At 65.2% G+C, this 56,214-nt stretch carries 53 protein-coding genes (2 of these 53 only partly in view); 22 read left to right on the forward strand and 31 right to left on the reverse strand.

What is annotated here, in order from left to right; translation table 11 throughout:
- Positions 1–564, forward strand: partial view of an ABC transporter permease gene (locus ADADO0_RS08740; RefSeq protein ID WP_511304735.1) — the 3' portion only. It extends 192 nt beyond the left edge of the window; 564 of the gene's 756 nt are visible here — the last part of the coding sequence; its start codon lies off the left edge, out of view; the stop codon is at positions 562–564.
- Positions 561–1,427 carry an ABC transporter permease gene (locus ADADO0_RS08745; RefSeq protein ID WP_511304736.1) on the forward strand — a complete coding sequence of 289 codons (867 nt, stop codon included), beginning with the start codon at positions 561–563 and terminating at the stop codon, positions 1,425–1,427. The genes ADADO0_RS08740 and ADADO0_RS08745 overlap by 4 nt, the downstream gene beginning before the upstream one ends.
- Positions 1,428–1,504: 77 nt before the next feature.
- Here ADADO0_RS08745 and ADADO0_RS08750 read toward each other — a convergent pair whose 3' ends face one another.
- The 3 genes from ADADO0_RS08750 to ADADO0_RS08760 all read right to left on the reverse strand — a co-directional run bounded on the left by ADADO0_RS08750 (position 1,505) and on the right by ADADO0_RS08760 (position 4,690).
- On the reverse strand, positions 1,505–2,269 hold the full coding sequence (locus ADADO0_RS08750) for an SDR family NAD(P)-dependent oxidoreductase (protein ID WP_511304737.1): 765 nt from the start codon (positions 2,267–2,269) through the stop codon (positions 1,505–1,507).
- 147 nt (positions 2,270–2,416) lie between these two features.
- Positions 2,417–3,724 carry a histidinol dehydrogenase gene (gene hisD / locus ADADO0_RS08755; RefSeq protein WP_511304738.1) on the reverse strand — a complete coding sequence of 436 codons (1,308 nt, stop codon included), beginning with the start codon at positions 3,722–3,724 and terminating at the stop codon, positions 2,417–2,419.
- Between the two features lie 15 nt (positions 3,725–3,739).
- Positions 3,740–4,690: a cyclase family protein gene (locus ADADO0_RS08760; RefSeq protein ID WP_511304739.1), complete on the reverse strand. Its 951-nt coding sequence runs from the start codon at positions 4,688–4,690 to the stop codon at positions 3,740–3,742.
- Between the two features lie 190 nt (positions 4,691–4,880).
- Between ADADO0_RS08760 and ADADO0_RS08765 the strand changes: the two genes are divergently transcribed.
- The gene (locus ADADO0_RS08765) at positions 4,881–5,657 is read left to right on the forward strand and encodes a TetR/AcrR family transcriptional regulator (RefSeq protein ID WP_511304740.1); all 777 of its coding nucleotides are present in this window, start codon (positions 4,881–4,883) and stop codon (positions 5,655–5,657) included.
- Positions 5,658–5,899: 242 nt separating this feature from the next.
- Here ADADO0_RS08765 and ADADO0_RS08770 read toward each other — a convergent pair whose 3' ends face one another.
- The 10 genes from ADADO0_RS08770 to ADADO0_RS08815 form a co-directional block, all read right to left on the reverse strand.
- Positions 5,900–6,307: a DUF1236 domain-containing protein gene (locus ADADO0_RS08770; protein ID WP_511304741.1), complete on the reverse strand. Its 408-nt coding sequence runs from the start codon at positions 6,305–6,307 to the stop codon at positions 5,900–5,902.
- Between the two features lie 146 nt (positions 6,308–6,453).
- On the reverse strand, positions 6,454–6,876 hold the full coding sequence (locus ADADO0_RS08775) for a hypothetical protein (RefSeq protein ID WP_511304742.1): 423 nt from the start codon (positions 6,874–6,876) through the stop codon (positions 6,454–6,456).
- A 194-nt stretch (positions 6,877–7,070) separates the two neighbouring features.
- Complete coding sequence (maiA, locus tag ADADO0_RS08780) at positions 7,071–7,718, reverse strand: maleylacetoacetate isomerase (protein WP_511304743.1); 648 nt, start codon at positions 7,716–7,718, stop codon at positions 7,071–7,073.
- Between the two features lie 192 nt (positions 7,719–7,910).
- Positions 7,911–8,960: an amidohydrolase family protein gene (locus ADADO0_RS08785; RefSeq protein WP_511304744.1), complete on the reverse strand. Its 1,050-nt coding sequence runs from the start codon at positions 8,958–8,960 to the stop codon at positions 7,911–7,913.
- A 54-nt stretch (positions 8,961–9,014) separates the two neighbouring features.
- Positions 9,015–9,731: an ABC transporter ATP-binding protein gene (locus ADADO0_RS08790; RefSeq protein ID WP_511304745.1), complete on the reverse strand. Its 717-nt coding sequence runs from the start codon at positions 9,729–9,731 to the stop codon at positions 9,015–9,017.
- Complete coding sequence (locus ADADO0_RS08795) at positions 9,721–10,464, reverse strand: ABC transporter ATP-binding protein (RefSeq protein ID WP_511304746.1); 744 nt, start codon at positions 10,462–10,464, stop codon at positions 9,721–9,723. The genes ADADO0_RS08790 and ADADO0_RS08795 overlap by 11 nt, the downstream gene beginning before the upstream one ends.
- On the reverse strand, positions 10,461–11,462 hold the full coding sequence (locus ADADO0_RS08800) for a branched-chain amino acid ABC transporter permease (RefSeq protein ID WP_511304747.1): 1,002 nt from the start codon (positions 11,460–11,462) through the stop codon (positions 10,461–10,463). Before ADADO0_RS08800 ends, ADADO0_RS08795 begins: the two co-directional genes overlap by 4 nt.
- Entirely contained in the window at positions 11,459–12,319 is an 861-nt protein-coding gene (locus ADADO0_RS08805; protein WP_511304748.1) for a branched-chain amino acid ABC transporter permease, read from the reverse strand. The genes ADADO0_RS08800 and ADADO0_RS08805 overlap by 4 nt, the downstream gene beginning before the upstream one ends.
- Before the next feature lie 266 nt (positions 12,320–12,585).
- Positions 12,586–13,845, reverse strand: a complete 1,260-nt coding sequence (locus ADADO0_RS08810) for an ABC transporter substrate-binding protein (protein WP_511304749.1) — start codon at positions 13,843–13,845, stop codon at positions 12,586–12,588.
- Positions 13,846–14,011: 166 nt separating this feature from the next.
- Positions 14,012–15,808 (reverse strand): CocE/NonD family hydrolase, encoded by a 1,797-nt coding sequence (locus ADADO0_RS08815; RefSeq protein ID WP_511304750.1) that lies wholly within the window; start codon positions 15,806–15,808, stop codon positions 14,012–14,014.
- Between the two features lie 138 nt (positions 15,809–15,946).
- Between ADADO0_RS08815 and ADADO0_RS08820 the strand changes: the two genes are divergently transcribed.
- Positions 15,947–16,834 (forward strand): NAD(P)-dependent oxidoreductase, encoded by an 888-nt coding sequence (locus tag ADADO0_RS08820; RefSeq protein WP_511304751.1) that lies wholly within the window; start codon positions 15,947–15,949, stop codon positions 16,832–16,834.
- 30 nt (positions 16,835–16,864) lie between these two features.
- Positions 16,865–17,308, forward strand: coding sequence for a GlcG/HbpS family heme-binding protein (locus tag ADADO0_RS08825; RefSeq protein WP_511304752.1), 444 nt, complete (start codon positions 16,865–16,867; stop codon positions 17,306–17,308).
- Between the two features lie 55 nt (positions 17,309–17,363).
- Here ADADO0_RS08825 and ADADO0_RS08830 read toward each other — a convergent pair whose 3' ends face one another.
- Together ADADO0_RS08830 and ADADO0_RS08835 are read right to left on the reverse strand one after the other, a co-directional pair.
- Positions 17,364–17,981 carry a hypothetical protein gene (locus ADADO0_RS08830; RefSeq protein ID WP_511304753.1) on the reverse strand — a complete coding sequence of 206 codons (618 nt, stop codon included), beginning with the start codon at positions 17,979–17,981 and terminating at the stop codon, positions 17,364–17,366.
- Positions 17,982–18,075: 94 nt separating this feature from the next.
- Positions 18,076–19,299, reverse strand: a complete 1,224-nt coding sequence (locus ADADO0_RS08835) for a penicillin-binding protein activator (RefSeq protein WP_511304754.1) — start codon at positions 19,297–19,299, stop codon at positions 18,076–18,078.
- Positions 19,300–19,413: 114 nt separating this feature from the next.
- Here ADADO0_RS08835 and rsmI point away from each other — a divergent pair, with 114 nt between their 5' ends.
- The 4 genes from rsmI (at position 19,414) to ADADO0_RS08855 (ending at position 22,094) form a co-directional block, all read left to right on the forward strand.
- Complete coding sequence (rsmI, locus tag ADADO0_RS08840; RefSeq protein ID WP_511304755.1) at positions 19,414–20,319, forward strand: 16S rRNA (cytidine(1402)-2'-O)-methyltransferase; 906 nt, start codon at positions 19,414–19,416, stop codon at positions 20,317–20,319.
- Positions 20,312–20,692, forward strand: a complete 381-nt coding sequence (locus tag ADADO0_RS08845) for a YraN family protein (protein WP_511304756.1) — start codon at positions 20,312–20,314, stop codon at positions 20,690–20,692. The genes rsmI and ADADO0_RS08845 overlap by 8 nt, the downstream gene beginning before the upstream one ends.
- Before the next feature lie 93 nt (positions 20,693–20,785).
- Complete coding sequence (gshB, locus tag ADADO0_RS08850) at positions 20,786–21,730, forward strand: glutathione synthase (RefSeq protein ID WP_511304757.1); 945 nt, start codon at positions 20,786–20,788, stop codon at positions 21,728–21,730.
- Positions 21,731–21,782: 52 nt separating this feature from the next.
- Positions 21,783–22,094, forward strand: a complete 312-nt coding sequence (locus tag ADADO0_RS08855) for a polyhydroxyalkanoic acid system family protein (RefSeq protein ID WP_511304758.1) — start codon at positions 21,783–21,785, stop codon at positions 22,092–22,094.
- Positions 22,095–22,097: 3 nt separating this feature from the next.
- Here ADADO0_RS08855 and ADADO0_RS08860 read toward each other — a convergent pair whose 3' ends face one another.
- A complete protein-coding gene (locus ADADO0_RS08860) occupies positions 22,098–22,880 on the reverse strand; it encodes a class I SAM-dependent methyltransferase (protein WP_511304759.1) in 783 nt (260 codons plus the stop codon).
- 273 nt (positions 22,881–23,153) lie between these two features.
- Entirely contained in the window at positions 23,154–24,431 is a 1,278-nt protein-coding gene (locus ADADO0_RS08865; RefSeq protein ID WP_511304760.1) for an MFS transporter, read from the reverse strand.
- 158 nt (positions 24,432–24,589) lie between these two features.
- Between ADADO0_RS08865 and ADADO0_RS08870 the strand changes: the two genes are divergently transcribed.
- Positions 24,590–26,122 carry a YifB family Mg chelatase-like AAA ATPase gene (locus tag ADADO0_RS08870; RefSeq protein ID WP_511304761.1) on the forward strand — a complete coding sequence of 511 codons (1,533 nt, stop codon included), beginning with the start codon at positions 24,590–24,592 and terminating at the stop codon, positions 26,120–26,122.
- Positions 26,123–26,228: 106 nt separating this feature from the next.
- Here the strand turns inward: ADADO0_RS08870 and ADADO0_RS08875 are convergent, their stop codons facing one another.
- Positions 26,229–26,855 (reverse strand): hypothetical protein, encoded by a 627-nt coding sequence (locus tag ADADO0_RS08875; RefSeq protein WP_511304762.1) that lies wholly within the window; start codon positions 26,853–26,855, stop codon positions 26,229–26,231.
- Positions 26,856–27,275: 420 nt separating this feature from the next.
- Here ADADO0_RS08875 and olsB point away from each other — a divergent pair, with 420 nt between their 5' ends.
- Together olsB and arfB are read left to right on the forward strand one after the other, a co-directional pair.
- Positions 27,276–28,268 carry a l-ornithine N(alpha)-acyltransferase gene (gene olsB, locus ADADO0_RS08880; protein ID WP_511304798.1) on the forward strand — a complete coding sequence of 331 codons (993 nt, stop codon included), beginning with the start codon at positions 27,276–27,278 and terminating at the stop codon, positions 28,266–28,268.
- A gap of 111 nt (positions 28,269–28,379) precedes the next feature.
- On the forward strand, positions 28,380–28,802 hold the full coding sequence (gene arfB, locus ADADO0_RS08885) for an alternative ribosome rescue aminoacyl-tRNA hydrolase ArfB (RefSeq protein ID WP_511304763.1): 423 nt from the start codon (positions 28,380–28,382) through the stop codon (positions 28,800–28,802).
- A 4-nt stretch (positions 28,803–28,806) separates the two neighbouring features.
- Here arfB and recN read toward each other — a convergent pair whose 3' ends face one another.
- The 8 genes from recN to murB all read right to left on the reverse strand — a co-directional run bounded on the left by recN (position 28,807) and on the right by murB (position 38,919).
- Positions 28,807–30,504 (reverse strand): DNA repair protein RecN, encoded by a 1,698-nt coding sequence (gene recN, locus ADADO0_RS08890; RefSeq protein ID WP_511304764.1) that lies wholly within the window; start codon positions 30,502–30,504, stop codon positions 28,807–28,809.
- A gap of 5 nt (positions 30,505–30,509) precedes the next feature.
- Positions 30,510–31,367: an outer membrane protein assembly factor BamD gene (locus ADADO0_RS08895; protein WP_511304765.1), complete on the reverse strand. Its 858-nt coding sequence runs from the start codon at positions 31,365–31,367 to the stop codon at positions 30,510–30,512.
- Positions 31,368–31,713: 346 nt separating this feature from the next.
- Entirely contained in the window at positions 31,714–32,646 is a 933-nt protein-coding gene (gene lpxC / locus ADADO0_RS08900) for a UDP-3-O-acyl-N-acetylglucosamine deacetylase (RefSeq protein WP_511304766.1), read from the reverse strand.
- Between the two features lie 290 nt (positions 32,647–32,936).
- Positions 32,937–34,622 carry a cell division protein FtsZ gene (gene ftsZ, locus ADADO0_RS08905; protein ID WP_511304767.1) on the reverse strand — a complete coding sequence of 562 codons (1,686 nt, stop codon included), beginning with the start codon at positions 34,620–34,622 and terminating at the stop codon, positions 32,937–32,939.
- 88 nt (positions 34,623–34,710) lie between these two features.
- Positions 34,711–36,000 (reverse strand): cell division protein FtsA, encoded by a 1,290-nt coding sequence (ftsA, locus tag ADADO0_RS08910; RefSeq protein WP_511304768.1) that lies wholly within the window; start codon positions 35,998–36,000, stop codon positions 34,711–34,713.
- A gap of 32 nt (positions 36,001–36,032) precedes the next feature.
- Positions 36,033–36,911 carry a cell division protein FtsQ/DivIB gene (locus ADADO0_RS08915; protein ID WP_511304769.1) on the reverse strand — a complete coding sequence of 293 codons (879 nt, stop codon included), beginning with the start codon at positions 36,909–36,911 and terminating at the stop codon, positions 36,033–36,035.
- A 59-nt stretch (positions 36,912–36,970) separates the two neighbouring features.
- A complete protein-coding gene (locus ADADO0_RS08920; RefSeq protein ID WP_511304770.1) occupies positions 36,971–37,891 on the reverse strand; it encodes a D-alanine--D-alanine ligase in 921 nt (306 codons plus the stop codon).
- A 65-nt stretch (positions 37,892–37,956) separates the two neighbouring features.
- Entirely contained in the window at positions 37,957–38,919 is a 963-nt protein-coding gene (gene murB, locus ADADO0_RS08925; protein ID WP_511304771.1) for a UDP-N-acetylmuramate dehydrogenase, read from the reverse strand.
- A gap of 158 nt (positions 38,920–39,077) precedes the next feature.
- Between murB and ftsW the strand changes: the two genes are divergently transcribed.
- From ftsW to ADADO0_RS08960, 7 genes are all read left to right on the forward strand, one after another.
- Positions 39,078–40,256, forward strand: a complete 1,179-nt coding sequence (gene ftsW, locus ADADO0_RS08930; protein WP_511304772.1) for a putative lipid II flippase FtsW — start codon at positions 39,078–39,080, stop codon at positions 40,254–40,256.
- Entirely contained in the window at positions 40,253–41,374 is a 1,122-nt protein-coding gene (murG, locus tag ADADO0_RS08935; RefSeq protein ID WP_511304773.1) for an undecaprenyldiphospho-muramoylpentapeptide beta-N-acetylglucosaminyltransferase, read from the forward strand. Before ftsW ends, murG begins: the two co-directional genes overlap by 4 nt.
- 3 nt (positions 41,375–41,377) lie before the next feature.
- Positions 41,378–42,793, forward strand: a complete 1,416-nt coding sequence (gene murC, locus ADADO0_RS08940) for a UDP-N-acetylmuramate--L-alanine ligase (protein ID WP_511304774.1) — start codon at positions 41,378–41,380, stop codon at positions 42,791–42,793.
- A gap of 78 nt (positions 42,794–42,871) precedes the next feature.
- Positions 42,872–43,759, forward strand: coding sequence for a cation diffusion facilitator family transporter (locus ADADO0_RS08945; RefSeq protein WP_511304776.1), 888 nt, complete (start codon positions 42,872–42,874; stop codon positions 43,757–43,759).
- A gap of 162 nt (positions 43,760–43,921) precedes the next feature.
- The gene (locus ADADO0_RS08950; protein ID WP_511304777.1) at positions 43,922–44,674 is read left to right on the forward strand and encodes an SDR family NAD(P)-dependent oxidoreductase; all 753 of its coding nucleotides are present in this window, start codon (positions 43,922–43,924) and stop codon (positions 44,672–44,674) included.
- 6 nt (positions 44,675–44,680) lie between these two features.
- The gene (locus tag ADADO0_RS08955) at positions 44,681–45,634 is read left to right on the forward strand and encodes a DMT family transporter (protein ID WP_511304778.1); all 954 of its coding nucleotides are present in this window, start codon (positions 44,681–44,683) and stop codon (positions 45,632–45,634) included.
- Between the two features lie 89 nt (positions 45,635–45,723).
- Positions 45,724–46,590 (forward strand): type 1 glutamine amidotransferase, encoded by an 867-nt coding sequence (locus tag ADADO0_RS08960; RefSeq protein ID WP_511304779.1) that lies wholly within the window; start codon positions 45,724–45,726, stop codon positions 46,588–46,590.
- Between the two features lie 31 nt (positions 46,591–46,621).
- Here the strand turns inward: ADADO0_RS08960 and ADADO0_RS08965 are convergent, their stop codons facing one another.
- From ADADO0_RS08965 to ADADO0_RS08985, 5 genes are all read right to left on the reverse strand, one after another.
- Positions 46,622–47,527, reverse strand: a complete 906-nt coding sequence (locus ADADO0_RS08965; RefSeq protein ID WP_511304780.1) for a hydroxymethylglutaryl-CoA lyase — start codon at positions 47,525–47,527, stop codon at positions 46,622–46,624.
- Entirely contained in the window at positions 47,524–49,539 is a 2,016-nt protein-coding gene (locus ADADO0_RS08970) for an acetyl/propionyl/methylcrotonyl-CoA carboxylase subunit alpha (RefSeq protein WP_511304781.1), read from the reverse strand. Before ADADO0_RS08970 ends, ADADO0_RS08965 begins: the two co-directional genes overlap by 4 nt.
- Complete coding sequence (locus ADADO0_RS08975) at positions 49,536–50,312, reverse strand: enoyl-CoA hydratase/isomerase family protein (protein ID WP_511304782.1); 777 nt, start codon at positions 50,310–50,312, stop codon at positions 49,536–49,538. Before ADADO0_RS08975 ends, ADADO0_RS08970 begins: the two co-directional genes overlap by 4 nt.
- A 214-nt stretch (positions 50,313–50,526) precedes the next feature.
- Entirely contained in the window at positions 50,527–52,134 is a 1,608-nt protein-coding gene (locus ADADO0_RS08980) for a carboxyl transferase domain-containing protein (protein WP_511304783.1), read from the reverse strand.
- 158 nt (positions 52,135–52,292) lie between these two features.
- On the reverse strand, positions 52,293–52,931 hold the full coding sequence (locus ADADO0_RS08985) for a TetR/AcrR family transcriptional regulator (RefSeq protein ID WP_511304784.1): 639 nt from the start codon (positions 52,929–52,931) through the stop codon (positions 52,293–52,295).
- A gap of 273 nt (positions 52,932–53,204) precedes the next feature.
- On the opposite strand from ADADO0_RS08985, the gene ADADO0_RS08990 reads away from it, so the two are divergent.
- The 3 genes from ADADO0_RS08990 to ADADO0_RS09000 all read left to right on the forward strand — a co-directional run.
- Positions 53,205–54,011, forward strand: coding sequence for an ABC transporter ATP-binding protein (locus ADADO0_RS08990; protein ID WP_511304785.1), 807 nt, complete (start codon positions 53,205–53,207; stop codon positions 54,009–54,011).
- A 10-nt stretch (positions 54,012–54,021) separates the two neighbouring features.
- A complete protein-coding gene (locus ADADO0_RS08995; protein ID WP_511304786.1) occupies positions 54,022–55,968 on the forward strand; it encodes a long-chain fatty acid--CoA ligase in 1,947 nt (648 codons plus the stop codon).
- 169 nt (positions 55,969–56,137) lie between these two features.
- Positions 56,138–56,214, forward strand: partial view of a branched-chain amino acid ABC transporter permease gene (locus ADADO0_RS09000; protein ID WP_511304787.1) — the beginning only. 817 nt of this gene lie beyond the right edge of the window; the window shows 77 of its 894 coding nt (coding positions 1–77); it begins with the start codon at positions 56,138–56,140; its stop codon lies beyond the right edge, outside the window.

A 56,214-nucleotide genomic window follows, 5' to 3' on the forward strand; every position in this document is an offset into this window, starting at 1 on the left:
GCGACACTGGGCTTCGCACTCGCCGTGACCATCGGCTCGGCCGCCGGCCTGCTCATGGCAAGCTTCCGGCCGGTGCGGCTGCTGGTGAACCCCATCGTCCAGATCTTCTATCCCATGCCGAAATCGGCGTTGATCCCTGTCATGATGATCTGGTTCGGCCTTGGCGATATGTCCAAGATCGTTCTGATCTTCATCGGCTGCCTGCTTCCGGTGATCATCTCGTCCTACAATGGCGCACGCGGCGTGAACCCGTTCCTCCTCTGGTCGGCCCGCAGCCTTGGCGCCTCCGCCGCCTCGACGCTGGTGCAGATCACCCTGCCCGCCGCCATGCCGGAAATCCTGAACGGCATCCGCACCGCGCTGGCTTTTGCCTTCATCCTCATGGTGTCGTCGGAGTTCGTCATCGCCAAGGACGGCTTCGGCTATCTCATCAGCCAACTCGGCGACGGCGGCGCCTATGCCTCCATGTTCGCGGTCATTCTGGTGGTCGCCGCCGTGGGCTTTACCGCCGACCGCCTCTATGGGGCGTTCGTGCGCTATCAACTGCGCTGGAGGGAGCCATGAACCGGACCGTCTCGCCCCCTATGCCCGCGCCGGCAACCACGGGCCATACCGCACCCAATCCCGGCTCGCCGCTGGCCACCGCATGGCGCGCCGTCTATCGCCGGCTGACCGGCGACACGATGATCCAGTTTCTGGTCATCGCCGTGCTGCTGATCGCCTGGGAGACGGTGACGCGGATGGGCCTGGTCCATCCCTTCCTGCTGCCGCGCTTCTCCGCCATCGTCGAGCGCATCTTCAATAACGTCGTGGCCGGCAAGGTCTTTGCCGACCTCGGCCTGACGCTCTACCGCGCCGGTGCCGGCTTCATCATCGGCGTCGCCGTCGCCATTCCGCTCGGGGTGCTGATGGCGCGGAACGCGACGGTGCGGTGGTTCTTCGATCCGCTGATCTCCATTGGCTTTCCCATGCCGAAGATCTCGTTTTTGCCGATCTTCATCCTGTGGTTCGGCATCTTCGACACGTCCAAGATCGTGATGATCTCGTTTTCCTGCTTCTTCCCCGTGGTGTCCGCCACCTATGCCGGCACGCTTGGGGTGGACAAATGGGTGATCTGGTCGGCCCGCTCCTTCGGCGCAACCGAGAACCAGGTGCTGCGGGAAGTCGTCCTCCCAATGGCTTTGCCGCAGATCATGACCGGCATCCAGATCGCCGTCCCGGTCGGACTGATCACCACGGTGGTGACGGAAATGCTGATGGGCGGGCCGGGCATCGGCGGCAGCATGATGGCGGCCGGGCGGTTCGCGGATTCCGTCGGCGTATTCGCAGGGATCGTGGAAATCGCGCTGCTCGGGGCCGTGGTGGTCAAGGGTGTGGAACGCCTGCGCGCCTATCTGCTCTCTTGGCACACCGAGGCGCGCCACTGAAACGCCCGCACTGAATGACGGCAAACAAAAACCCCCAGGGCAGCACCCCGGGGGTTTTCTTTTGGTAATGCGCGCGTCTATTCGGCCGTCCAGCCGCCATCCACCACGAGGGATGATCCGGTCATCAGCGCGGACGCATCGCCCGCCAGGAAGACGATGGCGCCCATCAAATCCTCCACTTCGCCGATGCGGCCGAGCTTGATCATGGAGAGCACGCTGTTGCGGAATTTCTCGTCCTCGAAGAATGGCCGGGTCATGGGTGTCTGCACGAACGTTGGCGCCAGGGTGTTCACCCGTACTTTATGGGGCGCTAGCTCGATGGCCATGGCCTTGGAGAAGCCCTCCATCGCCCATTTCGAGGCGCAATAGATCGAGCGCCGGGCGCTGCCCACATGCCCCATCTGCGAGGAAATGTGGATGATGGACCCACCCTTGCCGGCCTTCACCATGCCACGCGCCACAGTCTGTGCGACGAAATAGGCGGCACGCACATTGATGCCCATGACGGCGTCGAAATCCTCGATCTTCACATCAAGGAACGCGCTCGGGCGGTTGGTGCCGGCATTGTTCACCAGGATGTCGAACGGCTCGGTGGCATCGAGCACCTCGCTCATGCGCGGCAGGTCGGTGACATCGAGCGAAAGCGCCCCGGCCTTCCCGCCTTCGGCGCGCAGCGCGGCGGAAGCGGCTTCCACTTCATCCAGCGTGCGGGCAGCCAGCGTCACATGGGCGCCCGCCTGGGCGAGCGCGGCAGCCGCCGCAAGGCCGATGCCCCGACCCGCGCCCGTGACGAGGGCGCGCTTGCCGGAAAGGTTGAAGCTTGGCGTCTTCGGCAGATCCATGCCGCTCTCCTTTTCTTTGATCTTTGGCGTCGTGCCGCGCGTGATCTGAGAGGGTGCGGGCATAACGGCGACGGTGGATTTGAAAAAGAAAAAGGGGCTCGCGCAAGCACGAGCCCCAGTCAGGTCACCCCGGAGGAAGCGGGATGCTCATTCTGCCGCCGTGGCGTAGGGGATGTTCCGCCCCCCGTAGCGCCGCACGCGGATGTTGGCCTGTTCAGCGTGGCCGGCGAAGCCTTCGAGCATGCACAGGCGCGAGCAATATTCGCCGATCATGGCCGAGGCCGCGTCGGTAAGCACGCGCTGGTAGGTGCAGGTTTTCAGGAACTTGCCCACCCACAAACCGCCGGTGTAGCGCGCCGACTTCAGCGTCGGCAGCGTGTGGTTGGTGCCGATCACCTTGTCGCCGAACGACACATTGGTGCGCGGGCCGAGGAACAGCGCACCGTAATTGGTCATGTTGTTGAGGAAATAGTCGGGATCGCGCGTCATCACCTGGACATGCTCGGAGGCGATGCGGTCTGCTTCCAGAACCATCTCCTCATAGCTGTCGCAGACGATCACCTCGCCATAATCCTCCCACGCCTTGCGGGCGATCTCGGCGGTGGGGAGAATGGTGAGCAGCCGCTCGATCTCGGCCATGGTCTCGCGCGCCAGCTTCTGCGAATTGGTGAGAAGGATGGCGGGGGAGTTGGGGCCATGCTCGGCTTGGCCGAGCAGATCGGTGGCGCAGAGTTCGCCATCGACACTCTCGTCGGCGATCACCAGAGTTTCGGTGGGGCCGGCGAACAGATCGATGCCGACACGCCCGTAAAGCTGGCGCTTGGCTTCCGCCACGAAGGCGTTGCCGGGGCCGACGAGCATATCCACCGCTTCGATGGACTGCGTGCCGATCGCCATGGCGCCGACTGCCTGGATGCCGCCCAGGCAATAGATCACGTCGGCGCCGGCAAGGTGCTGCGCGGCGACAATGGCGGGCGCCGGCTGGCCGTGGAACGGCGGGGCGCAGGTGATGATGCGCTTTACCCCCGCCACCTTGGCGGTGATGACCGACATATGAGCCGAGGCGAGCAACGGATACTTGCCGCCCGGCACGTAGCAGCCGACGGAATTGACTGGGATATTCTTGTGCCCAAGAACAATGCCCGGCAGCGTCTCCACCTCGATGTCCTTCATCGAGTCGCGCTGGTGCTGCGCGAAGTTGCGCACCTGGCTCTGCGCGAACCGAATATCCTCCAGGTCGCGCTTGGTGAGCTGGGCAAGGCAGGCTTCGATTTCCTGCTCGGTGAGGCGGTAATCCTCCCGGTCCCAGCCGTCGAACTTGATCGAAAGTTCGCGCACGGCGGCATCGCCCCGCGCCTCGATGTCGGCAAGTATGCCTTCCACCGTGGCGCGGACCTTCGCCTGGTCCTCGGCGCGCGCTGCGGCGTCTCGGCCGCGCTTCAGAAACTCAGCCATTGGCATGTCCTCCGGCTACTTGATGGCCTGCGGATTGATGGGCGAACCGGCAGCGCCGGGCAGGTGCAGCGGCGGAGCGGTGAAGAAGAATTCGTAGACCTTGTCCGCGTCGCAGTCCTCGGCCAGTTCCTTCAGGTAGAAGATCTCGCCCATGGAGATGCCGATGGCGGGGATGACGACCCAGTGCCAGGGCTGGTTGGCCTCATCGGTCTCGTTCGGGCGGACTTCGCAGCCCCAGGTGTCGGAGCAGATGGCGGCGATGTCGGTCTCGCGAATCCAGTAAGCGGTCTCGAACGCGAAGCCCGGCGCATTGCCCCCAGCGTATCCGCTCCAATCGCCCTTGGCGAGGCAGCGTTCCTGGTGGCCGGTCCGGACGATGACGAAGTCGCCCTTGCGGATCTCCACCTGCTGCGCGGCTGCTGTGTCCTTCAGGTCGGCAATGGTGATGCCGTAGCCGTCGTCGAGTGAGGCGACGCCCTTGAAGCGGGCGACATCCAGCAGGACGCCGCGTCCCACCATCTTGTCGCGCACATGCTCGATGCCGAGCTTCTTGGCACCCTTCACGTCCACGAGCTTGGCGTCGTAGCCGTTGTACATCTTGTCATCGAGGAAGATGTGGCACAGCGCATCCCACTGGGTGGACGACTGGCACGGCATGTTGATGGCATCGTCCGCATAGCGCAGGAAAGGCGCGGGCGTATCCTGGACGCCGGCGACCGCATCGGTGCCGGTGGCGAGCATGGTGTGGATCGGGTTCCAGCGGCCGCCGAACAGGCCGGACTGGATCGGCTCCTTCAGCGAGAGGCCGAGCGCGAACGCCTTGCCCTTCTTGATGAGCTTCCCAGCGTTGACCACATCCTCGGGAGAAACGTTGTTGAGCGTGCCGATTTGATCGTCGGCGCCCCAGCGGCCCCAGTTGGAGAGTTTCTCCGCAGCTTCATAGATTGCGGCGCGGTTCACTTTCATTGGGCGTCTCCCGATTTTGTTATCGATCGATAAATACAACATGGGGAAATGGGCGCAAGGGGGCTTACGTGCGGTGCAAAATGCCTGCTGCCCTGCAACATCGAAAGCTGCGCCAACGCAAACATTGGTGTCGCCGGGGGCTGTATGGTCGCTTATGAGTTGCAGGATGGGTCAAGACGCGAGGGCACGAATGAGCGGCACGGCGGATAGCCGGAAAGCTTCGACACCGGCGTCGGGGAAGGCAGCAGCCAAGGTCTCGGTTCCGGCCAAGGTCGCCGCTCCGACCAAGGTGTCGCCTGCGAAATCCGCACCCAGCAAGGCGCCGCCGAAGCGCCGGCTCGCGGCGGTGGACCGGCGGCGGGAGATCCTGGCGAAATCCATCGAATACTTCGCGCGGGTGGGCTTCGACGGCGGAACCCGCGATCTGGCGCGCCATCTCGGCACCACCCAGCCTTTGCTCTACCGCTATTTCCCCAACAAGGAAGCTCTGATCCAAGAGATCTACAAGGCGGTCTATCTCGACCAGTGGCGCCCCGGCTGGGACACCCTACTCAGCGACACCACGCGCCCGCTGCGAGCCCGGCTCCAGATCTTCTATGAGGAATATACCGACACCATTCTCAACCCTCAGTGGATGCGCATCTACTTCTTCGCCGGCTTGAAGGGCGTGAGCATCAACGAGCGTTATCTCGCGCTGGTGGAGGAGCGCATCCTGGCGCGAATCATCCGGGAATTTAAGCGGGAGGTCGGCATCGAGCCGGCGGACGCAATCGATCCGCGCGACCTGGAAATCACCTGGGAACTCCAGGGCGGCATCTTTTATTACGGCGTGCGCCGCTATGTTTACCGCACACCGGTCCATCTCTCGAAAGCCGACATGATTACCCAGGCGCTGGACGTCTTCTTCGCCGGCTACAAGGCCGTGCTGGAGAAGCGGGCGGGGGAAAGGACCACGCCCTCCAGCTGACGAAACCGGGAAGACGGTGCTGGTTTTGAATCTGTTTCTCGCTCGAAACGATTCTTCTTTGTTCCGAACGTTATAACTGCGCCCTGGGGCGAGGTGGCCCTACGTGCCCAGGGGCGGGGGGCACAGGGCGAGGCAAGTCTTTAGGACCGAAAAACGCCCGCTCCAGTCTCCCGGAGCGAGCGTGTCTTTCAATCTCAGACATTTCAGCCGCGCCCGAGGGGCGGGGCGGCTATTTCAGAGGGTCACTGAATGACCTGCACGATTCGGCCGGTCTGCGGGTCGACCAGAACAGTACGGTCGTTCACGACCGTGTAGCGGTAGTTGGTCTGGCCATATTCGGCGGGCACTTCATAATAGGTCACGCCCTGCCGGGGGAGCTGCGCGCCGACCACGACGGGCTCGGAATAAGAGTAGGACGGACGGCGCTGCTCGACCACATAGGTCTGGAATCGGGGGCTCTGGTCGCCGACGATGGCGCCCACGACAGCACCACCCACGCCGCCAACCACGGCACCTACAGGACCGCCAACCAGCGCGCCACCGATCACCCCGGTGGTGGCGCCTGCGGCAGCACCGCTCTGTGCATTCTGGGCGAGCGCCATACCGGGAACTGCGATAATCGCGGCAGCGAGGACAAGCTTCTTAAACATGGACATGGTTCTCCTGGCCCGTGAGCTTGAGAGAGAAGTCTCGAAGCCGCACAATAGCGGAAGAACAACTTGAGCGTTGATATGTTCCCGAATTGAATGCTTGTAGAAGTGTCGGAGCGCTCGGCGTACCACAGGCGATGTACGGATCAAGTGTCCCGCGAGGCGCCCGGCGGCCTCTGTTCATGCTGGTAGGACGTACGGAAACCGTCGGGCGGGGCATTGGTGTGGAGCATAAAACCCCAGGCAGCGATCGCACCTAGCCAGAGAACCGCGAGATAGACCGCCCAGCGGAAAGCCGAAGCACGGCCTTTTGCCTTGAGGTAGGCGTCGAAGCCGCCGGCGACCAAAAAGCTGAACGACCACAGAATGCCCGCGCCGACCAGCACCGGCCAAAGCCACGGTCCCTTGGCCTCCCAGATCGGCGGATAAAACAGCCTGAGGATCGGGGACGCCGCGAGATAGGGGATGAAGGAGAGGTAGCCCAGCGACAGGACGCTGAGCCCGGCGGCGGCGAGGAACGCCAGAACCGAGCCTCGCAGGGACCAAATATGGCTGAGAATTGCCTTCACGCCATTGCCTTCATATCGCAGAGAAGCCCCGACCCCACCGTCGCGGACTGTTGCCTTATGCCTTCTCCCGCCTCCCGGGATGGGGCCACGCGATTATGCAGCGATCCCTTTCAGGGAGGCAGAGGCAGCGCCCGAGGGATCTGTGAGCGGCATGCGGCATTCGGAAACGCACGGCGTGTCCAAGGCGTCCGGAGCTATTTCGGCGCGCCTGCCTGCTTCAGGGCGTGGGCGGTGGAAAATTCCGGCCGGGCAAAGCAATGATCCGCCAGCGCCTTGAAATGAGGGGTGGCGGAGAGATCGAGCCCGAACATCTGTGCGCTCATGGCGTGGCCGGCGATGCAGATATCGGCAATGCCGGGGGTGGCCCCAAGGGCGAACGGGGCCGGAGGACGGCGCGAGAGCAGGCGCTCATAGGTGCCCAGGCCTTTGCCGATCCAATGACCGACCCAGGCCTTGATCGCCTCTTCATCTGCCCCGAACGTTTCGGCCAAATGCTTGCGGATGCGCGGCACCATTAGGGGATGCGTGTCCGCGACCGTCACCTGCGCCAGCGCACGGGCATAGGCGCGATCGCGAGGATCACGCGGCATCAGCGCCGGCTCGGGGTAGGTCTCGTCGATATATTCCAGGATGGCGAGGGACTGGAACAGGATATGCCCGTCCTCCTCGACCAGCGCCGGCACCGCATGGGCGGCGTTGATGGTGTCGAAGTCGGCGGTGAACTGGTTGCCGTGGAGAATATCGACCGACATCTCCTCATAGGGCAAACCCTTGAGGTTCAGCGCGACCCGCACCCGGAACGAGGCGATGGAGCGCCAGAAACCGTACATGCGAAGCGTCATGGCGCTCTCCCGATCGTGGATGCTCGATCTGCGTGGTGGCTCCCTCTCCCCGCTTGCGGGGGAGGGCTAGGGAGCGGGCGGGAGACTTCACACAAGCTCTCCACCCACATTTCTCGCCATTTCCCCCTCCCTGACCCTCCCCCGCAAGCGGGAGAGGGAACGCAGTGATTTCAGGGGGATTGGGGCAGTGCCTCAGAGGCCGAGCAGCGTCTTGGCGTTGCCGCCGCAGATTTTCGCCTTGGTGGCGTCGTCCAGCGCGGTTTCCATGACGTGACCGACCGGGTCGCTGTCCGCCATGTCGTAGGGATAGTCGGTTCCCATCACCACATGGTCGGGTCCCATCAGGCGCACGAGAGCTTCGAGCTGCTCGGTCGAGAACACCACCGTGTCGAGATACATGCGCTTCAGGTAGGTGGTCGGCGCGTGCGGGATCTTCTTCACGTCGGACCGTGCGTTCCAAGCGTGGTCCATGCGCGCGGAATAGGCGCCCACGAAGCCGCCGCCGTGCACGCCGATGATCTTCAGGTTGGGATGGCGCTCCATCACGCCGTCGAAGATTAGATAGTGAATGGCGAGGGTGGTCTCGAACGGATTGCCGATGATGTTGTTGAAATAGAAGCGCGACAGGCGCTGCGCCTCGGTGAAGCCGTTGGGGTGAAGCAACACCACCGCGCCCAGTTCTTCCGCCTTGGCCCAGAACGGGGCGAACTCAGGGTCGGAAATCTCCTTGCCGTGCACGTTGGTGAGGATCTGCACACCCTTGTGGCCGGTCTTCATCACGTATTCCAGCTCCTCGGCGGCCATGTGGCCATCCTGGAGCGGCACGGTACCGAGGCTGACGAAGCGATCGGGACGACCCGCTACATATTCCGCGAGCCCGTCATTCACCACCCGCGCCGCCTTGCCGGCGATATCGGCGCGCACCGTTGTGTAGCACTGGGGAGGCGGGCACATGATGAGCTGCTTGTCGATGCCGGCGGCATCGAGATCCGCAAGGCGCTCGTCATACTGGATCATGCGCGAGGTGCGGTCCTGATCCTGCTTCTGGTTCAGCGCCTTGGTTTCCGGGCTGCCGAAACGCGCCAGCGGGATGGTCGAAATGTCGAGATGGCCTTCCACGATCTTGTTCGCGGCGGGCACCGCCACATGCGAGTGGATGTCGAAGGTCAGGCTCGTGGGCCGCGTCGTGGTGCCGTGGCGGCGCGCACCCGAGGGACCGTAGGTGTTCCAAATATCGCTCATGGGAGACTTCCTGAAGAGTGGCACCGGGGAAATCGTCCCCCCGGAGCGTTGAAATCAAAAGACGCCGAGGTGTTGGGAAATGAGCTGCTGATCGGCGGCGGCTTCGGACGCCGGGCCAGAAAACACCACCTGCCCGGTATTGATGATGACGATGTCGTCCGCAAGGTTCAGGGTCATCTTGATATTCTGTTCCACCAGAATGATCGAGAGCCCTTCCGCCTTCAGCATGGCGATGATGCGGCCGACATCGGCGACGATCTGCGGGGCGAGGCCCTCGGAGGGCTCGTCCATCAGCAGCACGCGCGGATTGCCCATCAGCCCACGGCCGATGGCGAGCATCTGCTGCTCGCCGCCGGAGAGGGAGCCCGCGAACTGGCTCTGCCGCTCCTTGAGGCGCGGGAAGATCTCAAACACGCGGGAGAGCGACCAGGCGTCGGATTTTCCGTTGTGGCGCTGGGCGGCCACCTGGAGGTTTTCCTTCACCGTGAGCGAGCGGAAGACGCGCCGCCCCTGTGGCACCAGGCACACGCCCTTGCGGGCGATATTCTCCGGACCAAGGCCGCTGATCTTCTCGCCGCCGAGGGAGATCGAGCCGCCCTTCGGTGAGAGAAAGCCCATGATGGTGCTCATGCAGGTGGTCTTGCCCGCGCCGTTGCGGCCGAGCAGTCCCAGCAGGCGCCCCTCCCTCAGGGAGAAATCGATGCCGTGCAGAACATGGCTGTCCCCGTAATAAGCGTGCACGCCCGCAAGCTGGAGGATCTCATTCGCCAAGGTAGATCTCCCGTGTGCGCGGATCGTTGACCACATCGGCGCGGGTGCCCTCGACGATCACCTGCCCGAAGTGCAGCACGGTGATCTTCTCGGCGAAAGCAAGCGCCACATCCATGTCGTGCTCGATCATGACGATGGTCACATCCCTGGGGATGGTGGTGAGCAGCGCGCTCACCGCGCTGCGCTCTTCCGGGGAGAGGCCGGCGAGCGGTTCGTCCAGCAGCAGCAACTTCGGCTTCTGCGCCAGCGCCATGGCAAGTTCCAGCCGACGGCGCTCGCCGTAGGATGTTTCCGACACCAGCCGGTGCCCGCTGGTGCCGAGGCCCACCTGCTCCAGAGCCGCCTGTGCCAGATCGAACAGCTCACTACGCCCGTTGAGCGTGCGCCAGAAATCCCACCGCTCGACCCTCAGCCCAAGCAGCGACAGGACTACGTTGTGCAGCAGCGTGTCCTGAGGAAACAGGGTGAGGATCTGGTAGGTGCGCGCGAGCCCCTTGGCGACGCGATCCTTGGTCTTCAGTTTCAGCAATTCCTCGCCGAACAGCCGGATCGAGCCGCCGTCCGGTTTCAGATCGCCGGTGATCTGGTTGAACAGCGTGGTCTTGCCCGCGCCGTTCGGACCGATGATGAGGCGCCGTTCGCCCGGTGCGACACGCATGGTGACGTCCCGGGTGACGACGAGCCCGCCGAACCGCTTCGACAGGCCGGTGATTTCAAGGGCGTCCGCGCTCATGACGCATGCTCCTTCGTCGGGGTCGCGGAAGCGGCAGGCGTTGGCGTCGTGCCGGCCGGCGGCTTCGCTCTTTGCGTCCGCTCCCAGAGCTTCCGGAAGCCCGGCACGAGACCGGTGGGCATGAACACCACAGCGAGGACGAAGATCAGCCCCAGCAGAGCATTCCAGCGCTCGACGTAGGTCGAGGCTACGTTCTTCACCAGCGTAACGATGATCGCACCAACCATCGGCCCGGTGAGGGTGGAGGCCCCGCCGAGAATGGTCATCAGCAGCACCTCGGCGGACTGCTGTAGGGACACCGCATAGGGGCTGACGAACTTCTGGTAGTAGACAAACAGCAGGCCCGCCACACCAGCCCAGAAGCCGGACATGATGAATGCGGCCCAGCGGATCATCCACACATTATGGCCGAGCATGCGCATGCGCTTCGGCTGGTCCTTAGTCCCGCGCAGACCGGCTCCGAACGGTGAGTTCACAACGCGCCAGATGAAATACACCGACACGGCGAACACGATCAGCGAGAAATAATAGAAACTCGTTGCACTGTTGATGGAGATCCCGAGCGGCTCCGGCCGAACGGGGAAGCGCATGCCGTTGTCACCCTGCGTCAGGCCGACCCAGCGATAGGCGACACCCCAGACGATCTGCCCGAGAGCGAGCGTGATCATCAGGAAGGACAGACCGCTCGCCCGCAGTGCCAGCACGCCGAACACGGCGGCCGAGAGGGTCGCGACCACCAGTGCGCCAATAGCTGAGGACAGTTGGTCCCAACCGGCGATGGTGTGAAGCCAGGTGACGGCATAGGCGGCAATGCCGAAATAGGCCGCGTGGCCGAGCGAGGTCATGCCGCCATAGCCGACGATGAGGTTCAGACTCACCGCAAACAGGGCATAGCAGAGGATCTGACTCGACAGATTGATGAAGAAGTCGGTGAACGCAAACGGTAGGGCCGCCAGCAGAGCCAGCGCGATGATTGTGGCGATGCCGAAGCGGCTCATTGGCGTGACCCCGCAAATAGACCCTCGGGCATCACGACCAGCACGATCACCATGGGCAGGAAGAGGATGACGTAGGCGAAGTCGGGGAACAGCGCGGTGCCGAAATTATAGATGAAGCCCACCGCGAAGCTGCCGACGAAGGCACCCATCAGGCTTCCAACGCCGCCGAGGATCACCACCACCAGAGCCAGCGGCAGCATGTCGGCATCGAGCCCCGGATAGGCCTGCATGATCGGCCCGCCGATGGTGCCGCCGAGGCCCGCGAGGGCCGCACCCAGCATGAACACCAGCATGAACAGGAAGGACACCCGGATGCCGACGCCGCGCGCCATCTCCATGTCGTCGACGCCGGCGCGGATCATCGCGCCGAGGCGCGTGCGCTCCATCAGCATATACAGCAGCACCGCAGCCACCACCGCGACGGCCAGCACCACGAGGCGATAGGTCGGGAAGGCGTAGCCGATGAAGAAAATCGGCGGCCGCAGCCATGCGGGTGCGGGCACCGGCACGGGGTCTCCGGTCCACACCATGAGGCAGACATCGGCGATGATGAAGGAGACGCCCAGAGTCACCAGGACCTGGCCCTGCGAATTGCCGGCGAGCTTCCGCAGCAGGCCGCGCTCCAGGATGACGCCGAGCACACCCACGGCGAGACCGCTCATGAGCGCCGCGATCCAGAAGTTCACGCCCCAGTTCATGAAGGTCGCGCCGAAATAGGCGCCCAGCATGAAGAAGGCGCCATGGGCGAGGTTTGGCATCCGCATCAGGCCGAAAATCAGCGAGAAGCCGGACGACAAAAGGAACAGCAGACCGCCGAAGGCGATGCTGTTGAGGGTCTGGATCAGCCAGAACTGCATTCTGGTCTCCCTCCGGTGGGTTGAATGACGGCGCGCTCCGACACGGCGGGCTCGCTTCGATTTTCACTTATGTCCGCCCGAACACAGCGCCTGCCGGGCTCGGATCACCACGCCGAAGCCGGAACACCGGCGTCGGGACGGGGAATGTCAGGCCGAGGGCGCGGCTTGTGCGCCGCGCGTCACGAACCCGATCGTCCCCCTCCACACCCTCCCCCGCAAGCGGGAGAGGGTGTGGAGGGCAGCTTTGCTGCGACGGCTGAACGGCCTCAGTTTTCCAGATTCTTCGCGGGCGGCACGTCGCGCGCGTAGACCGGGCTCTTGAGGAAGTCCTCGGGCTTGTAGTTCCAGAACTGGCTGACGTTCTCGTAGGTCTTGATGACCGCGTTCACGAGGCGCCCATCCTGCTTCTCAACGCGGCGGATATAGACGTTGCCGATGACGTTGCCGTACTTGTCGAACGACACCGGGCCGCGGCAGGTGTCTTCCACCTTGTTGTTGCGCAGCGCGTCCATCAAGGCCTGCTTGTCGTCCTTGCCGCCTGTGGTCTTGAGGGCGGCTTCGAGAACGGCGGCGGCAACATAGGTGGCTGCGCCGTAGTAACCCGGCTCGATCTTGTAGTCACGCACCATGCCGGCGACGAACTTCTTATTGGACGGGTTGTTCAGCGTCGCCGAATAATAGTTCACCGACAGAAGGCCGATGGCATCGTCGCCCATCTGCTGGAGCAGGGCTTCGTCGAACGCCGTCATGCCACCGAGCAACGGAATCTTGCCCTTGAGCCCGTATTCGTTGAACTGGAGGAAGAAGCGGAAGCCGTTCGAGCCCGCGAAGGCTGCGAACATGCCGTCCACCTTGGTGTTGATCTGGGCGATGTAGGTTCCGTAGTCCGGCACGGCCAGCGGCGGCCACAGCTTCTGGACAACCTTGCCGCCTTCTTCCTCGAACACCCGCTGGAAGCCCGAATTCTGCTCGTGGCCATAGGCGATGTCGTCGGCGATGGTGGAGGCGCGCTTGAACTTGAGGTCCTTCGCCGCATAGTCGCCCATCACATGGCTGCACTGCGAGGAGGTGGAGGTACAGCGCACGAACCACGGGTTGGCGCGGCGCTGGGTCATGTCGTCGGCGGCCGCCACCGAAATGGTGGGCGTCTTGGTCTCGCGAATATAATCGTCGAGCGCCAGCGCTTCCTGGGTCGAGAGCGGCCCGATCATCGCCGAGATGCCGTTGCGCTCGATCAGTTCCTGCATCTTGGTGCGGGCGACGGCGGGCGCGCCGCCGGTATCCACAGTGATGAGTTCCACCGGCACGCCGGCGAGCACGTTGTTGCGCTCCTTCAGGTACAGGTTCAGCGCCTGCTCCATCTGGATGCCGCCCGAGGCGAGCGGGCCGGTCTTCACGGTCATGAAGCCGATGCGCACCGGCTTCGCCTGGGCGCGGACGGCGGGGGCGCCGAGTGCGACAGCGCCGACACCAGCGCCGACACCGATGCCAATTCCTTTGAGAACGCTTCTGCGATCCACGGTCATCATTGTCTCCTTGGTTTCCTCGAACGCGGGCGGGATGTTCCCGCTTCTTTTCAGCTTTCCGGCGGAGCAACCCGCCGGTCCTGGCCGGCACCGTATTGGCGTACGGGGCCGGCGCTGTTTTTAGATCCGGCGGCGCAGGCGCGATCGGACCCCAAACCCTATCTGATCACTTGGAAGGGATGATGGGCAACAGGACGTAAGATTCGCGATCAGGCGAGAAATGCAACGTCGTGGTGCCGCCGAACACTTCCGGCGGGCGATCCAGCGGGTCGTTGTGCAGGAACGGGCCGCAGCCGGTCAGCTCGTTCTTGAAGTTGGAGAGCTTGCCGCCCGATCCGCCCGGCCACTCATAGTCCTTGCCCCGGACGCTCAGCGCGAACCGGTGGCCCTTGGGGATGACAATGGAGGTCGGCCAGATCTCGATATCGAGTTCGACCACTTCTCCCGGGGTCAGAGGCTGCTTCTCATCATGGGTATGATAAGGCCGATAAGGTTCTGAAAGCTTGGTGTCGAGCTTGCGGTGCGAGGCGCGCAGCCAGCCCTGGGCCACCGGCGTGTTGGGATCGATGGCGCCCTGGAAGGTCACTTCCTTCAGGTCTGGCGTAAACACGCGCAGCACCAGGAACAGATCGGCATCCACTGTCGAGGAAGAGACGAAGATTTTCGCGGCGATCGGCCCGGTGATCTCGGTTTCCTCGGCCACCGGAGCGGAGAGGAAGGTCAGCCCCTCGCCCATCGCCTCAAACGACCTCTCCGAGACGTTCTGCACCGGTTCGGTGTCCAGTCGTCCGTTGCGAGGGTGCAGTTGGAACTTGGTCCACTGGGTGCGGGCGAGCGGCCATTCGTGCTCCTCCCGCTCGACGAATTTTTCGCCGGGATGACGCACCTGGAGCAGCACGCGGGGCTGCTTGTCCCAGCCATTGTCATCGCCCTTCAGGAAGTGGTCAAAGAATCGCAGCTGAAGCTCGCGGCCATAATCCGTGTAGAAATGCGTCCAGTGCTCGATGCCGTGGACTTCGAGCCACTTGTTCTTAGAGGCCGCGCGCACGAAGGCTTCAAAATTGCCGCGCGGGTGGAGGCCCTGCCCGCCCCAGTTGGCGGCGGAGAGGAACGGCACATCGATGTCGTCCCACACCGGCGAGCGGTCCTTGTGGTAGTCGTCGTCGAGCGCGTGGGAGCGGATGTCGGCGCCGAAATCGATACGGTTGGCGGCAAGCGCCTCTTCGCTCAGCAGCTCAGGTCCGCACACCAGCTGGCCATGGGCCTTGCTGCGGCGGCCGGCCTCGCCGATGCCGTACTGCACGGTCTTGACCTGCATGTCGTACCAATTGGCCCAGAACGTCGACAAGATGCCGCCGTGATGGGTCATGTCGCGGTACCAGTCGGCCGAGCCTTCCCAGATGCACATGGCCGCGAGATGCGGCGGCTTGTGCTTGGCGACGTGCCACTGGTTGGAGCCGAAATAGGAGATGCCGTTGAGCCCGACCTTGCCGTTGCTCCAGGGCTGGACCGCAGCCCATTCGATGCTGTCGTAGAAATCCTTCTGCTCGCGCGGGCCGAAGGGATCGACGAAGCCCGGCGAGGTGCCACACCCGCGGCTGTCGACGCGCACGCAGGCATAGCCGTGCGGCACCCACTTCTCGGGGTCAACCACTTCCCAGGCCTGGTAGAGATTGGAGGAGCCGGCGGTCACATCCGGGTGCTTCGTAGCCATGCGATCCCAGGCCGAGGGGTAGCCCTCCTGGAATGACAGACCCTTGGCATAGGGGCCGTAGGTAAGCAGGACAGGATAACGCCCCTCTTCCATCGGCAAGAATACGTCGGCACGCACCACGAGCCCGTCATCCATGGTGATCGGCACATCCCAGAGGATGCGCATTCCGGAGCGGGTTTCGGTGAACGAAGGGTAAGGCTGCTTAGCCTTGAGGCTACCTTCCCCACGGGGTGCTTCAATCGTGCCCATTTTATCTCCTCCCACGCCTTTTGTTTCTTGTTCTTGGCTGATGATTGTGCGCTATCTTTCGGGTCATGCTAGTGATCGGTTGATAATTAGCAAGCCAAAAACGCACGATCAGCGCGAAGAAACAGGGAGGGCGGTTCCATGAAGATCGGCTTTGCAGGAATGGGGCGCATGGGCGCGGCGATGGCGCTGCACCTGCTTGAGCTTGGCCATGACGTCACCGTGTGGAACCGCAGCACGGACAAGTTGCAGCCCCTCGTGGATGCCGGTGCGAAGACCGCCCCGACCCCGGCTGCGCTTGTTCCGGAAAACGAAGTTCTCATCTCCAGCCTGCTCGACGGCGATGCGCTGCGCGCGGTCTATGAAGGCGACGGCGGCTTCCTCATCACCGACCTGAAGGATCGGCTGGTGATTGAAATGAGCACCGTTCTGCCGAAGGAAGAAGTGGCGTTGGCAGAGAAGATTCGCGCCGCCGGCGCCGCCTTCATCGAATGCCCGGTGGGCGGCACGACCGGACCCGCCCGCACCGGAAAACTGCTCGGCTTGGTCGGCGGTGAGAAGGCGGATTTCGAGCGCGCCAAGCCGCTGCTCGATCAACTCTGCCGGCGCGTCGAGCATGTCGGCCCGGTGGGTGCCGGCACAAGCATGAAGCTCGCCATCAACCTGCCGCTGCTGGTCTATTATCAGGCACTGGGCGAAGCCTACACCCTGTGCGGCGACCTCGGCCTCGATCCGCGCTGGCTGGTGGATTTCTTCTCCGACACTTCGGGCGGCATGAATGTGCTGAAGATGCGCGCGGACCCCATCGCTACCTCGCTTGCGGGCGGCGACACCGGCCCGGCCGCCTTCTCCGTGGACGGCATCCGCAAGGATCTGCGCACCATGATCGCCGAAGCGCGCGAGCGCGGCACCGATCTGCCCGTGACGGCGGCCACGCTTGCCGTCTATGACGAAGCGGCGGGCCAAGGCCTTGGCGAGAAGGACGGCTCCATGCTTGTCGGCTATTGGCCGAACAAGTCAAAAGGCTGATCTGCCCATCCCAATCCAAAGGAGAGTGTCTTGAGCGTTTCCCTAGCAAAAGCCGATGAGATTGTCGCCGCCGCCCTGGCCAAGGGGCGCGAGTTGGGCTTCGAGCCGCTGACCGTCGCGGTGCTGGATGCCGGCGGGCATCTGGTAGCGCTGAAGCGCGAGGACCGTTCGGGAATCCTGCGGCCGGAGATCGCCATCGGCAAGGCGTGGGGCGCCCTCGGCATGGGCTTCGGGTCCCGCGAGCTGCACAACCGCGCGCAGAAGGCGCCGCACTTCCTGAATGCCCTGGCGGCGGCGAGCGGCGGCCGCGTGGTACCGGTTCCGGCCGGCGTCCTGATCCTCGACGGCGGCGATATCATCGGCGCCGTCGGTATCTCGGGCGATACGTCCGACAATGATGAAATCTGCTGCATCGCCGGCATCACGGCGGCCGGCTACGTGGCCCAGCATGATCTGCTCCCGCCCGAGGCGTGAGCTTACAAAAAACCCCACCCCTGTCTGCGCGGGGGTGGGGTTTCTTTTTGTGCGATCACCAGCCGGCGCGGCAGACGCGCTCGACCCAGTAGGGGCTCCACCAGCACTTCAGGAAGGTGCCGGTCGCCTCGATCGGCCGATACACCACCGGCGCGGTGACGAGGGCAACCGGGCCGCCGCTGGAGGGGATGTCACCGTCAAGCAGGCTGGCGTTGAAGCTCAGCGTCGTGCCGTTCTGCGTCACGCTGCCAATCTCGACGATCACCTGGGTCGGGTTCTGGCCGAGAATGGTCAGGGCTGCATTCGGCGGATCGTTCTTGAACACCTGGACGGTCGGGTTCCACAGCTTCACGAACTGCTCGGTGTTCATCGAGCCGCCGATCCGCTCGGGACGGTCCACCCGGAAGCTGGTGACGGGCGGAACGCCGGTCAGCGTCAGCGTCTTCCCATCGAACGTCATGCCTGAAGCCTGAAGTGTCAGGATCATCTCGATGGGACGGGCAATCTGCACCTCGGGGCGGGCAGGTGTGCCAGCCTGGGTCATGCGCGGCTGCACCGGCGCCGTGACGGCGGGCGCTGCGGGGGCGGCCGGCGCCGCCGGAGGGGTCTGCGCGAGGGCGGCGAAACCGGAAGCGGCCAGGATGAGGCCGGCCAGAGGTGCAATCAGTCTCATGGACCCGTGTTCCCTAGTATGAGGCGTGGTGCGCGGGGCACCTATAGCCGATCCTGAACGCAAGCCAACCGTGCCGTCGCGGCACGCCTGGATATTACCCGCCGGTGAAACTGCGCGGCGAGGGTGAGACCACCTGCGCGGCACCGCCGCGAATTTCCATCACCGCCAGCCCACGCTCATTGGTGCCGTCCGAGCGGAAGCGGAACACCCCGTCCACGCCGTTGAAGCCGGAAGGATTGGTCAGCGCCGCCTCTGTGAGGCCGTCCGGCCCCTGGGTGCGCACGATGGTTGCCACCAGCGAAACAGCGTCATAGGCGAGAGTCGCGGTGCGCACCGGATCGGTGTTGTAGCGCGCGCGGTACCGCTGGGAGAAACCGCGCCAGCCGGCGGCATCCGGACCGGCAAACTGCGCGCCGTCCATCTGCGCATCGCCGAACAGGCGCGTATCGTCCCATAGCCCGGTTCCGAGCGGGCGGACCTTCTTCAGGTCGACGCCGGCGGCGGCGAGTTGCTGCACCACGCCCGGCACATTGTCCGCCGTGTCGGGAATGAACACGGCATCGGCCTGCCCCGCCACATTGGCAACCCGCTGCACGGCGGCCTGAAGGCGCGCCCTGTCCGTGGTGAAGCGTTCGATACCCATGACACGCGCGCCAGCCGACGCCGCCGCCTGCTGGAACGCCGCCTCGGCGACCGAGCCGTAGGCATTCTCGGGGATCAGGGCGACGAACGAGCGCCGGTTCTGCGCGACATTGAAATTGACGACGCGCGAGACGTCGGTCTGCGGCAGGAAGCTCAGCAGATAGACGCCCTGGGACGCAACGTTCGAATCGGTCGAAAACGCAATCACGGGAATGCCGCGCGGCTTCGCCACCTGGGCCACCGCACCCACCGAATGAGAGAACAGCGGCCCGAGGATGATCCGCGCGCCCTCGTTCACCGCCGCATCCGCTGCGGCGCGGGCGCCCTGGGAGGTGCCGCCGTCGTCCTTGACCACCAGCGTGACCGGCGCCTGCCCAAGTTCAGACAGGGCAAGCTCGGCGGCATTGCGCAGCGACAGGCCGACCGCCCCGGCATTGCCCTGCGCGCCCAATGGCAGGATAAGCGCCACCACCGGCCCGCTGGTCAGCGGCTGCGCGGCGGGCGCCATGGGTGCGCCGGATTGGGGTGCGGCATCGCGGCCATAGTCGCCACCGGCGCAAGCGGCGAGCGTTGAAAGAAATGCGGAAAGCCCGGCGAACTTCGCAGCGCCGGTGACGATCTCGCGGCGCGTCGCGCCCGTGTGGATTGCCCGTGCCCTTGGCGCGTCCTCGTCCACCCGCTTCTCCCTGTGGCTACCGCAGCCTTGGCTCCACGCATATCGTCTCGAAGACGGTTTGGCGAGGGCGCCCGACAGGTGTCGCGCAGGCGTGAGAGGCATTAAGGTGCACACATGACACTTCGAGACGAACGCCCCCGCGCCTATGTCCTCGCCGGGACCCGCCTTTTCGCCAACCGGCCCGCTCCCGGCCTGCATGTGGTGGCGACACCCATCGGCAATCTCGGCGACATCGGCCTGCGCGCGCTCGAAATCCTCGCCGGAGCGGATGTAATCGCGTGCGAAGACACGCGCATGACTCACCGCCTCACCGACCGCTACGGCATCGAAACCCAGCTCATCCCCTATCATGACCACAACGGCGCCAGCATGCGCCCTAAAATCCTTGCCCGCCTCGCTGCCGGCGCCGCCGTGGCGCTGGTGTCGGATGCGGGAACGCCGCTGGTTTCGGATCCCGGCTACAAGCTGGTGGTGGAGGCGGCGGACGCAGGCTTCAAGATCCATCCTGTTCCCGGCGCCTCGGCGCTGCTGGCCGCGCTCGTGGCGGCGGGCCTTCCCACCGACCGCTTCCTGTTCGACGGCTTCCTCCCGCCCCGGGACGGGCAACGCCGCAACCGCATCACCGAGCTGAAGCCGATTCCCGCGACCCTTGTGCTCTATGAGAGCGGTCCCCGCCTGGCGGAAAGTCTGGCCGACCTTGCCGACATCCTGGGAAACCGCCCAGCCGCCGTATGCCGCGAGCTGACCAAGGCGTTCGAGGAGGTCCGTCGTTCCGATCTCGCGACGCTGGCCGCCCATTACGCCGAGGCGGGCGCGCCGAAGGGGGAAATTGTTCTGGTGATAGGCCCGCCAGCGGAGGAAATCGCGCAGGACGACGACGTGGACGCGGCCCTCGCCCGCGCCCTCGCCGATCTCTCCCTCAAGGATGCCGTAACCGCCGTGACCGGCCTCACCGGGCGGCCGAAGCGTGAGGTCTATGCCCGTGCGCTCGCCCTCACCCGGACCGACAGCGATGGATGAAGCCGCGGCCCGGATTGCCCGCCGGGCCGCTCACGCGCGGGGCCTGGCAGCGGAAGACCGGGCCGCACGGCTTTTGGAGGCATTGGGCTTCGTCATCCTTGAGCGGCGGGTGCGCACCAAGGCGGGGGAAATCGACCTCGTGGCGCGCCTCGAAGACCTGCTGGTGTTCTGCGAGGTGAAAGTGCGCGCCAGCCTTGAAGGCGCCGCTTATTCCATCCTGCCGCGCCAGCGCGCCCGCATCACCGCCGCCGCCGAAGCCTATCTCGCCGCACACCCGGAATTCGCGACCCTTGATGCCCGCTTCGACGCCGTGCTCGTCACCACCCACGGCAAAGTGCAGCATTTGCCCGGCGCATTCGAGATGGAGACATAGTGCTCGACCCTGGCGGGCGGAGCCGCGCAGTTATAGATAGAAGCCGAACGTCCTCTTATCCGCAGCGGCCCCGCCGCTCGCCGGAGTTTCCCCATGGCTCTTCAGGTCGCGGTCCAGATGGACCATATCTCGCGCATCAACATTGCCGGGGATTCCACCTTCGCGCTGCTTCTGGAGGCGCAGAAGCGCGGCCACGCGCTGGTTCATTATGTGCCCGACCAACTCGCCATGCGCGACGGGCAGGTGTTCGCCACCGTCGAGGATCTCACCGTTAAGGACGAGGTGGGTGCCCATTTCTCGCTCGGTCCGAAGCGCCGGGTAAGGCTCGACACCTATGACGTTGTCCTGCTGCGGCAGGACCCGCCGTTCGACATGGCCTATGTCACCTCTACTCACCTCTTGGAGCGCATCCAGCCCAAGACCCTGGTGGTGAACGACCCGGCCAATGTCCGCAACGCCCCGGAAAAGATCTTCGTCACCGACTTCCCCGAACTGATGCCGCCGACGCTGATCACCCGCGACCTCGCGGAGATCAAGGCTTTCCGCGCCGAGTTCGGCGACGTGGTCATGAAGCCGCTCTATGGCCATGGCGGCGGCGCCGTGTTCCGCCTCACGGCAGACGATCTGAATTTCGGCTCACTCTACGACTTCTTTGCCGTCACCTTCCGCGAGCCCTGGGTCATCCAGCGTTTCCTGCCGGCCGTGAAGCATGGCGACAAGCGCATCATCCTGGTGGATGGCGAGGCGGCGGGCGCAGTGAACCGTGTGCCGAGCGAAGGCGATCTTCGCTCCAACATGGTGCGCGGCGGGGCGGCAAAACCCACCGACCTGACCGACCGCGAACAGGAAATCTGCGCCCGCATCGGCCCCGCGCTGCGGGAACGCGGCCTGCTTTTCGTGGGCATCGACGTGATCGACGGCAACCTCACCGAGATCAACGTCACCTCCCCCACGGGGCTACGCGCCATCAAGCGGCTTGGCGGCCCCGATATCGCCGCCCAGATCTGGGACAAGATCGAGGAAAAGCGCCGCCTGTAGAACCTAAAGCGCCGCGCCGCAGTTCTCCTCGTCCAGACCACGGGACTTCCGCATGCCGCAGCCCATCTCCGTCTCCATCCCCCACCGCCTCGGCAAAGAGGAGGCCCTGCGCCGCCTCCAGACCGGCCTCTCCTCCGTGCGCCAACGCTTCGGCGACAAGCTGAGCGTGATGGAGGAGACCTGGGTGGGCGATCACCTCGACTTCCGCGTGGCCGTGATGGGCCAGGAGGCGTCCGGCCTGCTCGATGTCGCGGAAGACGCCGTGCACCTCCAGGTGCAGCTTCCCTGGCTGCTGCACATCATGGCCGAGAAGGCCAAGGCGCTCATCGACCGCCAGGGCCGCATCCTGCTGGAAAAGAAGTGAGGTTCAGGCCGGGGTCAGCGTAAGCGTCATGGTATCGACGGTGAAAGTGCCGTCCGCCTCCAAGTCGAAATGGGCGCGAACCTCCTCGGAAGCCTTTGCCTGCAAGGAGCGGATCGCCGCGACGTGAAGTTCGGGGGTGGCGATCCGTGTGATCCAAGGCAGGAATTCCAGCCGTAGCCTGCGCTCGACCACTTCCTGTACCTGGAAGCCTTCCGTCTGGGCGGCCCTGGTCCATTCCATCAGCGAATAATCCCGCACATGGGAGGGATCGCGCAGCAGTTCCACGCTCTGGAGGTACGTGTCCAGAAGCGGGCTGGCCGGCGCGATCACGTCCATGAAGATCGCGCGCCCGCCCTTCTTCAGCACGTTGCGCGCATGGGCAAGGCCGGATGGCAGGTGCTGCCAGTGATGGGCGCTATAGCGAGACACCACGAAATCGAAGCTGCTTTCGGCGAACGGCAGGTCTTCCGCCACGCCCTGGACCGGAACGATATTGGTCAAGCCCCGCCGCGCGGCCTCTTCCGTCACGGCCCTCAGCATGTCAGACGATAGGTCGTAAGCGACCACTTCCGCCACATGGGGCGCAACCGTGAAGCTTACGTGCCCGCCGCCGCAACCCAGATCCAGCACACGGGCGGCGCCCCGCTCGGCCATCAATTGGGCCAGGGCTTGGAGATCCTCGCCCTTGGCATGGACCACGCTGGTGACATAAGCGGCCGCCTGTGGGCCGAACTGGCTCGCGACCAGATCCTGGATGCTCGCGGCACGCGCTTGGCTGGTGTTCATTCTGGCCTCAGTAGTGTCGGCAGGGCGTTCGACCGGTTCGCTCATAATGCGGCGACGGCAACACACAGGACGATAAGGGCAAGGGCAATTGGGGCGAACCACAGAGCCTTTATCGCGGCATATTTGAGGCCGCCGGCCGTGCGGCACGGCTGTGTGAGGGCCAGCTGAGGTCGGGTGTGGTGCACGGGAAATCTCCTTTCCCCGACCCTCCCACCCCTCACCGTAAGGGCACCATCTGCAATGTGGCGCCGCCTCGTAAGCTCGGCATAAGGCTCAGGCCGGCGACTTGTCCCGATCCGGATGGTGGAACAGCAGAACAAGGATCACCGAAGAGAACGCCAGCGCCGCCATCAGCAGGAAGCAGTCCGTGAACGAGCCGCGCAGCCCCAGCACCCAGCCGGTGAGAACCGGCGCCAGGAAGCCGGCGACTGCGAAGGCGAAATCCATGATGCCCAGGGCCGTGGCAGCGCGTTCCGGCACGATATCCACGTTGACGGCGTAGTACGCCGCGTTCGACCCCATGGAGGCGGCAACCGCAACCGTGATGCCGACGATGGCGACACCGAGATTATCGCTGAACGCCACAGGTATCACCGCCAGCGCGGCGATGAGTTGCGAGCCGGCGATCAGATAGCTCCGCGCCACCCGCAGCCGCCCGGTGGTCTTCAAAAGATGGTCCGACCACCGCCCCAGCGCCCAGAGGGTGATCGCAGCGGCAAGCCAGGGCGCCACGGTGAACAGGCCGACGGTGGCAAGTTCCAGCTTGTAGACCTGGTGGAGATAGCTCGGCAGCCAGCTCATGAAGAAGAACAGGAAATAGCCGAACACGAAGAACGCCCAGTAATTCACCACAAGCGTCCGGTTGGTGAGCAGCATGCGAATCACAGCGCGCTCCGGTAGCTTAAGCAGCGCGTGGGAAGTCTTTGCCGTTTCCTGGTCCTTGCGGATATAGGCAAGCTCCGCTGCATTGACGTGGCGCGAGCGCGCCGGGTCGTCACGAAACAGAAAATACCAGAGCGGTACCCACGCGATCGACAGCACGAACAGCACAGTGAAGGTCCCTCGCCAGTCGAGAACGGCGAGAAGCTGGGTGACCACGGGTCCGCCGATGGCAAGGGCGATGGGAACCGCCACCAGGGCATTGCCCAGCGCCGTCGCCCGCTCGTGTGGCGCCAGCCAATTGCTGACCGCGCCGGTGAGGGCTGGAAAGTTCGGCCCCTCCGACACGCCCAGCAGCACCCGCGCCGCATAAAGGGCAAAGAAGCCGTTGGCGGCGGCCGTGAGGCCGATGGACAGGCTCCACAGGACGGCCGCGATGGTGAGCACCAACCGGGCGCCGTAGCGGTCCACCGCGAAGCCGCCGATCAGCGTCGTCACCGCGTAGCCGAGGCCAAAGGCGCCAAGGATCGTGCCTGCATCGGACTTCGACAGTCCGAGGGTCTGCTCCATCATGGGGATGGCATAGGAGATGGCGGCGCGGTCGACATAGTTCACCACCGTGATGGCGAACAGCAGGAAGATCACCACCCAACGGAACCGCGTCGCGACCATCCAGCCCTCCCCGCCAGTTCCGCCGGCGTTGGCTCTTAGCCTAAAGGTTGTGCGGCGGAATGGAAGCTGGCACACACCCTAGATGTTCTTAATATGTTCTTGCCCTCTTTCTGGCGCTCCGATAGTCTTTGCGGATCCTGGGTTGTGGGGAGATTGGCGTGATCCAGCGGGTGGCGACAGTCGCATTCGAGGGCGTCGAAGCACGGCCTGTCGACGTGCAGGTGCACGTCGCACCCGGATTGCCAGCCTTCACAATCGTAGGCTTGCCTGACAAGGCCGTGACCGAGGCGAAGGAGCGGGTGCGCGCGGCGCTGATCGCATCGGGTCTGGCTTTGCCGGCACGGCGCATCACCATCAATCTCGCGCCTGCCGACCTGCCCAAGGAAGGCTCTCATTACGACCTGCCGATTGCCCTGGGGCTGATGGCCGCCATCGGCGCCATCCCGTCCGATTGCCTCAAAGGCTTCACCGTGGTGGGCGAACTGGGGCTCGACGGCTCGATCGCGGCGGTGGCCGGCGTCCTGCCCGCCGCCATCGGCGCCAATGCACGCGGCCATGGCCTCATCTGCCCAGCGGCCTGCGGCGCCGAGGCGGCGTGGGCCAGCCCGGACATGGATATTCTCGCCCCGCTTTCGCTGATCCAGCTCGCCAACCACGTCACCGGCCGGCAGGTTCTGGCGCGGCCCGACCCGCGCATGAGCCGGGGATCGGACAATCTGCCGGACCTTCGGGACGTGAAAGGCCAGGAGACCGCCAAGCGTGCCCTGGAGGTCGCAGCGGCCGGCGGACATAATTTGCTTTATGTCGGCCCGCCGGGCGCCGGAAAATCCATGCTGGCGCAGCGCCTGCCCTCCATCCTTCCGCCGCTCACGCCGGCGGAGATGCTCGACGTCTCGATGATCGCCTCAGTGGCGGGCACGATTCAGGACGGGGCGCTGGTGGATCGGCGCCCGTTCCGCGCCCCGCACCACTCCGCCTCCATGGCCGCCATGGTCGGTGGTGGCATGAAGGCACGGCCGGGCGAGGTATCGCTGGCGCATCACGGCGTGCTGTTCCTGGACGAACTGCCGGAATTCTCGCCCCAGGTGCTCGATTCCCTGCGCCAGCCCCTGGAAACCGCCGAGGTGTTGATCGCCCGCGCCAATCATCGCGTGACCTATCCCGCGCGCTTCCAGTTGATCGCAGCCATGAACCCCTGCCGCTGCGGCAAGGCTGGTGAGCCGGGCTTCACCTGCAAGCGCGGCCCGCGCTGCGCCGAGGATTACCAGGGCCGGCTCTCCGGCCCCTTCCTCGACCGCATCGACATCTATCTCGAGGTTCCGGCCGTGACCGCTGCGGATCTTGTCTTGCCTGCGCCGGCCGAAGGCTCGCGGGAGGTGGCGGCGCGCGTGGCCGCGGCTCGCGCCCTTCAGGCGGAGCGGTACGCCGCCCTCGACCGGCCCGATATCCGCACCAATGCCCGTGCCGATGGCCCGCTACTGGAAATCGTGGCCAGTCCCGATGCCGCCGGCGCCGCGCTGCTGCGGGATGCGGCGGAAGCGATGCGTCTGTCCGCGCGCGGCTATCACCGGGTGCTCAAGGTGGCGCGCACCCTTGCAGACCTCGACGGGGCCGAAACGCTCGGCCGCCGCCATCTCGCCGAAGCCCTCGCCTATCGCGCACTCGCCGACCGGACCCGCCTCGCAGCGTAATCGCGGGGCGGGAGACGGCCCGCCCCTAGCGTGCCGCCCCGAGCGCGAGGGGCTTCTCGTTCACCCGCCGTCTTAGACGGAGACTTGCCGGTCAAAGCGCGACCCGTCAGTTCACGGTGTTGATGGCAACACCTTCGTAGTAGCGGATCTGGCACAGATCGCCGATCGACACCTGCTGTAGATCAGCAAGCACATTGGCGTCTGCAGCCTTCACGGTGCGCACGAAACCATCGATGCCCTCGAAGCTGATGGTCCCGGCCGTCTTGTTGATATCCACCAGCATCGAGGTGATCGTTACCTCTCGGAAACCAAAATCCTGCGGCCAGCCCGGCAGTCCGGCGTCCAGCGCCACTTCCGCCGAAACCTCGCCCGGACGCCCCTGGCGTGCCTTGCCGAGATAGGTCACCACCGCCGGCAGCACCCGGATAACCAGGCTCTGGCTGTTGGCGAGTCTCATGACATCACCCATCATGGGCGGCACCAGCACCGACCACCTTTTGCCCCAGCTCCCCTCAAGGACCACCCGCCGGGTCACCGGGTCCGCGGACACGAACTGCGCCTTGTAGGTCAGCACGTTCATGACGCCGACGCCGGGCACCTCGATGGGCGTGACCGAATTCGGCACGGGCCGCGGCTGCGCCTGTGCCGATTCGAAGCCGGCAAAAAGCGAGAGCATCCCCAGCGCCGCACCAAGCACCCGCGCCATGGTCTTCCTGTTAGGTAACATAGCCATCCCAATCCCCTGCATGATCTGTCGCGCCCGGACAAATCGTGGTCAGCGTGAGCCAACTAACAATTGACCCTGAACCGCGTTAACCCATTGCCCTGCCGGCCATTCCGGGCTCCTTTCGGAAACCGCCGGTCGGCTGGCCGGCAGCATCGCGCAAAAGGATGAACAAGCTATCCAAAGCCCGGCAGCGATATTCTTTCATTGTCACATGACCGTATGAAACTTATGTTGAAGCTGTCCTTCACGCGGAAGGCGGCGCATCTGGTGTCACCGGCGCGTATTGAGCTCGTCATGACGGACCGCCGACGGCCACTATAAACCGTCGCCCGTCAGCGACGGCCCAAGGAGGGGGTCGTTGCTATGAAACGCCAAGTTGCACCCGATCCTCAGCAGCCCCCCGCCGGCTTCAATATCCCGGCGCTGATGGGGCGCGGCATCGATCTCGCCAAAGAGAGCTTTGCTCGCTTTCCCGGCCCCTTCGCCTGGGCCGAGAGTGCGTTCGCCGAGGGCGGCATGCCCGGCTTGAACGGGCCGCAGAAGCTGGTTTCAGACTTACGGGCCTATTCTGGCATCCGTCATCGTGAGGCGGTGCCATTTGGTGAGCCGACACTGCTCGGTCGCCTCGGCGCGCTGGAAGTGCGTCTTGCCCGCACCGCGCGGGACGTGAGGCGCGCCCAGCGGCTGCGCTACAAAGTGTTCTACGAGGAAAAATCCGCCATCCCCGACGGCCCCGCCCGTCTCGCCCGGCGCGATGTGGATGCCTTCGACACCATCTGCGACCATTTGCTGGTGCTGGATCACGATGCAGGCGAGATGGTGCTCGGTCGCCGCAAGCCCAAGGTCGTGGGCACCTATCGTCTGCTGAAGCAGGACGTGGCCCAGCGTCATGGCGGCTTCTACACCCAGGGCGAATTCGACGTCGCCCGCATCATCGCGGCCCATCCCGGCCTGCGCTTTCTGGAACTTGGCCGCTCCTGCGTGTTGAAGCCCTACCGCAACAAGCGCACGGTGGAACTGCTCTGGCACGGCGTCTGGGCCTATGTGCTGCGCAACCGCATCGATGTGATGTTCGGCTGCGCCAGCCTGGAAGGCACCGACCCGCAGGCGCTCGCCCTGCCCTTGTCTTTCCTGCATCACCACGCTGCCGCGCCCGAGGAATGGCGCGCCAGTGCATTGCCGGCCCTTTATGAGCGCATGGACCTCCTGCCGAAGGACGGCATGGACCTCAAGGCGGCCATGCATTCACTGCCGCCGCTCATCAAGGGTTATCTGCGCATCGGCGGATATATCGGCGATGGCGCGGTGGTGGATCATCAGTTCGGCACGACAGACGTCATGGTCATCCTCCCGCGATCGGCGATCTCGCCCCGCTATGTCGAGCATTTCGGGCCGAGCGCGAACCGTCACGCCATTTGACGCCTTCTGGCGCGGCCATTGCGCCTGAGCGCAGGCTGCGTCATTGAAAGGGCTTCCTCGCCGCCTGAGGCCAGAACCCGGCCATAGCCCGATGCCGCAAAACCGTTGCCTATGATCGAGATCACCCCCCGAGTCTCCATCTCCGAAGACGAGATCGAGATGACCTTCGTTCGCGCCTCCGGTCCGGGTGGGCAGAACGTCAACAAGGTCTCGACGGCGGTGCAATTGCGGTTTGACGCGCGCACCTCGCCCAATCTGCCGGACGGCGTGAAGCTGCGGCTGGTGCCAATCGCCGGTAGCCGGATGACGCAGGACGGGGTCATCGTCATCCACGCCCAGCGTTTCCGAAGCCAGGATCGCAATCGGGAAGACGCCATCGGGCGGCTGGTCGAACTGATCCGCGAGGCCACCATCGTTGCGCCGCCGCGCCGCAAAACCCGTCCGACCCTTGCTTCAAAGGAACGTCGCCTCGCCTCCAAGGAGCGGCGGGGCGACGTGAAGCGTCTGCGCCAGGGAAGGCCCAAGCTGGATTGAGGGCTCAGGCGGGCGCTGCAGCCGCATCCAGCAGGCGGTCGGCCGCTGCACGCGCCTCGGCGGTAATGCTGGCCCCTGCCAGCATCCGCGCGATCTCCTCGCGTCGCTCTGCATTGCCGAGCGTGGAGACGCGGGTGGAAACCGGCCCATCTGCCGCCCCCGCATCCCCCACCCCGGTCGACGCCTTGGCGATGAGGAAGTGATTGTCGGCCCGCGCTGCCACCTGGGGTGCATGGGTGACGGCAAGCACCTGAACCCGGCCGGACAGGCGCGCCAGCCGCTGGCCGATGGCATCCGCCACCGCCCCGCCAACACCGGTATCGATTTCATCAAATATAAGGGTGGGCGCCGAACCCCGGTCGGCCAGCACGACCTTCAACGCCAGAAGGAAACGCGCGAGTTCGCCCCCGGAAGCCACCTTCATCATGGGGCCGGCTCGGGTGCCGGGGTTGGTGCGCACCCAGAATTCCACGCGGTCCAGGCCCTCCGGCCCGGCGGTTGTGGAGTCACTCTGCAATGCCACGGAAAACAGCGCGCGCTCTAGCTTGAGTGGGGGCAGTTCGGCGTTGACCGCCCCTTCGAGGCTCCGTCCGGCAACTTTCCGATCCGCCGATAGCGCGGCAGCTGCGGTGTGGTAGGCCCCCTCTGCGGCGGAGGCGGCACGATCTAGCTCCGCGAGGCGCGTCGCGCCGCGATCCAGCGCGGCAAGGTTTGCCGCAAAGCGCGCGGCCAGACCTGGCAGATCGTCGATGGCACCGCCGTATTTGCGCGATGCGGCGCGCAGCGCGAACAGGCGCTCCTCGATGCGGTCCAGCTCATGGGGATCGAAAGCGGCATCCCGAAGCGCGGCTTCAAGATGCGAGCGGGCACTTTCGAGCGCATCCAGCGCAAGATCGATCGCCTCGACAGCAGGACGCACCAATTGCTGCGATTCGCCTGCCCGGCGTTCTAGCCGTCGAACGGCGGCAGCGAGGGAGGGCACAGGCGAACCGCCGCCACCCACCGCATCCAATGCTTCCGCGAGATCCGACGCGATCTTTTCCGAACGCATCATGAAGGTGCGCCGTTCGGCGAGGGCCGCTTCCTCGCCCACCTCGGGCGCAAGCGCATCCAGTTCCGCGACCGCGTGGCGGATAAAGTCGGCATCCCGCGCCGCCAGTTCCAGGCGGGTGCGTTCCTCGCCTGCGGCGGCAAGCGCCGCGCGCCAACCGCGCCAAAGGCCTGAGACGGCCTCGGCACGGGCTGTGAGGCCGCCGAATGCATCCAGCAGCGCGCGGTGGGTCGCCGGGTTCACCAGCGCGCGGTCGTCATGCTGCCCGTGAAGCTCGATCAGGCATGCGGCGAGAGAGCGTAGGGTCTGCACGCTGACAGGCTGTTCGTTGATGGTGGCACGCGTGCGCCCATCGGCCATCTGCACCCGACGCACAACGAGTTCGCCTTCATCGGCGATATCAGCGCCGGCAAGCAGAGCTCGCGCGGGATGATCGAGCGCGACATCAAATACCGCCGTGACCTGCCCCTTGGCTGCACCTTGTCGCACCAGGGCGCCGTCGCCTCGCCCCCCCAGGGCAAGAGAGAGGGCGTCAAGCAGGATCGACTTACCGGCGCCCGTCTCGCCGGTGAGGACAGTGAGACCTTCATTCAGCGCGAGATCGAGCTTCTCGATCAGAACGATGTCCCGGATCGAGAGAGACGAGAGCATGGATGTCAGCCGAGCCCGAGTTTCTTGAACGCCTGGCTGATCCAGGAGCCCTTGTTTTCCTTCGGCTCGCCGCCGCCCTGCTGCACCAGCCGGTAGGCGTCCTTGTACCAAGGGCTGTCGGGGAAATTGTAGCCGAGCACAGCCGCCGCGGTCTGCGCCTCGCTGACGATGCCGAGCGCCATATAGGCCTCTGTGAGGCGGAACAGCGCCTCCTCGACCTGGCGGGTCGTCTGGTATTGTGTCACCACAACCTTGAAGCGGTTGATGGCACCCGTGTAGTTGCGGTTTTCCAGATAATAGCGGCCGATCATCATTTCCTTGCCGGCCAGCTGGTCACGCGCCACTTCCACCTTCTTCTTGGCAGAGGCGGCATATTCGGTGTTGGGATATTTGCGGATCACCTCGTCGAGCGCATCGAGCGCCTGGCGTGTCGACCGCTGGTCGCGGGTGATGTCAGGGATATTGTCGAAATAGGCCGACGCAACGAGATAGGTGGCATAAGGCGCATCGGCCGAGCCCGGATGTAGCGCCAGATAGCGTTTGCCGGCGGCGATCGCCTCGTCGTATTTGCCGGCCTCGTAATAGACGTAGGTGTCCATGAGGAGCGCCTTGCGGGCCCATTCCGAATAGGGATGCGTGCGATCCAGATCCTCGAAACGCTTGGCGGCGGCGACCAGTTCGCCCTTGCGCATGAGGGTGAGGCCCTCATTGTAGATTTTCTCCGCCGGCTCATCGGGCGCCAGCACATCGTCCTTATCGCTGGCGCAGCCGGCGAGGCTGCACGCGACCAGGAATACGCCGAGCAGCCCCAGCGCACGCATGCGCACGGTGCTCACATAAGCAGCGTCAGAGAAAAGGCGCATCACATGAAGATCCAATTCCAAGCCGGCGCCTCATCCATGCCCCGGCATAGCGAACGCCAGTGCCTCGGGCCAAGAAGCCACCATGAACGCGGCTAACGGCGCTTTCCGACGGCATTGTGGCGCGCAGGTGTGAAGAGACGGCAAATGTCGCGATAAGGCAAATAGGCCGCAATCGCCACACGCTTATTTCGAGGGTGTTTGAACGGGATAAGCGGCTCCGGCTCCCCACCTTAGGCATTTTCTCCGGACCGGCCGCTGCCAGCCGGTTCAAAATGCCCTGAAGGAAGTCGTCTCGCAATATCCCAGCTCGGGCAAGTCTTGACCGATGCGTCGGAGCAAGGCGCCCTCAACGCTCCGGGGCGAAGGCAAGAACCGGGGCGCCAACGGCCAGTTCCGCGCCTTCGCGGCGGCTGCGGGCCGGGGCTTCGACAATGGCGAAGGCCGAACGGTCGGCGAGGAGCGCGTCCACAACCTGGAAATTCAGCTTGTGGCCGCCACGGAAGGAACGGTAACGCGCCAGCAGCGGCAGGCCGGCAAGGGCGAGATCACCCACCGCGTCCAGAGCCTTGTGGCGCACGAACTCGTCAGCGAAGCGCAGACCCTCGGGATTGAGGATACCGTCTGCATCCAGGCACACGGTGTTTTCCAGCGAGGCGCCACGGGCGTAGCCGGCGCTGCGCAGCCGCTCCACATCGCGCAGAAAGCCGAAGGTGCGAGCCTTGGACAGATCGCGTCGGAACATATCGGGGGTCAGGGTCCCCGCGAATCGCTGGTGCCCGATCATGGCGTGATCGAATTCGATCTCCACTTCGAGGCGCAGGCCGGCGTCATAAGGGGTCAGTTCGCCGAAGGAGGCGCCGTTTTCCACGCGCACAGTCCTCAGGACCTTGAGGTAGCGGCGACGCGCACCCAGCTTGGCGACACCCACCGTATCCACTGCAGCCACGATGGGCGCGGCGCTGCCGTCGAGGATCGGCACTTCCGGGCCGTCGATTTCCACCTCGGCATTGTCGATGCCGAGCCCGGCAAATGCAGAAAGGGCATGCTCAACTGTGGAAACCACCGCCCCGGAGCGATCTCCGAGCACGGTCGCAAGGTCGGTGGCCTGCACCGACTGCCGGGAGACGTTGATTCTACGGGGGGCCTGATCGGCGAAGGTGCGGGAGAAGACGATACCGGTATCAGCAGCCGCAGGCTTGAACGTGAGGTTGGCCTCGACGCCACCATGGACGCCAATACCCCTCAGGGCGATCTTGCCAGCGAGCGTTGTCTGCTGCATCTCGGAAGCCATCCGCTTCAGGAACATCTCAAAGCCCGAGGGCTGATTTGCGCCTGCCTCTAAAGTTTCACGCCCCTTACACATTTTCGCCGATTAGGCAGGATCAACTCCGCCACATCTGGGTTGTGTAAGGTTCGAGCGAGAACCTAGACGGCTTGCTGCGCTGCGCCAAATCACGCTTGCTTACCGCCTGTTACCGAGGCTCGATCTTAATTTTCTGTTTCTTATCAAATGCTTACACCCCGAACTGAGTTCGGGGTGTAAGCCAATGTTACATGCAGCAGGGTTAATCAGTTCGCCTGGCGACGCAGGAAGGCCGGGATTTCGAGCTGGTCTTCCTCATGCCCCGGGTGAGTCGGCTGGCGGGTCGGAACCTCAGCAGCGGGACGCGCCGGGGGACGCTTGGCGAACTCCGACACCGGCTCGGCGCGCGCCGCAGGGCGGGCGGCAGGCGGTGCAGGCGAACGCATCGTCGGCTGGCTCGCGCGGGGCGCGGGCTCGGCCTCTTCCGTGTGGCGTCCCATTCCCACATTCGCGAGACGCTGCAGCAGCGTCATCTTCTTCTGCTCGACCACAGGCTCTCCACGCTGAGCACGGATCTGATTCTGGGCGGGCATCGGGAGTTCGTCCACGCGCGGCATGCGCTGGGTGCGCGGGCGCTGCGCCTGGGGCGGGATATAGGGCGCGAACTCGTCTTCCTGATGCACGGGGGCCGACTGGGTCGGCTGCTCGGGCTCGGAGAAGAAGGACGGCTTGGGGGTCGCGGCGCGGATCGTCACCTCGTCAATCGCCACCGACTGCTGCGGCGCAGGGGCCGGCGCGGGCTGCGGCGCTCGGGACTGGGTGGGCATTTCCAGCGACATCAGGTCTTCCGCCGAAATCGCGGCCACCGCGCTGCGGATCTGGGCCTCGCGGGCCTGCTCCACGGCGACACGGCCGGCGTTCGACATCTTGCGGCCCTGGAGGTCCGGCAAACGGTCGGTATTGTGCTGGATCTGCTCGGGGACCACAGCCGGATCGATGCCGGTGGCGACAACCGACACGCGGATGATGCCGTCCAGCGACTTGTCGAAGGTGGCGCCGAGAATGATGTTGGCGTCGGGGTCCACTTCCTCGCGGATGCGGGTCGCCGCCTCGTCCACCTCGAACAGCGTCATGTCCTCGCCGCCGGTGATCGAGATCAGCAGGCCGCCGGCGCCGCGCATGGAGGTCTCGTCCAGCAGCGGGTTGGCAATTGCCGCTTCAGCCGCCTGGATGGCGCGCTTGTCGCCGGACGCCTCGCCGGTGCCCATCATCGCCTTGCCCATGTCGCGCATCACGGCGCGCACGTCGGCGAAGTCGAGGTTGATGAGTCCTTCCTTCACCATCAGGTCGGTGATGCAGGCAACGCCGGAATAGAGCACCTGATCGGCCATCGCGAAGGCGTCGGCGAACGTGGTCTTCTCGTTGGCGACCCGGAACAGGTTCTGATTCGGGATGACGATCAGGGTGTCGACCGTCTTCTGCAATTCATTGATGCCGTGCTCGGCGACGCGCATGCGGCGCTGGCCCTCGAAGTGGAAGGGCTTGGTCACCACGCCCACCGTGAGGATGCCCAGTTCGCGGGCCGCGCGGGCAACGACAGGTGCGGCGCCCGTACCGGTGCCGCCGCCCATGCCGGCGGTGATGAACACCATGTGCGAACCGGAAAGATGGTCGCGAATTTCGTCGAGGACTTCCTCGGCGGCGGCGCGCCCGACTTCAGGCTGCGAACCGGCGCCGAGACCTTCGGTGACGGCAACGCCCATCTGCACCAGGCGTTCGGCCTTGGAGAGCGAAAGCGCCTGTGCGTCCGTGTTCGCAACCACGAACTCCACACCGGACAAGCCGGCGGTGATCATGTTGTTAACGGCGTTCCCGCCGGCACCACCGCAACCGAAAACGGTGATCCTGGGCCGCAACTCCCGAATGTCGGGCATCTGAAGGTTGATCGACATGTTCTCACTCCGTAGCGCCCGAAGCGCCGTGCCGTCGTCCGAATCCGAGGCTTGAAGATGAGTTAAGCCTGAACTGGGTTAACCATCTCTAAAAACTATCCTTCAACCAGCGTCCGACGCGGCCGAAATATGTTCCGTTCTCCGCGCCGACCGCTTGGCGGCGACGCGGCTCGAAATGTTCGAGCCCGGCCACCTGCGGGTAGACCAGCAGTCCGGCGGCAACCGCGAACGCAGCGCCCCGCGCGGCCTCCGGCAGCCGGGACACCCCGAGCGGCCGTCCGATCCGCACCTGCGGCCCGATCACCCGGGCCATCAGATCCGGCAATCCCTGCAATTGTGCCGCACCCCCCGTAAGAACGAGGCGGCGGCCAGCATCGCCCGCATGGCCCGAGGCCTTGAGGCGATCGCGAATCAATTCGACGATCTCCTCCGCCCGTGGCTTTACGATCGTCACGAGGCGGGATTTCGGAACCATGTTGTGCTGGTCCCGGTCGTCTCCCGACAAGGCGGGGATGGTCAGCATGTCGTGGTCGTCCGAGGACACCGCGACGACTGCGCCGTGCAGCGCCTTGAGTCGCTCGGCGTCGGCGAGGCGGGCGGGTAGGCCGCGCGCCATGTCGTTGGTGATGTGCTGGCCGCCCAGCGCGATGCCGTCCACATACATGCAATGGCCGCCGGAAACGACCGAGAAGGTGGTGGTGCCCGCGCCCATGTCGATGAGGGTGACGCCCAGTTCCATCTCATCATCGGTGAGCGAGGAGAGCGCCGCCGCATAGGGGGCGCTGACCATGGCCTCGATGCCGAGATGGCAGCGTTCCACGCACAACACCAGGTTCTTCAGCGAGGTGAGGTCGCCCGTCACCACATGCATGTCGACGCCAAGCTCTTTCCCGAGCATGCCGCACGGCTCGCCGATGCCGCGCCGTCCGTCCAGGGAATAGCCCACCGGCAGCGCATGCATTACGGCGCGGCCATCGCCCACCGCATAGGTGGAGGCGGCTTCCAGCACGCGGCGGATGTCGAATTCCTCGACGGCCGGCGCGGTGAGCCGCACCGCCGCCTCATAATGCTGGGAAGCGAGCCGCGCGCCGGACACGCCGACGATCACCGAGGCGATCTGAACCCCTGCGGCACGCTCCGCCATGTCCACCGCCTGGCGCACCGCAAGCTCGGCGCGGGCCATGTCCACCACCGCGCCGCCCTTCACGCCGTGGGCGCGCGTGTGGCCGATGCCGAGCACGTCGATGGAATGGGTGCGCCGGTGCAGCACGTCCGAAGCGCCGCGCGGCTTCAGCCGGGCGATGGCGCACACGATCTTGCTGGTGCCGATGTCTAGCACCGCGATGATCCCGCTCTTCTTGGGCGGAATCGGGCGCATCTTTGGGGCGAACCCCTGAGTGAGCCGGTGCCTCACGCGGCCCCTCCCTTTTTGGCTTTGGCCTTGGCCTTCAGCACCTGCACCCGTGCGTCGTAGGCGGTGTCCGAAAGGCGCACCACGACACGGTCGGGCAATCTGAGATCGACAATGGAAATGTCGCGCGAGAGCAGTTTCTTCTCGCGGTCGAGATCCGCGAGTTCAAGAAGGGCTTCGTTCACCCCCTCTTCGGGAAGGCGCACGTCGATGCCGTTCCGCAACTTCAGTGTCCAGCGCCGGTCCGCCACCAGGATCGCCGCACGCACCTGATCGCGCAGGGTCGGCACGCGGCCGAGTGCCTCGACGATTTCGCCGACCTGCTTCTGCGCGCCCTCGCCGACGACGATGGGCAGGTTCACATAGCGCGAATCGTCGGAATAAGGGGCGATCGGCATGCCGTCGCGGGCGATCACCTGGATCTGGCCATTGAACTGCCAGAGCGCATAAGCCTCGCGCTCCACCACCGAAATGTCGATGCGATCCGGATAGAGCTTGCGCACACTGGCGCTGGCGATCCAGGGCATGGATTCGAGCCGGGCGCGGGTCGCGTCGGCATCGACGAAAAGAATTGAGGTGGTGGGCTTGATGCCGGCGGCGGCGAGGATTTCCGGCGGCGTGACATGGTTCTGTCCGGATAGATTGACCTGCCGCACCTTGAAGCCCGCCACGTTACCCGCGACGTCTCCCAGGTCCACCAGAACCCCCTCGGCCTCCTCCATGTGCCCGCCCAGCACCATGCCGTAGATACCGAAGCCGCCGATCACCGCGATCGCCAGCAAGCTGGCGCCGCGCCGGCCGATGCGCGAGGCCCCGAGCCGCACCGTCAGGCGCCGCAGGAACAGCGCCGTTCGGCTTGCCGGGGCAGGCTCGCGCATGGGCACGGGCTTGCGCCGGGGTTGCTGCTGTGGCTGGCCCTGACCGGGCCTGGGGGCCCTCAACGGTCCAGCGATGCGTCCTCCACCATCCATGTCACAAGCTCGCCGAACGATATGCCCGCATGGGCGGCCAGTTCAGGCACCAGAGAGGTCTCGGTCATCCCAGGGTGCGTGTTGACTTCGAGGCAGACGAGGCCGGATGCATCCCCGGCTCGATCGTCGTATCGGAAGTCAGCACGGGAAATGCCCCGGCATCCGAGCGCCCTATGCGCCGTCACCGTAAGTATCCGCACCTGTTGGTAAACTTCGGGTAAAATACGGGCAGGAAGAATGTGCTTTGAGCCGCCCTTCGCATATTTAGATTCGTAATCGTAAAAAGCCTGGGTCGCCTCGATTTCGGTGACGGCGGATGCCTCACCCCGAATCACCGCGCAAGTCAGCTCCAGGCCGGGAATGAATTTTTCCGCCAGCAGTGATTCGCCGTGGTTCCAGTCGTCACGGTGCAGCTCCTGCGGCGGATGGGTCTGGTCCTCGCGCACGATGAAGACGCCGACGCTGGACCCCTCGGCCACGGGCTTCAGCACATAGGGCGGCTCCATCACATGGCCCTTGGCTGCGTCCGCGCGGGACACCACGAAGCCCGCCGCTACCGGCACGCCGGCCGCCGCCAGCACCACCTTGGCCTGCGCCTTGTCCATGCCGAGAGCGGAGGCCAAAACCCCTGAGTGGGAATAGGGGATGCGCAGGATCTCCAGGAGGCCCTGGATGATGCCGTCTTCGCCAGGCGTTCCATGCAGGGCATTCAATGCCACATCCGGCCTCAGCCGCATGAGGACCTCGGCGATATCACGCCCCACATCCACCCGCGTGACGCGATAACCGGCGCCTTCCAGGGCGAGGGCGCACCCTTCGCCCGAGCGCAAAGAGACCTCTCGCTCGGCGGACCAGCCGCCCATAAGCACCGCAACGTGTTTCGGCATGAAATTGTCCTGTGAGGGCGTCTGGAAGCGCGAACCATTAAACGCCACACAGCGTTTGCAATTTCCTAAGCGGCAGCTTCACCCGCCGACAACGGCACGCCGATGCGCTTGATTTCCCACTGCAGCGAAACACCCGACGTCTCCAGCACCCGCCGGCGCACCTCTTCGCCGAGCCCCTCGATCTCCGCTGCGGTGGCGCCGCCGAGATTGATGAGAAAATTGGTGTGCATTTCGGAAACCTGCGCCTTGCCGATCGTCAGCCCCCGGCACCCCGCCGCATCCACCAATTGCCAGGCTTTGCCTTCGGGCGGATTGGTGAAAGTGGAACCGCCGGTGCGGCTTTTGATGGGCTGTGTCGCTTCCCGAGAAGAGGTGATCCGCTCCATCTCGGCGGCGATCTCGGCTGGGTCGCCGTTTTCGCCCTGGAACAGAGCCTGGGTGAAGATGAAGTCTTCCGGCGCATGACAATGGCGGTAGGTGAAGCCCATGTCGGCATTGGAAAGGTCATGCACCGTGCCGTCGCGCGCCACCGCCCGGCAAGAGACCAGGGCGTCCTTGACCTCGCCGCCATAGGCCCCGCCATTCATCCGCAGCGCGCCGCCGATCGCGCCGGGAATGCCGCGCAAGAAGGCGAGGCCCTTCAGTCCCGCATCCACCGCCGCCCGCGCCACTTTCACATCCGGCGCGCCCGCGCCCGCGTGAATGCGCGTGCCCTCCACGGTGATCGCGCCGAATCCCTTTCCAAGCCGCACCACCATTCCCGGCACGCCGCCATCACGGATGATGAGGTTGGAACCGAGGCCGATCACCATCACCGGCAGGTCGGCGGGGATACCGGCCATGGCATAGGAAAGATCCGCCTCGTCCGCCGGCTCGAACAGCACCTGCGCCGGGCCACCCACACGGAACCATGTGAACCCCGCGAGAGGCGCATTCGCCACCAGCCGTCCGCGCAGGCCGGGTAGGGCGGCGGCAAGATCGGGGACGAGGTCTGGAAAACCTGAGGTATTTGTCGGATCGGTCGTCATCGCGCCGCTTTAGAGCCTTGCGCGGACCAAAGCCAACCTTAATGCCTGACTTGGATGGGTGGGGTGGATGCGCGTGAGCCCGCGTCTTTAATCCCACGTCAACCAAGCTGGCCCATTCTGCCGAGAAGCGTCCCAACACCCCCCGGAGTTCTCGCCCCATGATGTCGCGCGCCGATCGCACCGTGCTCAGCGAATGGTGGTGGACGGTGGACCGCCTGCTGCTCGGCACCCTGTTCGTGCTGATGACCATCGGCATCGTGCTGTGCCTCGCGGCCAGTCCGCCGATCGCCGCGCGTCTCGGCATCCCCGATCCATTCCACTTCGTGCAGCGTCAGGTGCTGTTCCTGGTTCCGGCGACGGCTGTGATGCTGTTCACCTCTTTTCTATCGCCGCGCACCATCCGCCGCGTCTGCGTGGTGGTGTTCCTGGTATTTCTCGCCCTGCTGTGCGCCACTTTGGTGATCGGCCCCGAGGTGAAGGGCGCTCGGCGCTGGCTGATGATCGCCGGCATCACCATTCAGCCCTCGGAATTCATCAAACCGGCCTTCGTCGTGCTGGCGGCATGGCTGTTCGCGGAAAGCGGCAAGCGTCCCGAAATGCCGGCGCAGCTTCTCGCCATTGGCCTGCTCGCGTCGGTGATGCTGCCCCTCGTGCTACAGCCGGACTTTGGCCAGACCATGCTGCTGACCCTGGTGTGGGGCACCCTGTTCTTCCTCGCCGGCCTGCGCTGGATCTGGATGGTGGGCCTGATCGGCTTCGCCGGCGGCGGTGCCTTGCTGGCCTATCAGGTCGTGCCGCATGTAAAGAAGCGCATCGACCGCTTCCTCGATCCGGCTTCCGGCGACACCTACCAGATCGATACGGCGCTTGAGAGCTTCCGCCATGGCGGCTGGTTCGGCCAAGGGCCGGGCGAGGGCACGGTGAAACGCATCCTGCCCGACGGCCACACCGACTTCGTATTCGCAGTAGCGGCAGAAGAATTCGGCATCATCCTGTGCCTGATCCTGCTCTGCCTGTTCGCCTTCATCATCATCCGAAGCCTGACCCGCGCACTCGACGAGCAGGACCCGTTCGCCCGCTTCGCCGCCACCGGCCTTGCGCTGCTATTCGGCCTCCAGGCCTCCATCAACATGATGGTGAACGTGCACCTGATGCCCGCGAAAGGCATGACGCTGCCGTTCATTTCATACGGCGGCTCCTCGCTGATCTCGCTGGCGTTCGGCATGGGCATGCTGCTTGCGCTCTCGCGGCGCCGGCCCGGCGCGGCCGCACTGGCCGCCCTCAGCGATCCCCCCGCCGATCCGCGCGCCAACTCCGGCATCGCAGGCGCCACATGAGCGCACCGCTGGTGCTGCTCGCGGCCGGCGGCACGGGCGGGCATCTGTTTCCCGCCGAGGCATTGGCAGCCGTACTCGTGACGCGCGGCTTCCGCGTGGACCTCGTCACCGATTCCCGCGCCGCGCGCTATGCCGGCGCCTTCTTGGCGGGCGAGCTTCACGTTCTGCCGGCGGCGACCATCCAGGGCCGATCGCCGATTGCCCTGGCGAAGACCGCCCTGACCCTCTCTGCCGGCTTTCTCTCCGGGCTGGCGCTGATGCGACGGCTGAAGCCGGCCGTGGTCGTGGGTTTCGGCGGCTATCCGACGCTACCCCCGGTTCTGGCTGCGCGCTTTTCCGGCGTTCCGACGCTGATCCACGAAGCCAACGGCGTGATGGGCCGCGCCAACCGCATGCTGGCGCCACGCGTCACCGCCATCGCAACCGGGTTTCCTGGCGTATGCGCGGGCGAACCCGCGCTGGCTGAAAAGGCGGTGTGGACCGGAAATCCCCTGCGCCCCGCGGTAATCTCGGCCGCCGCCTTGCCTTTTCCGGCGTTGAAGGCGCGGTTCAATCTTCTCGTATTTGGCGGCAGCCAGGGTGCGCGCGTCATGTCGGACATCGTGCCGCCCGCCGTTGCGTTGCTCGATTCTGCCGTGCGGAGTCGTTTGTTTGTCGTCCAGCAGGCCCGCGAGGAAGACCTCTCGCGGGTGAGCGCTGCGTATGACGCAGCCGGTGTCGCCGCCGAGATCGCGCCATTCTTCACAGACTTGCCGGCACGCATGGCGGCCGCGCATCTGGTCATTTCCCGCTCCGGTGCCTCCACCGTGGCCGAGCTTGCCGCGATCGGCCGCCCCTCCATATTGGTGCCGCTGCCGCATGCACTGGATCAGGATCAGGCCGCCAACGCCAAATCCCTTGAAAAGCTCGGCGCCGCCCTGCTTCTCCCCCAAGGCGCCTTCACGCCCGAACGCCTCGCAGGCGAACTCACCCGCCTTGCGGCCAGCTCCCAGCCATTGACGGAAATGGCGCGAGCGGCGAGAAGCGCCGGCGCGCTCGACGCTGCCGACCGGCTGGCGGATGTGGTTGAGCGCCTTGCGCGGGGGGCGCAGGCGGTGTCGCTCGAAGGAAAGTCATAAGACATGAAGCTCCCCCTGGCCCTGGGCTCCATCCACTTCGTCGGCATCGGCGGCATCGGCATGAGCGGCATCGCCGAGGTGCTGCACAATCTTGGATATCAGGTGCAGGGTTCGGACGTGGCCGAGAGCGCCAACGTCAAACGCCTGCGTGAGAAGGGCATCGCCGTCACGGTGGGCCACAACGCCACCAACGTGGACGCGGCGGACGTGGTGGTGGTCTCTTCCGCCATCAAGCGCGACAATCCCGAGCTTCTAGCCGCCCGCGCCCGCCGCCTGCCGGTGGTGCGACGCGCCGAGATGCTGGCCGAACTGATGCGCCTGAAAAGCTGCGTCGCCATCGCCGGCACCCACGGCAAGACCACCACGACCTCGCTGGTGGCGACACTGCTTGACGCCGGCTCCATGGACCCCACGGTCATAAACGGCGGCATCATCAATGCTTACGGCACAAACGCGCGCCTGGGCGATGGCGACTGGATGGTGGTGGAGGCCGACGAAAGCGACGGCACCTTCCTGAAGCTGCCAGCGGAAGTGGCGATCGTCACCAACATCGACCCCGAGCATCTCGACCATTTCAAGACCTTCGACAGGGTGCAGGACGCCTTCAAGGCGTTCGTGGAGAACGTGCCGTTCTACGGTTTCGCCGTGATGTGCATCGACCATCCGGTGGTGCAGGCCCTGGTCGGGCGGATCGAGGACCGGCGCATCATCACCTATGGGGAGAACCCGCAGGCCGACGTGCGCCTGGTCGACGTCGACCTGAAGGGCGGCATCACCAAGTTCAACGTGGTGTTCCGCGACCGTGCCGGGGAAACCACCCGCCGCATCGACGGGCTGCGCCTGCCGATGCCGGGCAAGCACAACGCCCTCAATGCCACCGCCGCTATCGCAGTCGCCCATGAGCTGGGCGTATCGGACGCGCGTATCGTCGAGGCCATCGCTCAGTTCGGCGGCGTGAAGCGCCGGTTCACCCGCACCGGGGAATGGAACGGCGTCACCATCTTCGATGATTACGGGCACCATCCGGTTGAAATCGCCGCCGTGCTGCGCGCCGCCCGCGCCGCCAGCGAGGGGCAGGTGATCGCCGTGGTGCAGCCGCACCGCTACAGCCGCCTTGCTTCGCTGTTCGACGATTTCTCCACCTGCTTCAACGACGCCGATCACGTCATCGTCGCCCCGGTCTATGCAGCAGGCGAGGCGCCCATCGCCGGCGCCGACCGCGACCATCTGGTCCAGGGCCTGCGCGCGCGCGGCCACCGCAGCGTGACGGCTTTGGAGGGGCCGGAAGCCCTCGCCGGTCTGGTCGCTGGCCTCGCAAAGCCCGGCGACTATGTGATCTGCCTCGGCGCCGGCAATATCACCCAATGGGCCTACGCCCTCCCCAATGAACTCGCAGGCGGCGTCGCAGAGGCACGATAAGTTTCCAAAGTTGCAGTGCAGCGAAAGAGTCGATAGGCAGGCGCCATCCGCAGCGAGGCACCAGGGAGCAAGGCCAGAATGACGCGCGCGCTCTGGGTTGCCGCTGGCAGCGTGGTGATCGGCCTCGTGGTTTTCGCCCTCAAGGGCGCCGCCTGGTGGGTCACGGGTTCCGTGGCGCTGCTGTCCGATGCGCTGGAAAGCATCATCAATATCGCCGCGTCACTCGGCGCCCTGCTGGCGCTGCGCATCAGCGCGCGGCCCGCGGACGACAACCACCCCTATGGACACCACAAGGCGGAATATATTTCCGCCGTGGTCGAGGGGGTGCTGATCGTTCTGGCGTCAGGCTCGATCATGCGGGAGGCCTATATCGGCTTCCTCAACCCGCGCCTTCCCGAACAACTGCTCCAGGGCGTCATGCTCAATGGCGCAGCGACCGTCATCAACGCCGCATGGTGCACGGTGCTGATTCGGTTCGGCCGCAAGTGGCGCTCGCCCGCCCTTGTGGCGGACGGCCGACACCTGATGACAGATGTGGTGACCTCGGTCGGGGTGCTGGCAGGCTTCGTCCTCGTGCCGATTGTTGGATGGCCCCAACTCGACGCGGTGCTGGCCGGCGCAGTCGCCCTCAACATTCTTTGGACCGGCTGGAGCCTGATGCGCGAATCGGTGGGCGGCCTCATGGACGAGGCGCCCCCGGCCAATGTCGTGGCGCGTATCAAGGAATTGGTCTCGATCCACGCCGCCGGCGCCATTGAGGCCCATGATCTGCGTACCCGTCACGCCGGGCGCATGACTTTCGTGGAGTTCCACCTGGTGGTGCCGGGCGACATGAGCGTCGCCGACGCACACGAGATCTGCGATCGGATCGAGCAGGCGTTCGAAGCGGACATGGAAGACATGATCATCACCATCCATGTCGAGCCGGATGGCGAGGCGAAGCATCGCGGCGTGGTGGTGCTTTAAGCATCCAGGCCGCGCTCGGAGCTCCCGATGCCCCGCGCCCGACGCATGAGCGCGGCTCTGCCATATGCGAAACTAAAGCCTTCCCGCCCGCGCGCGGTCGCGGTATCCCATCTAATCGATTAAGGCCGGGCACCCCAACACGGCCGCATCCCAGGGAAATCCATGCCAAACGCCATCAATCTCGAAGATCGCTGTGCCGTCATTACCGGTGGCGCGCAGGGCATCGGCTTGGCCATTGTCGAGCGGTTCCTCGGCTCCGGTGCCAGGGTCGCCATTTGGGACCGTGACGCGGATCTGGCCCACAGGGTGGCCGGCCAACTCGGGCTCGACCGGGTTATCCCCGTCGAAGTCGACGTGACCTCGCTGGATGAGGTGGAGCGGGCCGTGAAGGAGACCCTCGCGGCGCTGGGGCGCATCGACATATTGGTCAACAATGCCGGCATTTCCGGCCCCAATGCCAAGGTATGGGACTATCCACCGGATGCCTGGGCGCAGGTGCTGGCCGTCAATCTCACTGGACCGTTCAACTGTTGCCGGGCGGTGGTGCCGACCATGATCGCGCAGAATTACGGGCGCATCGTCAATGTCGCATCCATCGCCGGCAAGGAAGGCAATCCCAATGCCTCGGCCTATTCCGCATCCAAGGCAGGGGTGATCGCTTTGACCAAATCACTGGGCAAGGAACTGGCGGAATACGATATCGCCGTGAATTGCATCACCCCCGCCGCCGCCAAGACCGCCATCTTCGACCAGATGACGCCGGAGCATATCGGCTACATGCTCGCGAAAATCCCCCGTGGTCGTTTCGTAAAGGTGGAAGAGGTGGCCGCCACCGTCGCCTTCGCCGCATCGGCCGACTGCTCCTTCACCACCGGCGCGGTCTTCGACCTCTCCGGCGGTCGCGCAACCTATTGAGACGCCATGCGCCCTTCCGCTGACCCCGGTGGGGCGCCCGCCGATCCCGGTTCCAGTCCGCCGCCCTTCAAGAGCGGCTCGACCATGGCCGGCATCGCCCTGATGTGCTGCGCTGTCAGCAGCTTTGCCGTCACGGACGCGACGGCGAAATGGCTTTCCGGCCACACCAGCGTGTTCATGATCGTGTGGGCGCGCTACGTCATCCACCTCGTCCTGTCGCTCATTGTCTTCAATCCGTGGACAGTTCCGGGCTTGCTGCGGACCCGCCGCCCCGGCCTGCAGATCATCCGCTCGGGCCTCCTATTCGCCACCACCGCGCTGAATTTCTTCGCGCTCCAGTTCCTGCAATTGGACCAGACCGTCTCCATCATGTTCTCCGCGCCATTCTTCGTCGCCCTGTTCGCCGGGCCGATGTTGGGGGAATGGGTGGGCACGAAACGCTGGGTGGCGATCATGGTGGGCTTTGCCGGCATTCTTCTGGTTGCCCAACCGGGCGAGGGCATCCACCCCGCCGCTTTGCTCTCGCTTGGTGCGGCGATCACCTATGCGCTCTACGGCATCACCACCCGCATGCTGGCGCGGTACGATCCGACGCCCACCACGCTGTTCTATTCGTCCCTCGTCGGCTCCGTCGTCGCGACTCTCCCGCTGCCCTTCGTATGGCAGACGCCGCAGGAACCCATCGTCTATGCCGCCATGCTGGAGTTGGGCGCGGTGGCCGGCACGGGCCATTTCATGCTGATTCTCGCCCATGCGCGGGCGCCCGCCGCGACGCTGGCGCCGTTCATCTATGTCCAGATCCTGGGAATGGTCCTGCTTGGCTGGTTGCTGTTCAACGATGTGCCGAGCCACTGGACCTTGGCGGGGGCGAGCATCGTGGTGGTTTCAGGCATCTACCTTCTGCTGCAGGAGCGAAGGGATCGCGCCCGTGAAACGCTCGATTCCACCTTGCCGGACTGATCCGCTGCGGAAAAGCCGGCCATATCCTCGCTTTCGTCAAAATCGGCGCTATTGTGCAAGGCACAGTTTCAATCACAGCTCTGTGTGCCATGTCCGCCGCTCGTCTGCTTGTCGTTGAAGGAAATACCGCCGAAGCCCGCGCCCGCCAGGTGCAATTCGGTGGCGAAGCCGCCAGTGAGGGCTACGCCCGGCTGCTGCGCGAAATGTTCCCCCATGCCGTGGTGGACATCTGCTATCCCGCCGACCCCGGCGCCAATCTCCCGGATTCCGGCGGGCTCGAGGGTTACGATGGCATCGCCATCACCGGCTCCTCGCTGAACATCTACAATCGCGACCCTGCCATTTCCCAGCAGATCGAACTGCTGCGGAGTGCCTTCACCACGGGAACGCCGGTATTTGGGAGCTGCTGGGGGCTTCAGCTCATCACGGTGGCCGCCGGCGGCGCGGTGCGGCGCAATCCGCGTGGCCGCGAGGTCGGCTTCGGCCGCCGCATCCGTCTCACGGAACATGGCGCGGGCCATCCGCTGTTCGATGGCAAGCCGACGGTGTTCGAGGCCATGACCGTGCACCTCGACGAGGTCGAGACCCTGCCCGAGGGCGCACGACTGCTCGCCAGCAACGACCATTCGGTGGTCCAGGCGGCCGAGGTGCCGGTGGGCAAGACCATGGCCTGGGGCGTGCAATACCACCCGGAATACCCGTTCCGGGAAATGGCGGCGATCTTCCGCCGCCTAAGCCCGAGCCTTGTGGTGGAAGGCTTCTTCCTGGACGAAGACGAGGAAGAAGCCTTCATTTCCGACATGGATAAACTGGAGCGCGACCCCACCAATCATGCACTGGTCTGGCGCAACGGGGTGGATGGCGCGGTGATCTCCAAGGAACTGCGCACCCTGGAGATCCGCAACTGGGTGCAGCATCAGGTCATACCGACCCGCGCGGCGCGCGGACGGGCATAGCACCGCCCGGCAACACCCCCGCGAATCAGCCTCAGCCTGCCTGAGCGGCCAATGCCTGCGCCACCTTCGAGGCTGGGCGGCGGCCGAGGGCGGCGGTGATGGTCCGGCCCGCTTCAGCCAGAGGAGCGAGTTCGACACCTGTTCGCACGCCGAGCCCGTCAAGCATATAGACAAGATCCTCGGTCGCGAGATTGCCCGAGGCGCCCTTGGCATAGGGGCAGCCGCCGAGACCGGCGACCGCACTGTCCACCACCGTGATGCCAAGATCGAGACAGGCCAGCACATTCACCAGGGCCTGCCCATAGGTGTCATGGAAATGCACCGCCGTGCGCTCAAGCCCGACCGCCCCTCCCACCGCTCCGGCCATGACCTTCGCCCTGTCCGGAGTGCCAACGCCGATGGTGTCGCCCAGAGAGACCTCGTAGCAGCCCATGGCCACCAGGGCCTCGGCCACCCGCACCACCTCGGAAACCGGAACCTCGCCCTGGTAGGGGCATCCAAGCACGCAGCTGATGTAGCCGCGCACCGGAAGTCCCGCCTCGGCGGCCCCCGCCATGACAGGCGCGAATCGCTCCAGGCTCTCGGCGATGGAGCAGTTGATGTTCTTCTGACTGAAAGCCTCCGACGCGGCGGCGAACACCGCCACTTCTTTGACTCCGGATGCAACCGCCGCTTCCAGGCCCTTCAGATTGGGCACGAGGACGGTGTGCCTCACGTCCGGGCGCGGGCGTATGGATGCGAGCACCTGCGCGGTGTCCGCCATCTGCGGCACCCATTTCGGCGAGACGAAGCTGCCGCTCTCGATGACACGCAGGCCGGCATCGGCCAGAGCATCGATCAGCGCCACCTTGGCCGCCAGCGGGACGATGCCCGGCTCGTTCTGGAGACCGTCGCGCGGTCCGACTTCGACGATGCGAACCTCCGGCGGCCGGCTCATAGGGCATCCTCCAGCACCAGGAGTTCCGCGCCTTCATCCACCAGATCGCCCACCGCAAAACGGACCGACTTGACCTGGCCCTCGCGCGGGGCGGCGACTGTGTGCTCCATCTTCATGGCCTCCACCACCACCAGCGCATCGCCTTTGGCAACTTGGTCGCCGGGCTTCACCGCGACGCGAATGATGGTACCGGGCATCGGGGCCACCAGCCGGCCGGCGGTGCCCGTCGCCTCGATAGAGGCAACGCGGGGGTCGATATGGTCGAGGCTGCGCTCGGCTCCCGCCGCGAACACGGTGAGCTTCTGCCCCGAGCGCACCACCCGCGCACGCATGCGCACACCATCAAGCCGCGCCGTGAGCGCGCCATCCGGGTCCATGACGCCCTCCACCGCCATCTGGCCGCCCGGCAGATCGAGCCGGAAGCCGTCCCGCACATAATGCGCCCGCACCGCGATGCGCTGCCCCTGGTCGGAAAACGTTAGGTCTACGAAGGCGGAGCGGTTGAGGCGCCAGCCTGGCGCAAGCCCCCAGGGCGAGAACGGGTCGGCGGCCTCGGCCGATTGCGCGGACAAGCGCGCCTCATCCAGAAGCACATGCAACGCCGCCAGCGCCAGATCGCGCTGAGCCAAAGGCACGGGGCCGGGCAGAAGCGTCGCGCGATACCGTTCGATGAAGCCGGTGTCGAGATCGGCGGCCTCGAAAGCGGGCTCCGCGACGATGGCCTGAAGGAAGGCGCGGTTGGTGGGCAGGCCGACCACTTCTGTGGCGGCGAGCGCGGCGCCCATACGCCCCACCGCCTCCGCCCGGTCGGCGCCGAAGGCGATGATTTTGGCGATCATCGGGTCGTAATGGATCGACACGCTATCCCCGGCTCGCACGCCGGAATCGACCCGCGCGCCGGGGATTGCGAACGGCAGGACGAGATGGTCGAGCCGCCCAACCTGGGGCAGGAAGTCCCGCTCCGGGTCTTCGGCATAGAGCCGGACCTCTATGGCGTGGCCGATCAGGGGGATTTCCTGCTGGGAGAGGGGCAGCTTTTCGCCCCGCGCCACCCGGACCTGCCACTCCACCAGGTCCTGGCCGGTGATGGCCTCGGTGACGGGATGCTCCACCTGGAGGCGGGTGTTCATCTCCATGAAGAAGAAGTGGCCATCCTCAGCGATGAATTCCACCGTGCCGGCGCCGACATAGCCCACCGCCTTGGCGGCATCCACCGCCGCCTTGCCCATGGCGGCACGGCGTTCCGGGGAGAGGCCCGGCGCAGGAGCTTCCTCCACCACCTTCTGGTGACGACGCTGGATCGAGCAGTCGCGCTCGTGGAGATAGACCGCGTTGCCGTGACTGTCGGCGAACACCTGCACCTCGATATGGCGCGGCCGGGTGAGATATTTCTCCACCAGCACCCGGTCGTCGCCGAACGCGCTTTTCGCCTCGCGCTTGGCGGAGGCGAGTGCCGCAGCGAACTCGCCCGCCGCGCGCACCACCTTCATGCCCTTGCCGCCGCCGCCGGCGGACGCCTTGATCAGCACGGGATAGCCGATCCGGTCCGCCTCGCGGGCGAGCAGCGCCTCATCCTGGTCGACGCCGTGATAGCCGGGCACCAGCGGCACGCCGGCGGTTTCCATCAGCGCCTTGGCGGCACTTTTTGAGCCCATGGCGCGGATTGCGGAGGCCGGCGGACCCACGAAGATGATGCCAGCCTTGTCGCAGGCGTCGGCGAAATCCGCATTCTCGGAGAGGAAGCCGTAGCCGGGATGGATCGCATCCGCACCGGATCGCCGCGCGGCGTCCAGGATGGCGTCGATCCTGAGATAGCTCTCGCGCGCCGGGGCGGGGCCGATGGGGTAGGCCTCGTCCGCGCTCTCAACATGCAGCGCGTGGGCATCGGCTTCAGAATAGACCGCGATGGTCTTGATGCCCATGGCGCGGGCGGTGCGCATGACCCGGACCGCGATCTCGCCCCGGTTGGCGATCAGCAGCGTGCGGATGGGCCGGTTGATGGGCCGGGTCATGATTGCCCCCATTCGGGTTTGCGTTTTTCCAGGAAGGCGGCGAGACCCTCGCGGCCGTCCGCGCTCGCCCGCTGGTCGGCAATGCGGCGCGCGGTATCGCCGATCACCTCGGCCGACAGGGGGCGATCCACCGCCGCCACCAGATCCTTGGCGGCCCTGAGCGCGGCAGGGCTTGCGGCCCGCAGCGCCTTGAGATGGCGGGCGATGGCGGCATCCAGATCATCCGCCGGCACCACCTCATGCACGAGGCCGAGTTCCAGCGCCGTCTCGGCGGAAAACCGCTCGGCGGTGAGGAAATAGCGCCGCGCCTGCCGCGCGCCCATGGCCCGAACCAGATAGGGGCTGATGACCGCCGGGATCAGGCCGATCCGCACCTCGGTCACGGCGAACAGGGCCTCCGGCACCGCCACCGCGATATCCGAACAGGCGATCAGGCCGATGGCCCCGGCAAAGGCCGAGCCGTGCACCCGGGCCAGCGTCGGCTTTGGGCAGGTGTCGATGGTGTGCATGAGCGCGCCGAGCGCCTGCGCATCGGCGAGATTCTCGGCGTGCGAATAGCCCGCCATGCGGCGCATCCAGTTGAGGTCGGCCCCGGCGCAGAACGAGGCGCCGTTGGCGCGGAGCAGGACGGCGCGCACCTGGGGGTCGGCAGCCGCGTCCGCATAGGCGGCGGTGAGCGCGGCGATCAGCGCATCGTCGAAGGCGTTGTGCACTTCGGGGCGGTTAAGGGTGAGAATGGCGACGCCGTCCTCGTGGGAAATGAGGAGGGTCATGATCTCTCTCCCCTCTCCCGCAACCTGTCCCCTCCCCCCTTGAGGGGGTGGGCTAGGGTGGGGCGTATGGCGCCGCCTGGACCACCCTTGCCGGAGCAAATGGAGAGATACCCCCCACCCCACCCCACCCCCTCAAGGGGGGAGGGAGGGAAACCTGCAGGGGAGGACGCACATTCCGCGAGGTCGGATAGGACCTTGCTTGTAAGCTTACCCATCACATCCGGAACACGCCGAAGCGTGTCTCCCTCGGCGGTGCATTCAGCGATGCCGACAAGGCAAGCGCCAGAACCATCCGCGTGTCGGCCGGGTCGATCACCCCGTCGTCCCAAAGCCGCGCCGAGGAATAATAGGGGTGGCCCTGGCGCTCATACTGCGCCTGGATCGGCGCCTTGAAGGCGGCCTCATCCTCGCCGGACCATGTGCCGCCCTTGCCCTCGATCCCATCGCGGCGCACCTGGGCGAGCACGTTGGCCGCCTGTTCGCCGCCCATGACCGAGATGCGGGAGTTCGGCCACATCCAGAGGAAGCGGGGATCGAAGGCGCGTCCGCACATGCCGTAGTTTCCAGCGCCAAAGGAATTGCCGATCACCACGGTGAACTTCGGTACGCTGGCGCACGAGACTGCGTTGACCAGCTTGGCGCCGTCCTTGGCGATGCCGCCGGCCTCGTACTTCCGGCCCACCATGAAGCCGGTGATATTCTGGAGGAACACCAGCGGTATCTGGCGTTGGCAGCACAGCTCCACGAAATGCGCGCCCTTCAGCGCGCTCTCGGAAAACAGGATGCCGTTATTGGCGATGATCCCCACGGGATAGCCAAAGATGCGCGCGAAGCCAGTGACGAGACTGGTGCCGTAGAGCGGCTTGAATTCATCGAAATCCGAGCCGTCGACGATGCGAGCGATGATCTGGCGCACATCGAACGGCTTCTTCGGGTCCTGCGAGACGATGCCGTAAATATCCTCAGCGTCGTACAGCGGCGCGCGAGGCACGGCGAGATCGAGCCCGTGGCTCTTGGACCGGTTGAGATCGGCGACGATGGTGCGGGCGATGCCGAGCGCGTGGGCATCATTCTCCGCCATGTGGTCGGCGACGCCCGAGGTGCGGGTGTGGACGTCAGCGCCGCCCAATTCCTCGGCGGTGACCACCTCGCCAGTGGCAGCTTTCACCAGCGGTGGGCCGGCCAGGAAGATGGTGGCCTGGTTTTTCACCATGATGGACTGGTCGGCCATGGCGGGCACATAGGCGCCGCCGGCGGTGCAGCTTCCCATCACCACCGCGATCTGGGCGATGCCTTCGGCCGACATATTGGCCTGGTTGAAGAAGATGCGGCCGAAATGCTCGCGGTCCGGGAAGACTTCGTCCTGGTTCGGCAGGTTGGCGCCGCCGCTGTCCACGAGATAGATGCAGGGCAGATGGTTTTCCCGCGCAATGGCCTGGGCCCGCAGGTGCTTCTTCACCGTGACGGGAAAATAGGTGCCGCCCTTAACCGTCGCATCATTGGCGACGATCATGCATTCGCGGCCCGAAACCCGGCCGATGCCGGTGATGATGCCGGCCGCCGGGATATCGTCGTCATACAGGCCGTAAGCGGCGAGCTGGGAGAGCTCGAGAAACGGCGAGCCGGTGTCGAGCAGGGTGCGGATGCGGTCGCGCGGGAGCAGCTTGCCGCGCTTCAGATGGCGTTCGCGGGCGACCGACCCGCCGCCCTCGGAGATGCGCTCCACATGGCTGCGCAAATCCGCCACGCTGGCTTCCAGCGCCTCGCGATTGCGCCGGAACGCCTCGGACCGGCGGTCGACCCCATCCTCGATGATGGCCATGAGCTGTCTCACCCCATGTGTATGGAAGACGGGCGATGGCCCAATGCGGCACATGGAGAGCGATCGGAAACCGATCCACGCGCGCCAATCCTCCGGGTGCCGATCCAGGCCGGCTTGGAAACGATCGTACGTTTTTTTCCTGGAAGCGCAAGAGGCTTTCAGGCGCTCGCGCGGCGGCGCCCGGTCTGTGCATTCACCCGCGCACCGGGGACGGCGACGCCCCCGACAACCAGATCGGTATAGATCGCCACCAGTTCGTCCTGGCTGAGGCGCCCGTCCGGGCGATACCACATGCAGATCCCGGTCAGCATGGAGATGATGGCATAGGTGGAGACCATCGGTTCCGGCACGCGAAACACCCCCTGGTCCGCACCCTCGCGCAAGGCATCCTCCAGCAGATGCTCGTAGCGCCGGCGCATTTCAACCGCGACCGCGCGATGCGCCTCGTCCAGTGAACGGATTTCCATATTGGCGATGAAGACGTGGGCGCTGCGCGTCATGTGATAGCGCAGATGGAAGTCGACGAACGCCTTTAAACGCTCCAGCGGACCATCGATCCCCGTCATCGCCGCCTCGGCATTGGCGATCAGGTCTTCCATATGGTCGCGAACGATATCGAACAGCAGGCTCTGCTTGTTCTCGAAATATTTGTAGAGCGACCCGGACTGGAGGCCGACCTCAGACGCAAGCTGGCGCAGGCTCATCGCCTCGTAGCCGTGCTTATAGATGAGTTGGACGCCCGCCTGGCGGATGGCCTTCGCGGTCCGTGCGCCGTTGGAACCGACTGTGCGCGCCATCTGACTTCCGACCTGCGGATCGGGCCTTGCCTGCCCTGAGCACCGGGTGTTGGATGAATGCCGCTCGATGGAGCGGCGCGACGTACAGTGAGCGCGCCGTTCCCGCGACGCAAGCCGGGAAAGGCAAAAAGAGCCTTGACCACGGGAAAAAAAGAACGTTCGATTGTTTCCTAGAATAAGCTCGACGGCATGATCGAGCGATGCACCTCCCGCTAGAGGAGGGCTGAAAAGGGAGGGAGAGCGCAAAGCGCCTCCCATTCGAGGGAGGAAGAGTTGGGCGCCGCACTCCTGGACGTGCGTGATATTTCGTTGCGCTTCGGCGGCCTCCGGGCGCTGAACGAGGTCGGCTTTCGCGTCGACAAAGGCGAGCTGTTCTCCATCATCGGCCCCAACGGCGCCGGCAAGACATCGCTCCTCAACTGCATCTCCGGCCGATACTCCCCTCAGGAAGGGGCCATCGCCTTCGAGGGCCGGGACATCACGCGGCTGAAGCCCAACAAGCGGGCTGCCATCGGCATCGGCCGCACGTTCCAGAACCTCGCGCTGTTCAGCCATATGAGCGTGCTGGACAACATCATGGTCGGCCGCCACCACCTCCTGAAGAACAACCTGTTCACCGGCGCCCTCTACTGGATCGGCGGGGCGCAGAAGGAGGAGTTGGAGCACCGCCGGAAGGTGGAGGATGTGATCGACTTCCTCGACATCCAGCATGTGCGCAAAGCCACCGCCGGCACCCTGTCCTATGGCCTGCGCAAGCGGGTGGAATTGGCCCGCGCCGTGGCGCTGGAGCCCAAGCTGATCCTCCTCGATGAGCCCATGGCGGGCATGAATCTCGAGGAGAAGGAGGACATGGCCCGCTACATCGTCGATCTCAACGAGGAATGGGGTATGACCATCATCATGATCGAGCACGACATGGGCGTGGTGATGGACATTTCCCACCGCGTCATGGTGCTCGATTTCGGCCGCAAGATCGCTGAGGGACTGCCAGAGACCATTCTCGCCAACCCGCATGTGAAGAAGGCCTATCTCGGCGAGGACGACCCCTTGCTCGAAGAACCCGAAGCCCTGCCGGCGTGAGCATGATCCGATGAACACACCCGCAGCCCTGCCGGACCTTAGGGTCCACGACACCTTCCCCAAGCTGCTGGAGCTTCACGCGCGGCAGCACCCGGACGACATCTGGCTGCGCGAGAAGGATCTCGGCATTTGGAACGCCTACACCTGGAAGCAGGTGGCGGAGCGGGTGCGGCGCATGGCGCTCGGGCTGGAGGTTCTCGGCGTGAAACGCGGCGACGTGGTGGCGCTGATCGGCGACAACCGGCCCGAATGGCTGATGGGCGAAATCGCCGTCCATGCGGCCGGTGCCATGAGTCTGGGCATATATCGCGACGCGCTGGCGGACGAGGTGGCCTATCTCGTCACCCATTCCGACGTGTCGGTGATCCTGGCGGAGGACGAGGAGCAGGTCGACAAGCTGCTGCAGCTCGAAGATCGCATCCCCACCGTTCGCCACATCATCTATGCCGACCCGCGCGGTCTGCGGAAATATGAGGATTCCCGCCTTCTCTCCCTGAAAGACCTGGAAGAGACCGGCGCCGTCCGCCACGCCGCCGCGCCGAACCATTATCCCGCATTGGTCGCGGGCGGATCGGGCGAAGAGATCGCCATCCTGTGCACCACGTCGGGCACCACCTCGCATCCCAAGCTCGCCATGCTGACCTCGGCCGCGCTGATCCGCCATTGCGGCGCCTATCTCGCCGCCGACATGCGCGGGCCGGACGATGAATATGTCAGCGTGCTCCAGATGCCGTGGATTATGGAGCAGATCTACGCCTTCGGTCAGGCACTTATCTCTCGCATGAAGGTGAACTTCGTCGAGGAGCCCGAAACCATGATGGCGGACATGCGCGAAATTGGCCCCTCCTTCGTGCTGTTCGCACCGCGCGTCTGGGAGCAGATCGCCGCCGATGTGCGCGCCCGCATGATGGACGCCTCCCTGCTGAAGCGAACCCTGTTCGATCTCGGTATGAAGCTCGGCCTCAGAGCGCTGGACCAGGGGCGCCGCTCGCGCCTCGCGGATGTCATCCTGTTCAGCGCATTGCGGGACCGTCTCGGCTTTTCCCGGCTGAAGTCCGCCGCCACCGGCGGCGCGGCGCTGGGGCCGGAAACCTTCCGCTTCTTCCTGGCGCTCGGCGTGCCCATGCGTCAGCTTTACGGCCAGACGGAACTGCTCGGCGCCTACACCATCCACACCGCGAGCGACGTGGACTTCGACACCGTGGGTGTGCCGATGGAGGGGGTGGAACTGCGCATCGACGATCCAGACCCAAACGGGCTGGGCGAGATCGTCACCCGTCATCCCAATATTTTCTCCGGCTATTACCGGAGCGAGGAGGAGACCGCGAAGTCGCTTTCCGAGGGCGGCTGGATGCACACGGGGGATGCCGGCTTCCTCAATGCGCGCGGCCACCTCGTGGTGATCGACCGGGTCCGCGACATGGCCTCGACCGCCCATGGCGACCGTTTCTCGCCGCAATACATCGAGAACAAGCTGAAATTCTCGCCCTATGTGGCGGAAGCGGTGATCCTCGGCGATGGGCGCGCGCAGCTCGCCGCCATGATCTGCATCCGCTTCCCGATCGTGGCGAAATGGGCGGAGAAGAACCGCATCGCCTTCACCACCTACACCGACCTTGCCGCCCGCGCCGAGGTGATCGCGCTGCTGCGGCGCGAGGTGGATCAGGTGAACAAGACCCTGCCGGAAAAGCAGCGCATCTCGAAATTCCTGCTGCTCTACAAAGAGCTGGACGCCGACGACGGCGAACTGACGCGCACCCGCAAGGTGCGGCGCGGTGTAATCAACGAACGCTATGGCGACATCATCGACGCCATGTATCGCGGCGATCCGAAGATCGACGTGGATACCACGATCACCTTTCAGGACGGCACCAAACAGCGCATTCGCACAGTGCTGAACGTGGTGGACCTGGACATCGCCGCGCCCATACCGGCGGCAAAGCGGAGGGCGGCGTGATGGACTGGTCCGAGCACGCAACGCTGAATCCTCCCCCCTTGAGGGGGAGGGCAGGGTGGGGGGTATCTCTCCAATTGCCCTTGCAGCCCAGCACCAAGCCGCACCATACCCCCCACCCCAACCCTCCCCCTCAAGGGTGGAGGGAGTCAGTGCGCGCGGGAGGGTTCCGATGAACACTCAGCTTCTCTTCCAGCTCGTCATCAACGGGCTCATCATCGGCACGCTCTATGGCGTGGTCGGCATGTG

It is taken from the genome of Aquabacter sp., assembly GCF_965279295.1.
GTDB lineage: Bacteria > Pseudomonadota > Alphaproteobacteria > Rhizobiales > Xanthobacteraceae > Aquabacter.

What these genes read in the sequence shown, in the direction of transcription:
- maiA (WP_511304743.1), bottom strand. Translation starts at nt 7,718, where the DNA reads ATGACGCTTCGCATGTACGGTTTCTGGCGCTCCATCGCCTCGTTCCGG.
- ADADO0_RS08970 (WP_511304781.1), bottom strand. Translation starts at nt 49,539, where the DNA reads ATGACCCGGCCCATCAACCGGCCCATCCGCACGCTGCTGATCGCCAAC.
- ADADO0_RS08745 (WP_511304736.1), top strand. Translation starts at nt 561, where the DNA reads ATGAACCGGACCGTCTCGCCCCCTATGCCCGCGCCGGCAACCACGGGC.
- ADADO0_RS08815 (WP_511304750.1), bottom strand. Translation starts at nt 15,808, where the DNA reads ATGGGCACGATTGAAGCACCCCGTGGGGAAGGTAGCCTCAAGGCTAAG.
- ftsA (WP_511304768.1), bottom strand. Translation starts at nt 36,000, where the DNA reads ATGCGCCCGATTCCGCCCAAGAAGAGCGGGATCATCGCGGTGCTAGAC.
- rsmI (WP_511304755.1), top strand. Translation starts at nt 19,414, where the DNA reads ATGACACTTCGAGACGAACGCCCCCGCGCCTATGTCCTCGCCGGGACC.
- ADADO0_RS08795 (WP_511304746.1), bottom strand. Translation starts at nt 10,464, where the DNA reads ATGAGCGCGGACGCCCTTGAAATCACCGGCCTGTCGAAGCGGTTCGGC.
- lpxC (WP_511304766.1), bottom strand. Translation starts at nt 32,646, where the DNA reads ATGCAGCAGACAACGCTCGCTGGCAAGATCGCCCTGAGGGGTATTGGC.
- ADADO0_RS08855 (WP_511304758.1), top strand. Translation starts at nt 21,783, where the DNA reads ATGCCGCAGCCCATCTCCGTCTCCATCCCCCACCGCCTCGGCAAAGAG.
- ADADO0_RS08770 (WP_511304741.1), bottom strand. Translation starts at nt 6,307, where the DNA reads ATGTTTAAGAAGCTTGTCCTCGCTGCCGCGATTATCGCAGTTCCCGGT.
- gshB (WP_511304757.1), top strand. Translation starts at nt 20,786, where the DNA reads ATGGCTCTTCAGGTCGCGGTCCAGATGGACCATATCTCGCGCATCAAC.
- ADADO0_RS08920 (WP_511304770.1), bottom strand. Translation starts at nt 37,891, where the DNA reads ATGCCGAAACACGTTGCGGTGCTTATGGGCGGCTGGTCCGCCGAGCGA.
- ADADO0_RS08985 (WP_511304784.1), bottom strand. Translation starts at nt 52,931, where the DNA reads ATGGCGCGCACAGTCGGTTCCAACGGCGCACGGACCGCGAAGGCCATC.
- ADADO0_RS08765 (WP_511304740.1), top strand. Translation starts at nt 4,881, where the DNA reads ATGAGCGGCACGGCGGATAGCCGGAAAGCTTCGACACCGGCGTCGGGG.
- ADADO0_RS08800 (WP_511304747.1), bottom strand. Translation starts at nt 11,462, where the DNA reads ATGAGCCGCTTCGGCATCGCCACAATCATCGCGCTGGCTCTGCTGGCG.
- ADADO0_RS08895 (WP_511304765.1), bottom strand. Translation starts at nt 31,367, where the DNA reads ATGCGCCTTTTCTCTGACGCTGCTTATGTGAGCACCGTGCGCATGCGT.
- arfB (WP_511304763.1), top strand. Translation starts at nt 28,380, where the DNA reads ATGATCGAGATCACCCCCCGAGTCTCCATCTCCGAAGACGAGATCGAG.
- ADADO0_RS08845 (WP_511304756.1), top strand. Translation starts at nt 20,312, where the DNA reads ATGGATGAAGCCGCGGCCCGGATTGCCCGCCGGGCCGCTCACGCGCGG.
- ADADO0_RS08915 (WP_511304769.1), bottom strand. Translation starts at nt 36,911, where the DNA reads ATGCGCGAGCCTGCCCCGGCAAGCCGAACGGCGCTGTTCCTGCGGCGC.
- ADADO0_RS08805 (WP_511304748.1), bottom strand. Translation starts at nt 12,319, where the DNA reads ATGCAGTTCTGGCTGATCCAGACCCTCAACAGCATCGCCTTCGGCGGT.
- ADADO0_RS08945 (WP_511304776.1), top strand. Translation starts at nt 42,872, where the DNA reads ATGACGCGCGCGCTCTGGGTTGCCGCTGGCAGCGTGGTGATCGGCCTC.
- murG (WP_511304773.1), top strand. Translation starts at nt 40,253, where the DNA reads ATGAGCGCACCGCTGGTGCTGCTCGCGGCCGGCGGCACGGGCGGGCAT.
- ADADO0_RS08830 (WP_511304753.1), bottom strand. Translation starts at nt 17,981, where the DNA reads ATGAGACTGATTGCACCTCTGGCCGGCCTCATCCTGGCCGCTTCCGGT.
- hisD (WP_511304738.1), bottom strand. Translation starts at nt 3,724, where the DNA reads ATGGCTGAGTTTCTGAAGCGCGGCCGAGACGCCGCAGCGCGCGCCGAG.
- ADADO0_RS08875 (WP_511304762.1), bottom strand. Translation starts at nt 26,855, where the DNA reads ATGGCTATGTTACCTAACAGGAAGACCATGGCGCGGGTGCTTGGTGCG.
- ADADO0_RS08865 (WP_511304760.1), bottom strand. Translation starts at nt 24,431, where the DNA reads ATGGTCGCGACGCGGTTCCGTTGGGTGGTGATCTTCCTGCTGTTCGCC.
- ADADO0_RS08785 (WP_511304744.1), bottom strand. Translation starts at nt 8,960, where the DNA reads ATGAGCGATATTTGGAACACCTACGGTCCCTCGGGTGCGCGCCGCCAC.
- ADADO0_RS08955 (WP_511304778.1), top strand. Translation starts at nt 44,681, where the DNA reads ATGCGCCCTTCCGCTGACCCCGGTGGGGCGCCCGCCGATCCCGGTTCC.
- ADADO0_RS08950 (WP_511304777.1), top strand. Translation starts at nt 43,922, where the DNA reads ATGCCAAACGCCATCAATCTCGAAGATCGCTGTGCCGTCATTACCGGT.
- ADADO0_RS08820 (WP_511304751.1), top strand. Translation starts at nt 15,947, where the DNA reads ATGAAGATCGGCTTTGCAGGAATGGGGCGCATGGGCGCGGCGATGGCG.
- ADADO0_RS08750 (WP_511304737.1), bottom strand. Translation starts at nt 2,269, where the DNA reads ATGGATCTGCCGAAGACGCCAAGCTTCAACCTTTCCGGCAAGCGCGCC.
- ADADO0_RS08975 (WP_511304782.1), bottom strand. Translation starts at nt 50,312, where the DNA reads ATGACCCTCCTCATTTCCCACGAGGACGGCGTCGCCATTCTCACCCTT.
- murB (WP_511304771.1), bottom strand. Translation starts at nt 38,919, where the DNA reads ATGACGACCGATCCGACAAATACCTCAGGTTTTCCAGACCTCGTCCCC.
- ADADO0_RS08760 (WP_511304739.1), bottom strand. Translation starts at nt 4,690, where the DNA reads ATGAAAGTGAACCGCGCCGCAATCTATGAAGCTGCGGAGAAACTCTCC.
- ADADO0_RS08860 (WP_511304759.1), bottom strand. Translation starts at nt 22,880, where the DNA reads ATGAACACCAGCCAAGCGCGTGCCGCGAGCATCCAGGATCTGGTCGCG.
- murC (WP_511304774.1), top strand. Translation starts at nt 41,378, where the DNA reads ATGAAGCTCCCCCTGGCCCTGGGCTCCATCCACTTCGTCGGCATCGGC.
- ADADO0_RS08965 (WP_511304780.1), bottom strand. Translation starts at nt 47,527, where the DNA reads ATGAGCCGGCCGCCGGAGGTTCGCATCGTCGAAGTCGGACCGCGCGAC.
- olsB (WP_511304798.1), top strand. Translation starts at nt 27,276, where the DNA reads ATGGGGCGCGGCATCGATCTCGCCAAAGAGAGCTTTGCTCGCTTTCCC.
- ftsW (WP_511304772.1), top strand. Translation starts at nt 39,078, where the DNA reads ATGATGTCGCGCGCCGATCGCACCGTGCTCAGCGAATGGTGGTGGACG.
- ADADO0_RS08995 (WP_511304786.1), top strand. Translation starts at nt 54,022, where the DNA reads ATGAACACACCCGCAGCCCTGCCGGACCTTAGGGTCCACGACACCTTC.
- ADADO0_RS08810 (WP_511304749.1), bottom strand. Translation starts at nt 13,845, where the DNA reads ATGACCGTGGATCGCAGAAGCGTTCTCAAAGGAATTGGCATCGGTGTC.
- ADADO0_RS08980 (WP_511304783.1), bottom strand. Translation starts at nt 52,134, where the DNA reads ATGGCCATCATCGAGGATGGGGTCGACCGCCGGTCCGAGGCGTTCCGG.
- ftsZ (WP_511304767.1), bottom strand. Translation starts at nt 34,622, where the DNA reads ATGTCGATCAACCTTCAGATGCCCGACATTCGGGAGTTGCGGCCCAGG.
- recN (WP_511304764.1), bottom strand. Translation starts at nt 30,504, where the DNA reads ATGCTCTCGTCTCTCTCGATCCGGGACATCGTTCTGATCGAGAAGCTC.
- ADADO0_RS08960 (WP_511304779.1), top strand. Translation starts at nt 45,724, where the DNA reads ATGTCCGCCGCTCGTCTGCTTGTCGTTGAAGGAAATACCGCCGAAGCC.